Consider the following 53897-nt stretch of genomic DNA (forward strand, 5'->3'; position numbering starts at 1 on the left):
GGAACGAGTGGGAAAAGGTACGCGCATGAACGCAGTGAAAATCGCGCTGGTCGGCGCGGGGGGCCGCATGGGCCGCCTGTTCGCCGACAGGCTCTCCGCCGCGGGATACGCGGTGGGGGGCGTGGACCGTCCGCTGACGCAGGATGCCTTGCGTCATGCCGTGGACGGTGCCGCCGCCGTGCTGTTGTGCGTGCCCGTGGAAGTCATGGACGAGGTGCTGCGCCAGGTGGCCCCGCTGCTGAACGGCATGCAGGTGCTGGCGGACATCACCTCCGTCAAGGTGCGCCCCATGCAGGTCATGGAGCGCCACTACGCGGGCCCCGTGGTGGGCACCCACCCGCTGTTCGGCCCGGTTCCCCCGGCGGGCGACCCCGCCGAGAACCTGCGCGTGGCCGTGACCCCCGGCCAGGGGGCGCACGAGGCGGACGTGGCGCTCATCGAACGCGTGTTCGCCGACATGGGCTGCGTGCCCTTCCGCACCACGGCGGACGAGCATGACGAGGCCGCCGCCTGCATCCAGGGCCTCAACTTCATCACCAGCGTCGCCTACCTTGCCACGCTGGCCCACCGCGACGAGCTGACCCCCTTCATCACCCCCTCGTTCCGCCGCCGCCTCGACGCGGCGCGCAAGATGCTCACCGAGGACGCATCCCTCTTCGAAGGCATGTTCGAAGCCAATCCCCACAGCCAGACCGCTGTCCGCAGCTACCTGTCGTTCCTCAACTTCGCCGCCGCTGGCGATGTGGACGTGCTGGTCGACCGCGCCCAGTGGTGGTGGCGTTCGCACACCGAAAGGGGAGGAGTGCGTCCGTCATAGCTGCACGTAAGTAGTAGAGTAACGGACAAGGCAATCGTAGGCCGCGCTCCCTCCCCGGGAGCGCGGCTTTTTGTTTTCGATGCACCACTCACGGCACACCGCACTTGAAGGAGGACCAGATGGAAATGCCCGAAATGCCCGCACAGGCCGAAGTGTCTGACGGGGCGGAAGCCCTCGAAGCGGCGAAGACCCCCGATGTCACCCAGGCCCCGCAGGCCACCGCGAACGGCAACGGCTGCGCCCCCACCGGTTCCGGTGACGACATCCCCCCGCTGCCCGAAGGCGGCGAGATCGTGTTGCGCCAGACCGGCCGCTGGCTGGAGGCCGACGTGGACACCCCCATCAGCGTGTTCCTGGGCATGGTGGGGTCCGGGCAGGGCATCCTGCTGGAAAGCGCCGAAGTGGACGGCCGCTGGGGCCGGTTCAGCGTCATCGCCTTCAACTTCCTGCTGCGCCTCGGCTGCCGCGACGGCAAGCTGGAAGTGGCCGTGCGCGATCCGCGCCTTGCCCCGCTGCGCAGGTTCGACGGCATGGGCTTCATCGAGGGCACCCGCGCGGTGATGGGCGCCCTGCGCATCGAGCCGGACGGGGCCTTCGCCGACCAGCCCCCCATCACCCGCGCCCTGTACGGCTATTTCGGCTACGGCGTGTCCGGCCTGTTCGAGCCCAAGCTGGCCAAGGTGCTGCCGCCGTCTTCGGCAGAGGCCTGCCTGGCCCTGCCCGGCACCGTGGTGCTGTTCGACCACCTGTACAACCGGCTGTGCCAGCTTTCGCTCACTGACCTGCCGGGGGCCAGGGTGGACCGCAGCCAGGTGGACCGCACGCCCGAGCCGCCGGAAGTTGGCCCCGTCATCAACGTGCCGGAAGAGGCCGTGTACACCCGCGCCGTGGCCCGGGTGAAAGACATGATCCGCCAGGGCGAGGCCATCCAGGTGGTGCTGTCCACCCGTTTCCAGGCCTCGTTCAGCGGCGACCCGTTCACCCTGTACCGCCGCCTGCGCCGCATCAACCCGTCGCCGTACATGTTCTTCATGCGGCTGCCCGGCGTCTCGCTGTTGGGGTCGTCGCCGGAGGTCATGGTGCGCTGCCGGGCGGACAAGCTGCAGGTCAGCCCCATCGCGGGCACCCGCCCGCGCGGCACGGACGACGCCCACGACGCCGCCCTGGCCCAGGAACTGCTGGAAGACCCCAAGGAACGCGCCGAGCACGTCATGCTGGTGGACCTTGGCCGCAACGACCTGGGCCGCATCGCCGCGCCGGGCACCGTGCAGGTGGAACGGTTCATGGACGTGGAAAAGTTCTCGCACGTCATGCACCTGACCTCGCGCGTTACCGCCCAGATCGAGCCGGGCCGCGATGCGCTGGACGTGCTGGCCGCCACCTTCCCGGCGGGCACCGTTAGCGGCGCGCCCAAGGTGCGGGCCATGGAGATCATTTCCGAGGCGGAAGGCCTTGCGCGCGGCCCCTATGCCGGGGCCATCGGCTGGTTGGGGCTGGACCGCGACTCGGTGAACCTGGACACCGGCATCACCATCCGCTCCATGTGGGTGCGCGACGGCCAGGTGCACTGGCAGGCGGGCGCGGGCATCGTGTTCGATTCCGTGCCCGAGATGGAATGGAAGGAGTGCAACAACAAGGCCGCCGTCATCCGCGCCGCCGTCACCGGAGGGGAATATGTTCCTGTTAATCGATAACTACGACTCGTTCACCTTCAATCTGGTGCAGGCGTTCTACGGCCTTGGGCTCACGCCGGTGGTGGTCCGCAACGACGACCCCGCCGTGCCCGCCATGGCCGAAGACCCCGCGCTGGAAATGGTGTGCATCTCGCCCGGCCCCAGCCACCCGCGCAACGCGGGGTTCTGCCTCGATTTCCTGTCGCGCCTGCCGCACACCGTACCCGTGCTGGGCGTATGCCTGGGCCACCAGGTGCTGGGGGTGTTCGCCGGGGCCACCGTGGATGTGGGCCCGCGCATCATGCACGGCAAGACCTCGGACATCACCCACGACGGGCAGGGCCTGTTCCACGGCGTGCCCAGCCCCATGCAGGTGGGCCGCTACCATTCGCTCATCGTGCACGCCGAGGAACGCCCCGACCTGCTGGCCGTCACCGCCCGCGCCCCCGAAGGCGAGGTGATGGCCCTGCGCTACACCGACCGGCCCTGGGTGGGCGTGCAGTTCCACCCCGAATCCGTGCTGACCCCCGACGGCGTGCGCCTGCTCGCCAACTTTCCCGCCCAGGTGGCGGGGAAGGCCAAGGGTGTTGCGTGAAAGATGAATCGGGGGCGGGGAAGGGGACCTTTTGAAAAAGGTCTCCCTTCCCCGCCCCCGGACCCCCACCCCATCCCCCCAAAACTTTTCATGGGGGCAGGGCCTGAACAGAAACGATGCATCAGGGCTCGAAGCCCGATGGGAAGTTTTTGGGGGGAGGGGTTCGGGGAGGGAGACCCTTTTCCAAAAGGGTCCCCTCCTGAAGCGCGCCGCGAAAAGCGCGCCGCCTCCTGCGATATAACGTAGTGGCCTTGGTCGTTTCATAATACGGAATGAAATTCAAGAGCGCCCGGTTTCGGCCGGGCGCTCTTCGTTGGTTTGAGGGTTAGCTCGCCGCCTCGGCGTGGGCGGCCCGCATCCGGTCGGTAGCGATGCGGTGGTACTCGGGGGACAGTTCAATGCCGAGGAAGCGGCGGCCGGTGGCCATGCAGGCCACGCCGGTGGTGCCGCCCCCGGTGAACGGGTCGAGCACGAGTCCGCCGGGCTGCGTCACGGCCAGCAGGTCGTGCAGCAGGGCCACGGGCTTGCCGGTCAGGTGGACCTTTTCGGCAGGGTTCACGCTATGCCGCAGCACGCCAGGCAGGCAGTTCCGCGTGGCCGGGTTGGCCTTGCGCTTCACGGCGTACACCATGAACTCGGCATCGCGCCGGAACTCACCGAGCATCGGGCGGGCGGACGGCTTGTGCCAGACCACCAGCCCTCGCCACAGCCATCCTGCGGCCTGTACCGCGTCGGTGGTGGACGGCAGTTGCCGCCAGTCGGTGAAGACCAACAGCGGCGCGCCGTCGCGCGCCATGCGCCAGCACTCGGTCAACCACAGAGTGGCCCACGTGGTGAAGCTGCGCTGGTCCTTGTTGTCACCCAGCATGGCCGGGTAGCTGCGCTTTGTGCCGCTGGTCTGGTACTTGACCGCCGGGTCGGCCTGCCTGGCCGTCAGGGTCATCCCCCCGCTGGAGTACGGCGGGTCGGTGATCACAGCGTCCACGGATTCTCCGGGCAGTTCCCGGAGCACGGTCAGGGCGTCGCCCTGGATGATGGTGGCCACATCGCCAATGCGTTCAATCGGTCGGTCCATGCGAGGTCTCTCTTGAGGCTCGCTGGCCTTCCGTGCCGGGGGTCGTGCCCCTCACATGGTTTAGCGTCCCGCAGCGCGGGCATTTGATGGTGAGGTCGATGGCCTCTCCCTTGGCCAGCAGGCGGCGGCAGTTGCCGCAGCGCACTTCCCGTTGCGTGTGTCCCGTCATGTCGTGCTTGGTGGTGGCGGCCACTGGCGTCTGCTACAACCTCGGCACCCCTGATCAGGGCCAAGGAGCAGCGGAGCGAACCGGCGGGTGGCAACCCGTCGGGGGCCGTGTTCCGGCGTGGTAGCGCCGGGGCAGTGGGGGCGCTCAACGCCCCCGCCTGTTCCTCTCGGCTTCGTGCCCGGTCGCGTCGTCATGCTTGGCGGATGCGACCGGGCATTTCCTTTCTCGCCCTATTTGATTGTCGGAGAGCAGGCCCGGCGCGCCGGGCAGTTGCGGGACTAGCCCGTGGTGCCCCAATGGGAGCCGCCGAACAGCCGGACGGCGGCCCAATACGCCCAGGCACGGACGGGGTAGCCCATGGCCAGCATGCAGTCGCGCAGCAGGGCGTCTGCCCAGGCGCGCCATTCGGCGGGGCCGCCCTGCTCATAGGCCAGATCATGTTCCGTGCAGCACCGTTCCCAGGGCGGCAGTTTGCCGGTCACCCGCCGCCAGACCCTGCTGATCGTTCCCGCGCCGCCGCATCCGTTAGGCATTGGCGGCCTCCGGCAGCGTGTAGACCGGGACAATGGCCGCGATGGCCGCGCGGGCCTCGCCCTCGTCAGACAGGGCTGCGGCCGCGTCCAGCGCATCCTGGTAAGCCAGACGCTGGCCGACGACGTGGCCGGAGATGGACACCCACGCGGCGCGGTTGGCCCGGATGCGCGCGGCCAGCGCGGCGGCGTCCATGCCCCGCGCGGCCGCGATGGCACGCACAAGCGGCGCGGGGGCGTCGGGGTTGCCCTCCAGGGCGTTGGCTTCCTCGTACTGCTGGTCCCAGGATGCGATTTCCGTCGGCCCGTACTCCGCCTTCATGGGCGCGAGCACGGCCTCTGCCCCGTCGCGGATCTGCCCCTGCTTGGCGGCAACGACACTGGCCAGCGGCTGGGGGGGCTCTACCTCGCTCCAGCCTTCAGGCAGCGGCCCCAGGTCAACCACGACATGCGGCGCGCCACCTGGCAGCCACCCCTCCTTGCCCCTGTGGTCTTCGACGTACTCCCAGCCATCCCCCGTGGCATTCAGCACGCGGGCGTAGCCATCACGGGTAGGCGGCAAGGGCGCGTCCGCAGCGGCAACGGCGTGCGCCGGAATCAGCCAAGCTCCATCGGTCAGCGGGTCGGGGTCGGCGACGCCCTGCCCCAGAAGTTCGCGCGTCACGCGGTCATAGTGCAAGATTTCCACGGGTAGGCCTCCTAGTACTTGATGCACGCCAGGAGCGCACGGTTGCGGGGACGGGTTTCAGAGCCGCCGCGACGGATGTCGTAAGGGGTGACCGGGTTGTCCACCATAATGGAGTACGTGCTCCCCGCAAGGTCTGCGGTTTTGACCCCCATGGTGTTGTCGGCATTGAACCCGTCGTTGTGGTTGTGCTGCTTGAACTCGTCAGCCTGCCACGTTCCCGCGCCTCGCCCGGCGTCAACCCCCCGGCCGTCGTCCCAGCCGCGCCGAAACTCGCCGCGCAGGTCCGGCACGTTGAAGGTGGTCGCGCCGTCCCCCAATCCGTACAGCGATTGGGTATAGCTGTGCGTTCCGGACTGGGTTCCGCTGGTGTTCACCCTGCTGCCGCCCTCGGCCGACAGCAGGTAGAAGGTGTTCGCGTTGATCACCTCGACGAAGTAGTCGGCGCTGGTGGACAAGCCCGTCGGCAGCGCCCCGGTAGTGGACAGGCGCAGCCGCTCCCCCCCCGTGAACCCGTGGGATGCCTTGGTGCAGACCGCAGGGCTGGCAAGGGTCACGGTAAAGGTCTGCGCGCTGAACCCCAGGTCGGTAACCAGCTTGGCATACAGGCTCGCATAGGTGGTGCGGCTGACGGCCGCGCCGTTGCATTTCAGGAAGCCCGTGGGGGCCACCTTCCCGGCCACGTCAATGATGGTGCCCACGGGCATCAGGGCATTGGCAAGGGCAGCAACGAGGCCGGGAGGGGTGACGGCCATGTCGCCGACGCCTGCAATGGCCTCGGCCGTCGTGGCCAAGCGCACGAGGCCAGCTTCCACGGTGGTGGCCATGTCCGGAGCCGCGCCCGCAATCAGCACGCCAATGGCCGCCAGCAGCTGCTCCAGGTTCTCCTCGTCCGGCGTTAGCCCTGCCCCGGCGATGACGGCCAGAATCTCACGCATGGGGTGTTCGATGGCCTCGGCGGCCACCGGACTGCCCTCAATCCCGGCCGCCAGGTTCTCGGTGATGTAGGGGGCGTTCGGGTCTGTCGCCCCGATGGGGGGAACGTATTTCATATGGATGCCTCCTCGTAGGCGATGACAAGTTCCAGGTGAGCAGGGTTCAGGCGGCGCAGCAGGCATTCCAGGTCGGTGGCGCGCACGATGCGCGTCAGCCTGTCACCGGCGCTGGATGAGCCGCACCGGAAGCGTTGGACGCGGGGGCCGTGGATGGTCACATGCCAGACAAGCCGCTCCTCGTGTCCGCCGCCCACCTGGTGGCCGCAGCGGGAACGCCCGCAGATGAAAGGACGGCCCCGCCCCACGATGGTCACGGTGTAGCCAAGCCGCGTCGCCAGCCGTTCAAAGAACAACAGCGTCAGGCCGGACTTCTGCACCAGGGCGGACCACAGGGCGCGCCGCCGTTCCCCCAGGGAGATGGCCGTGTCCTGGGTGCAGACGTCGGGCAGGCCCGCGAAGGTCTCCCACTCGCCCAGCAGTTCCAGCGCGGTGCGGGGGTCGGTTTCCTCGAACAGGTCGGCACTCCGCCGGTCCGCGCGGGCCATGTCCTCGGCCAGGCCGCGCAGGGTTCGCGTCACCAGGGCGTCGGGTTCGCGCGGCCATGCGTCGCCGACAGGCAGCAGGGCCTGCAACTGGATCAGGTATTCGGCGGCGCTGGCCATCAGCTTTCACTCCAGGTCGTGCCGCCGTAGGTGGCGATGACCCCTGCCGCGTGCGCCACGTTGGCCGTGGGGTACAGCAGCACGTGGTCATACTCCCCGGCCGCCGTGGAAATGACCTCGCGCACGTGGCTGATGAGCAGGGTTCCGCCCGGCTCGGCCTCGCGCAGGACCAGTTCCTTCAGTGCCGCCTCAATGGCCAGCCGCACGCTGGCCTGTGCGGGCGCGAGGTCCGCGAGCTGGAAGACCAGCGGCGCGGGCGTGGGGGCGAACACCAGCGGTTCGCAGCCGGGCGGGCAGCGGTCGGGATGCTCCAGGTACGCCTGCACGGTGGCCACCATGGCCACGTCGGGAATGATGGAGTCAGACGCGTTGTCGCACACGAACGCCAGCCCCACCGTGCCGCGCCCCACGTAGCGGGGATAGGCCCAGGCGCGGGTAACGCCGGAAACCTGCAACGCCCAGGTCACCCAATCGTTGGTGGCACCACCCTGCGGCGGCTCCTGCACGTAGGCACGCAAACGGGTGCGCAGCGCCTCCACCGTTTCCTCTTCCGTGCCGCCAGCCAGCCCGGCAGCCCCGATGGTTGCGGCGGACTGCACCCCGGACATGGTGGTGGTCAGCCGCAGCGCAAGGCCAGCCGCAGTATTGCCCGCCGTCCCCGCCACCACGGCCTCGACCGGGGCTACGGCGCTGCCGCTGGCAATGGCCACGTCGGCCATGGTCTGGAACTCCGTGCCGTCGGTTCGCTGCAACAGGGTTCCGGCGGGGATCGGCGTGCCGGAGATGCCGGTGAAGGTCACGGTGCCGCTGGCTGCCTCGGCCGCCTTGCGCGCCACGCCCCACCAGTTGGCCCAGCGCAGCAGGTGTTCCTCGTCGGCGGTGTCGGGCACCACCTGCGCGGCCAGATAGTCGAGATAGCCGTAAAGTCCGTGCTGGGTTCCGGCCACGGCCCGCGCCAGCACGGCCACGTCGGCGGCGGGCAGGCGGGCGTCCGCCCCTTCCATGCGGGTGTCGATGTCGCTTTCGATGCGCGCGACCAGCGCGGCAAGCGTCGGCCTGTTGAAGCTCACAGGGGCCTCCTGAAGATTTCGGTAACGCTGGTGCCGTCAGCCAGGGTGATGGAGATGGTCAGCACCAGCACCCCGGTGGCGTCCGCAGCCCAACTGGCGTCAACGCTGACGGTGGCCGCCCACCCGCCAGCGATCAGCCATTGCAGGGCCTCTTCCGCGTACCCGCGTGCGCGGCGCGCCGTTTCCGCCGTCTGCTTCTCGCGCGAGAGCAGCCACAACCGGCTGCCGGTGATCCACGATGCGCCGGTCGGGGCCTGCGCCGGGGATACGATGTCACCCCACCATCCCCGCCTGGCGTTCAGCCCTGCCGAACCGGCGGGCAATTCGTCATCGGCCCCGGCCCGCGCGTCGGTGAACAGGCTGATCACGATGGCCCGGCGCAGGCCGCCGTCGGCAGCCAGCAGGCCACGCTCCAGCGGCGCTTCCAGGGTGTAGTCTTCGGCCATCTAGCCTCCCACGGGCGACCCGGTCGGGCCGCCGCCGTCGTTCTCGGGGTGTACGTGTTCACGCAGCGAAACACTGCCCGCCTGCACGTCCGCATCGCTGGTCACGTCGCCCGTGACGTGCATGGACCCCTCGAAGGTGGCGGCAGACACGCCGCCCCCTGCGGCCCGCGCGGTGAAGCTGGGCGTCACGTATTCCACGCTTTCTGACGCCTCGACGGTGTACCGCTTGGTGACCACGGCCACGTCCTCGTCGGCGGTGATCTGCGCGTGCAGGGTGGTCAGCTCGACGTTGCGCCCCCGCTTGAACACCAGCGAATCCCCCTCGTCGGTGTACAGGGCAACCTCGCCGGGTTGCAGGCCCTGCAAGCGGAACATGCGGTCGCCCACGGCCACGATGACGCCGGAAGACCGGTCGCCGCCCACGAACATCACGGCGGCCTCCATGCCCGGCAGCGGGCACGAGGTGAACCCGTAGTGCTCGAACATCTCCACCGAGTCGCGCGCCTCGCCCTTCAGCAGGCCCACCTGGGCCGCCTGCACACGACGCGAGGAGTCCACCAGGCGGACCACGGCGCGGGCCACCATCAGGCGCACCCGCTGGATCAGGGGGGCCGACATCCGATTGAAGTCGTCGCGGTTCATCAGTCGTCGTCTCCCGCGTCCCAGCCGCGTTTTTTCTTGGGCTTTTCCGGCTCTGCCAGCACGGCGAAGGCCGCCGCGCGCATCACCGTCAGCTCCGTCACCGTGCCCTCGCGCGAGGACTGCCGGAACTGCGCCTGGGTAATCACCCACAGGCCGGACAGTTCCACCAGATCGTCCCGAAGCTCCACCGTCTGCCCCGGTCGCCACAACGCGCCCTGCGCGTTGCGCCACCCCGGCAGGGTGTAAACGGCCTGCCTGCCCCGCGCGGCGCGCGTCTTCGCCTCGTGCGCGGCGCGGCTGGCCAGCGAAGGCCCGCCGCCCTGCGTTTCCGCCACCAGCACCAGGGGGCGGTGCCGGGTGACGCCGGGGTCCGTAGCGCTGCCGCTGGGGCTGGTGATGGTTTCCGCGTCGTCGCCGTCGTCAGGGTCGGCCCCGCCATCGGCATGGGCCACGGCGGTGTAGTCCGAAAATCGTTCCGCCATGCTCCGCACGCCACGGCCGGACAGCACCGTGTCACCCGGCATGATGGTGGCCACCGGGCTGCCCTCGCTCACCGTGCCGATGACCAGCCCGCCAAGCCCGTCGGACCATGCCATCAGGCCGCGCTGGCGCAGCAGCCGCTCCAGGGTTGCCGCCACGGTGTCGCCGGGGTTGGTGGAAAAGCGGGGGAACGCGGCAGAGGCCGCAGTCGCGCGCGCCTGCACAGAAATGCCGAAGGGCGCGCACAGGTCCGCCGCGATGGCGGACAGGCTGCGCCCCTGCCAGTCCTTCACCGGTGCCGAGCAGTCCACAAGGTCGCCCGCCTTGTCCCGCCCCGTGATGCTCGTCTCGCGGCGGCTGGCGTCATAGTCGGTGGAGACATCATCCACGTAGCCGGTGACCACGGTTTCGCCGTCGATGCGCACCACGCACGGCGTCCCCTCGGCCACGCCCAGGCGCACCCGGCTGCCCCCGCTCACCCATTCATCGGTCAGGCGCACGTCGTACTCGCCGGACAGCCTGTCCAGGGCCAGGGTGATGGAAACATCCGTCCACCCTTCGTGAATCTGTCCGCCCACGTGCAGGCTCACCACGTTGCTACTCATCGCGGACCACCTTCAGGGTGTTGCCGCCGGGCACGAAGCCGGGGTGCCGGATGACGGGGTTGCGGGACAGCACGTCCGTTTCGCGCGCGGCGTTGCCGTAATAGGCATAGGCCACCACCAGGGCGGGCAGCGTCGCGCCGGGCGTAAGATCGTCCAGCCTGGCCAGGTCCGCGCCGCGCACGGTGATGTCGCGCACCACGGCGGTGCGCAGGGCGTGCAACGCCTCGTACAGGGGGTCCGCCGCCGTGGCCATGGCCTCGTCCAGGTCGGCGGCCACCTGCTGGCGCACGGCAACGGCGTCCTCGTACACCTCGAACTCCATGTCGGTGGTGGCGCGTGCGGCCTGCACCACGGACAGCCCGGACGTCAGGTCGGACAAGGCCGCCTGGTTGACGGTTGCCTGCGAGGAAGAGGAGGTGACCAGCGGGCGTTCAGGGGCCATGGCTGCCAGCTCGCGCGCCGCCGTGTAGCGGCTGTTGCCGCCGCTGCCGCCGGTGGAGACGCCCCCCACCAGGCTGCTGATGGTCGAGCGGATGGAGTCGGCCAGCGAGGAGGGCTTGTCCATCAGTGCGGTGGATTGGCGGCGCAGGTTCAGCAGCGACCGGGCGGCCGCAGGCGTGCCCCACGAAACGGAACCGGCGCGGTCCATCCAGCCTTCCGCCTGTTCCAGCGCCTCGGACCGCACAAGGTCCGGCCCGATGACGCCGAACCGGTCGGCAAAGTCCGCCACGTAGGCGTCCTCGGCATCATCGGCCGCGTTCGATGTCAGCGCGGCCGTGTCGGTGCGGCTGGTGTGCCCGCCGCCCTCGGTGTCTTCCACGAAGTCCAGCCGCCACGCGACATAGCCACCCATGTCCAGCCGCTCGGATGCGGTGAACTGGCGCACCCGCACGGTGTGCGAGAGGCCCCACGGGTCCACGTACTCGCCGGGGCCGTCCTTCTCCAGCGCCTCCAGCAGGCGGTTGCGCGGCCCCAGGTACTCCCGGCCGAACTGGAACGCCTCCACCGACAGCTGCCGAGCCTTGCGGCCCATGTCCTCGTTGGTGGGTTCGTCGCGCTTGGGGTACTCGTGCGTGGCCAGCCGGCGGCCGCCCGCGTAGTCGCGTGTGGCCACCTCGAACTTCACGCCCCGGAACGATGCCGGGCGCATGTCCTTGCGCCAGGTGCTTTCCGTCGCCATGGCCGAACCCCGCTAGTTCGCCCCGGCCATCATCGGGCCGGTGCGGGCGTTGATGGTGACGCCGGGGCTGTCGGATCGGGCGGCCACGCTGGACCCGGCAGGCAGCCCGCGCACGGTCAGCTCGATGACATGGCGCAGCACGCCCTTGCCCTGGGCGTCGGTCTGCTGGGTGGCCCGCGCCCCGGCGGCCGCGCCGCGTTCCTCTGCCGCAGCGGCCCCCGCGCCCATGCGCGGCAGGGGCGCGCCGGGCTTTCCCGCACCGGCGGCGGAACCGGGGGCGGCAACCTTGCCCCCGGCTGCACCGGGAGCCTCCGCGCCCTGGGTGCCGGGTCCAGCCTTCGGAGTGGCGGGCGTGCCTGTGGTGGCGGATGCGCCGATGCCCATCCACTTGCCCACCGTCTCGAACATGGGCCGCAGCTTCTCCCACACGCCGCCGACCCAGCCGACAAAGGCGTCCCAGTAGGGCTTCACGGGTTCCCATATGCCCTTGAAGAACTCCTGCACCGGGGTCCAGTGATCAATGAGGTAGGCCGCACCCAGCCCGATCAGGGCAATGGCAGCTCCTATCGGCGTGGCCACCATGGACGCGGACATGACCCGCCAGGCCATGCCGAGCAGGGCAATGGCGGGCGGCAGCACGGTCAGCGCCGCGCCCATGGCCAGCAGGGTGAAGGTGAACGTGGGCGAGGTGTCCGCAGCATCGGAAAGCAGGTTCACCAACGGGGTCAGCATGGACACAACAGCACCCAGCGGTGCCAGGAACGAACGGCCCACGGAATCGCCCAGCTTCTCGACCGAGGCGCGGAAGGCCGTGGTCTTCTCGTTGTACGTCGCCATCATGGTGGCGAACTGGCTATCCACGGTTCCGCCGCTTTTCGTCATGATGTCGTTCTTCAGGGCCTTCATTTCCTCAAGATCAGCCAACACCGGCTTGAGGAAATTCTGAACCTGCGCGTCGCCAAAGATACGTGCAATCTTGAACGGGTTGGTCCCTAGCTTCTTATGCAGAGCGTCAAGCACATCCTCCAGCGGGTTGCCCCCCTGCTGCATGGACTTCTTGATGATGCGCTCAATGTTGATTCCGGCCTTTTTGGCTTTGGCCAAGACGTCCGGGGCGTTCAGCGCTTTGAGGAAGTTGCTCATGTTGTTGGCAGCTTCTCCAGGTGTTGCGGCCCCCTTCTTGGCAATCTGAAGAGCTGCGGCAAGAGTCCCGACGGCCTCACTCCCCTGTAGGCCAAGCATCTTCGCGCTTGCCCCAAGCTGGGGGAAGTACTGTGCCATGTCCTTCAGCTCGAATGCACCCTTGTTGCCCGCGTAAGCCAAACGATCCATTTCGGCAGAGAGGGAGCCCGGCGCAACCTTCAAGGTGTCGACAAGGACAAAAGCCGTGGCAGACAGGTCGTCGATGGCAGCGCCGGTGGCGGTGGCAGTGCGCCCGATGGAATACAGCGCCGTCTGCGCCTTGCCCGACTCCATGCCCGCGCTGACCAGCTTGTTGAACCCGCCTTCCAGCTGGTCCACCGACTGATTGGTGGATTCCGGCACGGCCAGTTCGCGCAGCCGGTTGCGCAGTTCGCGCACCTCGGCTGCGGTCAGGTCTGCCGTAATGCCGGTTGCGGCCAGCCGGTGTTCCAGGTCACCCGCCATGTTCACCGCGCTGCGGATCATCACCAGCGAGGCCACCGCCTGACCCACCTGGGCAAGGTTGCCCTGAAGGTCGTTGGCGCTGCCGCTCATGCCGTGCATCTTGCGGTCGGTGGCATCCAGCGCAGCGCCCAGGCGTGTCGAACCGTCGGCAAGGCGGGTCATTTCCGACCGCGCCCCGCTGAAGGAAGACCGGAAGCCGCCCGAAAGAGCGGCCCCGATCATTATGTTGAGCGCCATCTGGCCGGAACCCAGCACGTCAGCCTCCTATCCTTCTCCAGAGATGTCCCGCGCCAGGCGCAGCGCCTCGGCGTGGTATGCGATGAACTCGGATACCCGCATGTCCTCTATTTCGTGCCTGCCCCATCCGGCGACGTGTCCGAGTTCGAGCGCGGCGCGGCGGATGCGGCCGCCTGGGGCGAGATGAAACCCATCAGCGCCCGCTGCAACTGCACGTAGTCGCACACGGGCAGTTCGCGCAGGGCTTCCGTGTCCAGGCCGCACAGCCGCCCGATGAGGCGCACTTCCATTTCCGCCTGGGTCTGGCCGGGCTCGTCCACGGCCAGTTGGTCCTTCACGAAGGGCTCGCGCATGGACAGCTGTTCGTACTTCGCCTCGCCCACGAAGAGCGGGCGGGACAGCCTGATCACCTTGGGTTCGCGGGGCTGGGTGGTCGTGGTCATGGTGCCTTCCTATGCTTCGTCGGCGGGGTTGCCGGTGAGTTTGACCTTCATCTTGCCGCCTTCGCCCTCGGACAGCTCCAGCACGTCCTCCACGAACGCCTCGCGGATCACCCAGGTGCGGCCGATGTCGCCCCTGAAGGTGACCGTGGCGTTGGTGATGTTGCGGATTTCTTCCACCGGGGTGTCCTTGGTCACGTTCACCTCGCATTCGAGGGTGGCGGGCACCAGTTCTTCGGCAAAGCCCACACTGTTGGTGCCGATGACCGGCTTGCGCGACTGCCCGCCCAGGTTGAGTTTTGCCGAGCGCTGGGTGTCCAGCGTCTTGCCGTCGTAGGCGATGACCGCCCTTCCGAGATATTGAGACATGTCGTTCTCCTGCGTGTTGCGGGCGTGGGGTTAGACGCGGAACTGCACCAGCGCGGCGAACACGCGCAACTGGTTGACCAGGTCGGGCGGCAGCACGACGTCCACGCGGGTGGGATCGTCGGCGTTGCGTTCCACCACCAGCTGATCCTTGAACGCCGTCAGGTTTTCCACCCAGCCGCGCTCTTCCCAGGCGCGGGCCAGGGCGATGAGTTCGGCCCGGATGATGCTGGGCGTGACGATGGCCTGCCCGGCACCGAACCGGGTGCCGTCGTCGGCCAGCTTGTGCCGGGGAAACTTCTGGCTGATGCGGGCGCGCAGCGTGCTGCGCAGCACCGAAAGGGTGGCCAGCGTTTCCACGTCCAGGTAGCTGGGGTCCGGCAGGTTGTAGGCGTTCACCTGGTAGGTGGTGATGGCCCGTTCGATGGACACGGTGCCGTCCACGGCCACCATGAAGGTGCTGACGCCGTCGTACAGCAGCAGGTTGCGCTCTGCGCGGGTGAACCGATCCGGCTCGGCCGGGGCGAGGATGCCGGGCAGCTCCAGGGTTTGCAGCGGCCGGGCGGGGTCGATGCCCAGCTGGTAAGCCGCCACCGCGCCGTAAACGGCCGCCCACAGCCACGGCGGCGTGGGGCTGCGCTGCGCGCCCATGATGGAGATGACTTCGGAATTGCGGGCGCTGCCGATGGTGGCCAGCGCCGCGTGCGTGCCCGAAACGGACGCCCACGCCTGCCCCTCTATCTGGCGGGTGGCGGACCAGCGGTCCTCCAGTTCCTCTTCCAGAGCGGCAAGGTTGGCGGTGTCCGTCCACGGGGTGATCACGTGGTGGTACTGCACGTCGCCCAGGGCGGCGAGGGCGGTGGTCACGTCGGGGTTGCCGGTGCCGCCCGACATTCCGGAAGGGGCGGCGATGGTCACGGTCAGCCCGGCGGGCACGGCATCGCCCTGCCAGTAGGTGGTGCGCAGGTCCAGCGCGTTCATGGTCTCACCCTTGTGGCGGGCGGTCAGCGTGACCACGGCCCCGGTGGCCGACGCCGTCACCGGCAGGTCGGGCATCTCGCCCACCGCGTCGGCAAGGTCGGCGGCCACGGCGGAGGCCAGAGCGCCCACGGCCACGGCGGCCTGCACCTTCACCCCGCCCACGTAGAGCAGCAGCGTACCAGCTGCCGTGGCGGTACCGGCAATGGTCACGGTGCCGGTGGCGGCCTGACCGGCGGCGTTGTCGGCCACGGGCACGGCCCACAGGTCGGAATCCTCGTTGGCTTCCTTGAAGGCGTAGGCCATGGCCGCCAGCATGCTGCCGCGACCGAACAGCGCCACGGCATGGTCGCCGGACAGCACCCGCACGGGCACGAGGGGTTCGGCCGAACCGGTGGACAGGCGCTGCCCCAGCAGCAGCACGCGGGTGATGTCCCGCACCAGGCCCTTGTTGGCCAGCGAGTTGTCGAACTCCGCGTATTGGCCCGGCGTGCGGATGGTCACCGGGATCTGCGAGAAGCTGATGGTCATGGGCTACTCCTTCTTGCCCGGCTTGGCCGGTGCTGTGTCGCTTTCGGTCACCTCCACGACATCCCCGGCAGCCAGGCGGCGCAGCCAATGGCTGTTGCGGGGCTTGGATTCGCCACCCTGCGCCAGGGGCTTGCGAGTCTCGGGGTCGCGCACCATGTCGTCGGGCCGCGCGGGCCGGATGACGAACGTGGGGACGGGGACTTTGGAAGCGCGGTTCTTGGCGGTCTGTGCGGATTGTGTGGTCATGGGGGGGTTACTCCTGGTGGAACTCCACGACATCGCGGAGCGGTTGGCCGTCGAAGAGGGGCACGGGCGCGCCCCAATCCCCGGCATAGAGCGTGAAGTCGGTAATGCCTGCGGCCTTGGCCACCGCCTCGGCGGGGGTCGTTGCCCCTTGCGTGTTTTCGGGCAGCGCCGCCTGGGGTGCGTCCGCCGGGACCGGGTGGTTCCAGTTGGTGGCAAACTCCACGGACACGACGGAAATGGCCTGCGTGCGCAGCTTGCCGTTGAACAGGATGCGGGTGCCGTGCGGCACCAACGGGGAAATGTGTTCGCCAAGGCCCAGCGTCTGGCCGCACAGCAGGGCCAGCACGTCATCGCGCATCTGGTGGGTGCCGACCTCGCCGGGCTTGCCGCCGTGGCGGGTGGCCTGCTCGTTGCGCAGCGACCGGGCAACGCACAGCACGGCAAAGGTGCCCCGCTCGGTGTAGTGGCTGCCGTTGTCGTCGGCGCGGCCCACCCCCGTACAGGTAACCAGGGCGCAGGGCAGCACGTTGGCGATCTTGGCCAGTTCGTCTTCGGCCTCCAGTTGGCCGCCATAGCTGTCCACGCGCCGCAGCCCGTAGCCCAGCACATCGCGGGGGGCAGAGGAGAGGCGGGCGATGATGGCGTTTTCGATGGCGGAGATCATGGCTAGGCCCCTTCCAGGTAGTGTTGGATGATGTCGAGCACGTCGGCGCCGTCGTCGTCGGAGATGCCCAGGAACGGCCGGGGCGGAATGGTGCCCCACGGAATGGGGCCGCCGCGCCGGGTGCGGCCCGATGCGCCGCGCAATATCCCCAGCTGCAAGGCGCGCGCGTAGGGCCAGTTGGTGCCCAACTCCACATGATCGCGGCCGGGCCGGTAGGAGACGCTGCGGTACAGGTCGCCCGAGATGCGCAGGATGGGTCCGGCGTCGCCGCGCCGCTTGACCGTCACCGGCGACAGCGCGGGCCAGTCGGAGCCGTCCGGCCCTTGCTGTTCTTCAAACCGGCGCTGCGTGCGCTGCAACATCTGCGAACCTATCTCGTCCATGGCGGGCAGCAGGTTGTCCGCACGGGCGGCCAGCCTTGTCAGGGCGCTTTCGATGGCGTCCAGCCCGCCGGGCCGGACGGTGAAGGTCATGCCGCCAGCCATCAGAACCCCCGCATGCTGCCGTCGGTGAACACGCGCCCACCAACGGTCAGCACCGTTTCGCCGGATGCGCCGGGGGTTTCCACGCCGGTGGCCTGCAACTGCACAACGCCACGCGCCACATCGCGCAGGCCCTGCAAGGCAGACTCGTGCCCGGCCTTGACCACATCAGGCACGCCCGCCTTGTGCAGGTAGAAGCGGGCGATGTCGCAGCACCAGCGGCGGACCATGTCGGGCACGGGAGACAGCGGCACCCGGTAGCGCGCCGCCACATAGCCGTTGATCAGCTCCGTGGCGTCGCCCAGGGCGGTTTCCACCACGGCCTCGACAACGGCCCCGGTCAGGTCTGTGTCGGTCAGTTCCACCAGCTCCTGCTGGCCGAACCGCGTTTCCATGTCGCCGATGGTCGCGTACATCGCCCGCTCTCCTTACTGGCCGCCGCTGGCGGGGGCGTCGCCGGTGTTCTGGGGGGCGGCGTCGCCCGAGCCGGTGGCGGCGTCGGCCTTGTCGTTCTCGCTCTTGCCGCCCTTGCCTCCCCTGGCGGCCTTGGCCGGGCTGGCGGGCTTGGCGTCGGCGTCGGTGGCTTCGGCATCGGACAGGTCGGGAACGTCCACCTCGTCAACAACCAGCATGGGGTCGCCGGTCAGGGCTTCCAGCTGCTCGTCGGTAAACGTCCCGGCGGGGTAGTCGCGGGTGCCGCTGTGGGCCATGCCCGCCCGGCGGAACCCGTCACGCTTCGAGGTGATGCGGATCATGGTCGGCATGCGGCACCCCCTACAGCCACGGCGAAACGAGGATGTCCGCCGAGTTCTGGTAGACGTTGGTGGCCCCGCTGGCCTCGCGTTCGCGCTTGACCACTTCCAGCGCCTGCTGTTCCAGCGTGGTGGGCACCACAAGCAGCGACGCCTTCACGCCCAGCGGGCTGCCCTTGTCGCCCTTCATGCCCTGCATGGCTTCGCGCGCCGCCGCGTAGTTGGCGGTGGTCAGGTCCTGCTTGCTGGCATAGGCCAGCTGCCACAGGCCGAAACCGGCGTTCACCCGGCAATCGACGCCGTAGCGGTATTCCTTGCGGGTGAACACGGCCTCGTCGGTGGGCTGGTCCATGCGCACGAAGGTGTAGTCGCGCCGCTTCTGGAAGATCAGCGGCTTGATGGCACGGGTAACGTCCAGCAGGTACCACGCGGTCCCGGTGCCGCCGCCGAAGTTGCTGACGCTGGTCTCGTTGCCGTTTTCGTCCAGCACCGGGTGGTCGGTGTCGAAGAAGTACTGGCCGTCGTAGCAGCGGCCGGTGAACCCGGACGCCAGCAGGCCGAACACCAACCGCGAGGGATGTTCAGCGGCGTCCTGGCCGAGCTGGGCGAAGAAGGGCGTGTAGATGCCCAGGGTGTCGTCTTCGAAGTCGTCGCGGTCCACGCCCACCGTGTTCTCGAACGACTTGTTCTTGATGGTGAAGTCGTGGGTCTTCAGGTTCTGGATCACGCGGTCGCCGATCCACTCGCGGAAGCCGGTGGACTTGCCCAGGAAGGGATAGGTCTCCTGCTTCGTCGAGCTGTTCACGACCATGGCGATGCGTTCGTGCTCGGACTTCACGCCCGCGAAGGCGTTCTGGTAGACGACCTTGAAGCCGGTAAAGGCCGCCTGAAGGCTCTGTGCGTTGATGTTCATGGTGTCTCCTAGAACCCGACCCACACGCCCGAGGCGTCCAGGTCCTTGATGATCCCGGCGGCGGGGCGCGCCCCGCTGCCGTCGGTGGCCGCCACGGTCTGGTCATCCACGGCGTAGGCCTTCTTGCCCACGTGGGCGCGGGTGATGCTGCCGTCGTTGGCCAGCTTGATCGCGCCGCGCGTCTCGGTAAGCACATTGATGTCGCCATCCGCGCCGGTGCTGTTGTCTGCCGGGGAGACGGACCAGCCCATGACGGTCAGCGTGGGCACGGCGGACGCGGGCACCGCAAAGCCGCTGGCGTTCAGGGCCACCAGGCCACCCGCGTGCAGCCTGGTGGTCGCGGCCACGGGATACTCGTAGCGCGCGTCATCGCGGCGCAGGGTGTCTCTGTCCTTGGTCAGGGCTGCCATTTACGCACCCTCCTTGCCGATGTTCTTCACGTAGTCCTCTTCCGAGAGGCCCAGCTGCGCGCAGATCGCGCGGTCCGTGTCGGTCAGCTTGCCGCCGCCCTGGGGCGGACCACCGGCGGTCGCGTCGGGTCCGGGCGTCACCACGGCGACGGATGCGGACATCCACGCCTTGAACCCCTCGGGGTCCTTGGTGGCGTAGTCGGACGCCCATCCTTCCATGGCCGGGGTGACCTTGTGGGCCGCCTTGGCCTGGTCCACCAGGTCCTTGGCCTTGGTGGCGGCCACCTCGTTGCGCAGGCTCGACAGGTTGTTGGCCGTCTCCTGGTACATGGCGATGGGCACGAACTTGGCCGGGTCGGGGGTGGCCGCCCGGCTGGCCACGGCGCGCACCTGGTCGGCGATGACGCCGGGTGCGGCATCGTCCGGCACCTCGACGGCCTTGGCGATGGCAACCAGCCCCGCGTTGGCGCTGTGCGCTGCGGTGACGAGGCCCTGTACCTTGGCCGCCACGGCATCGTCGGCGCTGTCCGGGGACAGGCCGAGAATGCTGGCAAGCGTTTTCTTGAGGTCCATGTCTTCTCCTCTGGTGGGGGGTTGAGCCTCTTCGCCAATGCGGCAGTCGTCAGGCGAGTCTGCGAACCCTGCGGATGGCGACCGCAGCGCGCGGCGGGAGGCTATGGCGGTAATCAGCAAGTTGGGCTGGTTGGTCAGCGCGACCGATTCGATGCGGCTGATGCGCCCGTCCTTCCGGCCATGCTCGAACACCGGGGACAGGTAGCGGTACTCGCGGCTGGCCACGTGGGCAGCGGCCTTGTCGGTCCACGTCACGCGGCCCCACACCTCGCCGTTGCGCGCTTCCAACTGGCTGATCCAGGCGGCGGCAATGGCGGGCTGGCCGTTCACTTCGGAAAAGACCAACTGGTGGTCGTAGTCGATGGGGATGTCGGCACCGGCCTGATAGGCCATGGTGGCCCGGACGATGCCTTCGGGGTCGTCGTTGCGGTACGGGCCACGGCCGTCACGGCCACGGAAAACACCAGCCGGGAGCAGTTGCACCCACTCCGGGGGAGTGACCGTGCCGCCGTCCGACGGCTGGCCCATGGCCACGGCGTGGCATGCCAGCATCTGGGGGGTATCGTGTGTGGTGTCCATGCGCCCCTTCTAGGGCGCATGGCGTAGCGGCGTCTTTTAAAGCCCTTTACAACATGAGGCGGAGGGGAAGCTGCGGGGGGCGGGGCCGCGCATGCTGCCCGAGCACGCGCGGGATGCGTTCATGAACGTTCATGAACGCTATTTGCGGCGCGATGCCCTGTCAGGCCGGACAAGCGGCCACATCGAAAAAATCAGGGGCGCAGGGGCCGTTTTCGCGCGATGCGCTCTTGCGCAGGGTTTCGAGCCGCCGTATGTAGTTCATACAGGTACCGCGCCCGGCGCTGGCCGCGAAATCGCTTCGGCCCGCCATACTCCGCCCAGGCAGCGGAGACGCGAAAGGGGGGTGGCGTTCCCCCGTCGGCGCGGCCTGCATCATCACACATCCCCCTCCACCAGGTCATAACGGCCCCTGTTGCGCAGCTCGGCGGCGCTCGTCGTGCGCCCGCTGCGCACGCTGTTGGTCGTCACCTTCTGCCGGGCTACCCGCGTGGCGTAGTTCACCTTCACGATGACCTTCTCTGCGGCATCGCCCGCGCTCCACACGTAGACCAGTCCGGGGTCCTGCCTGTCCCACAGCACGGCCTGCGGCCTGGCAAGCATGCCGGGCAGGCTGGCCAGCGTGGCGGCAGGCAGCTTGCTGCCCTTGGCGCTGCGCTGCATGTGCAGCACGTCGCCGTCTGCGATGGTGATGGCCCCCGACGCGGGCGTGATCTCGCGCTCCTGAAGGAACGACAGGACACCTGGCGAGAGCGCCCCGACCACCCGGCGCTCGCCCGTGGCCCTGAACGCGCCGCTACCCGCCCGCTTGCCCACCTCGCCAATCCATGCCGCATAGTCCTTTTCCAACGCGGGCAGCACGAACCCTGCGGATTCTGCCATGGCCCACGCCGCGACGGTCGGCGGCAGCGGCGCCAGCTTGTCCATCAGGGTTCGCGCCGCATGATGTTCCAGGGCGGCCTTGCCGGGGTTGTAGGCCCAGCCGGGGTCGATGCCCTTGGGCACCATCACCCGCTCACCCGTGCGCGGGTTCTCCCAGGGCAGCATGGGGCGGGGCGGTGCTTCGCTTACCGTGTAGCCGTAGCGGTCCATGTCCCGCTGCCCCAGTTGCTGGACGGTGCACCGGCAACGCCAGCCGTTGGGCGGGTAGTGCGTATCCCACCACGGATCATCAGCCGGAAGCACCACGCCGTGCCACCCCCGATGGTCCGGCCTGGTGCGTCGGTCCAGGATGGCCACGTACCGCAGGAAGGGGCGGCGGTCCTTGGTGCGCTGCACGCGCGCCCACGCTCCGGACGCATGGGCCGTGCGCAGGTTCACGTCGTAGATGGTGCGCAGGCGGCGCGGGCTGCCCAGCTGCACCTCGCGCACCTCGCCGGTTGCCGGGTCCGGCAGTTCCTTGCGGCCCCACCAGCCCTTGGCCTGCAAAAGGGGCGTCAGTTCGCGCTGGAAGTCGCGAAAGGTCTGGCCCTGCTCCAGCGACTTCAGCACCTGCCCATGCACATCACCCAGAATGTCGAACCCTGCGGACTTGGCCACGGTAAAGGCCGTGGCGTGCGCCTCTTGCCACATGTCCTGCCAGGCCCATGTTGCAGGCAGTTGGTAGCCCTTGGCCTTGAAGTAGGCCACGGCCTCCTCGGGCGGCAGCGGGCGCATCTCAAGCATTACCGCCACCCGCATCCCCGTCACCGCCGATGGCCTGGACAGGCGCGCCGGTAAGCCCTGCCAGCTTGGCAACAAACAGCGCCCGCGCCAGCGCTTCTGTCAGGGCTGCGGTGTCCTGTGCGGTGACGACTTCGGGCAGGCGGCGCAGGAACTCATCGTGCGTGGCGCACTCGTCCAGCAGTTTCCGGATCGGGTCCACCATGCCCTGCACCAGCGGCTGCCAGTCCGCCAGGGCCTCGTCAGCCAGCATGTCCAGCGCGTCCGTATCTTCGTTGCCCCCGCCCGGCCGAGCCGCGTGCGCTGCCCGCTGCGGGGCCGCTTCCTGTTCCGGTGCGGGCTGGGCGATGGCCTGGGGCATCAGCACCTCGGCACCTTCGGCGGGTTCAGGCAGGCCGAACTTGTCGCGGACCACGCTGGCCTCAACGCGCAGGCCAAGGGGCACCAGTTCTTTCAGCGCCACCACCAGCGCGGCCATGTCCTCGGCATCCTGCCGTGCAATGCGCAGACGCGGATACCGCAGGCGCGGCCCCAGGTTCAGGTCCACCAGCGGGCGCACCAGGTCGCGGTTGAGCGTGGCGGCCAGCTGGGCCGCGTCGCTCTGTTCGATGTCCTCGCGCACCTGTTCGTGGGCATTGGCCGTGCCCACGTGCTGGCCGGTGTCCGTGGTGCCTGTCTGGCCCAGCACCGCCTTGGAAACCTGCCGGTCAAGGAACGCGGCCAGTTTCTCGAACAGGTCGATGTTGCCGGACATCTTGGCTTCGATGAAGTCTATCTGCATCGAGGCCGGAATGATGGCCGCCGCGTCGCGCGCGATGTTGCGCACTGCACGCAGCAGAGCCGCCTTGTCCGATTCGCTTGCGGACCCGTCGTACTTGCCCACCCGCAGCGGATGCCCGAACACCTCGGCGAACTGCACCCACGACTTGATGTCGAAGTTCTTGAACAGCCACCCCCACGAGATGGCGTAGGCCAGCCCGCCCCGGATGGGCAGGCCGCTTTTGGTCTTGTGTATGTGGGTGATGTACTTGAAGGGCGTCAGGGGCAGCAGTTGCCCCCCCGCGTCCAGCAGGCGCAGCGTGTGGCCGTCGGCGGGGTCGAACCGGAACCAGCGCGGGTCGCGCCATATCAGCGCCTTGGGCATCCAGTGCCTGCCGCTGGTTTCCCACACGATCTCGGTGCAGCTGAAGCCCTTGCCGATGCCGTCCAGCACGTCGAACAGGGCGAACTGCGCCTCGTCCCATTCCAGCCATTCGCGCACCAGGTCTGCGGCGGCCACGTCGGCCTTGTCGTCGCTGGCGGCCACCACGGTGATGGGCAGCCCGGAAACCTGCAACCGGCGGGTGCCCAGCACCGACCGGTAGTGCATGTCCTTCTCTTCCATCTCCTCGGCCAGCTCCAGGTATTGCAGCGGGTCGCCGTTTTCCGCGTCGCGCAGGATGGCGGCCAGCCGTTCCGGGGTCATCCCCTGAGCGGGGTGGCCGGATATGATTTGCCGCACGCCGGTAAGCGTCGGCCCTGCTTCCTCGTCGCGCAGCCTGCCCGTGTCCACGGCCCTGCCCAGGTGATCGTACAGCATCAGTATGCCCCCTTGCCGAAGCGCGCGCGGGGTGCATCCCGCGCATCGTCCGGGTCGTCGTCGTATCGGGGGCCAGCCCCCGTGGGTTGTGCGGGTTCGTAGGCGTATTCCATGACTTCGGCGCAGGTGGCGGCATAGGCCAGCACCCCAGCTATGCCGCTGTCGCCGTGGCGCTTGGCTTTCTTGCCCTTTGTCTTGTCGTTCGATGTGTCCGCGTCGGGCAGCCTGCCCACGCCACGCACCAGCTTGAAGGCCCGGTGGTCGGCAATCACGTTGGCATCGCGAGGGATGACTATCGTGCCATCCTCGAACGCTGCCTTGTAGCGGGGCATGTTCTCGCGGTACCAGTTCTCCGTCATCTTCACCTGGGCGATGCGGCCAAGCCCGTACTCCTGCGCGGTCAGTTCCGCCACATGCGCCCCGTTGCCCGAGGCGTCCATGGCCCCGGCGGTAAACAGGGGCAGGCGGTCTATCAGGTACCACAGCGCCTGGCGCTGCTGGTCGAACGGGACGTTACGCACCTCAAGCACGAACGGAGCGCGGCGCACCAGCTTCTGGTCCACGGCCAGCGGAAAGACCACGGTCAGGTCACCCGAGCGGGCGAAATCCTGCCCGAAGTAATGCCGCAGGTTGGGGTCGCACCGGGCCAGCAGCGGGGCCAGCACGCCGCTACACCAGTCCCGGCACTCCGCCACGCGCAGATGCTCCGGCCATGCGACGTAGCTGTCGGGCATTTCCCAGCACACCACGGGTATGTCCGGGTCGGACCGCAGCTCGAGCAGGGCCAGCGGCAGGTATGCGCCTTTGCCCCGGCTGGGGATGCACATCAGTTCTTCGTCCGCGCCGTCTCCGTATTGGGCAAAGATGCCTTTGCGCCATTCGGCCTCGGCCTCCGGCGACCACTCCTTGCCGCGCATCAGGCAGATGCGCTTGTACAACCCCTCGGACAGGGCACGGTCGAAGTCGATGCGCACCAGCTTGTACGGCTTTCGCCCGGCGCGGATATCGTTGCACAGCGTGTTGAACGGGTTTTCGTCGCCGTCGTGGGTGCTGATGATGCACACCTTGCCGCCCCAGATCAGCAGGGCCAGGGCGGACTTCAGCACCTCGTCCAACTCGTCGTGGAAGGCCGCCTCGTCGCCGATGACGAAGCCCTGATAGCCGCGCAACGAGCGCGGGCGGGATGTCAGGGCCAGTATCTGGAAGCCGCTGGCAAAGGTGATGCGGAACGCCTTGATGTCTTCCGTCTCGCCGTTGGGCTTCATGGACCGGAACAGGCACTCGTCCACATCGGACGCGGCGGGCATGAATGCCTTGGCCCACATGGCGCAGGTGTCGATGAACTCCCTTGCCATCTCGTGCGAATAGCCAATGTACAGGGTATCCATGCCCCCGGCTGACCGGGCCGCACCGGAGATGAGCACCGCAGCAGCCCCGACGGCCCAGGTGATGCCGGTACGCCGCCCCTTTTCAACGACGGTGACGTCGTTTTCGTAGATCGCCGCCACCGTCTCCTGCTGGTACAGCAACAGCACGTCGGGCAATTCCTGTCCGGCCAGCACGTCGGGCATGGCCTGCCGGGACTGCTCGCGGTGCTTGCGCCACTCCTCGGCCGTGACCGGACCGGCGGGCGGCCCCGCGATGGCCGCAACCGTGGCGGTGTGCTGCGCGCTGGCCGCCATCATGCCGGTGCCCCCTGCGGGCGCACCCCAAGGATGCGCGCTTTGATGGCCTCTACCGTTTCAAGGGAGAGGCCCTTTTCACGCCCGGCGACTTCGGCTGCCTTTGCGGCATTTGCCGTGGCCACCTTGGTGGCTTCCTCACGGATGCGAGCGATAAGGTCCGCATCGGTGCGGGACGCCTTGGTCAGGTGGTCCAGCGCTTTGGCCAGCAGCATGGCCCCCATGGGATTCAGGGGGGAGTTGTCATCGCTGCCGCCCTCCGCGTCGCCTTCCGTGCCGCCTGCCTCCGCATTGGACACGATGTCCAGGATCACCGAGTGCATCAGCTCCACGTTCATGCGGGCCGTCTTGCTTTCGGGGGCGTCGCCCAGCCGCTGCACCAACGCCTCGGCCACGGCGCGACTGCGGTCGATGCGCTCACGCACCTTGTCGATGCTCTGCTTGTAGCGGTGCAGGGCGCTGCGGCTGACGTCCACGTCCAGGGCGGCCAGCGCCTTCAGTATTTCGTCCAGGGTGCGGCCCTGTCCCAACAGCACGCCGATGCGCTCGCGGACCTCGGGCGGCAGGCGTTTGATGGTGGACTTGCGCGGCATGGTGGCCTCCTAGTCGTCGCCCGGCAGCGGGCGCCTCACGCCGGGCACCACGGCCACGCCTTCGGCCACGTCATGGCCGCGCCCGGTCAGGGCGGCCACGGTCAGGTCGCCATCCTTTCCTGCGCCGGTGGTGGACACGAGTCCCTGTTCCTCCAGCCACGCGAGGTCGGACAGCACCACGTCATGGCTGACGGCGTGGCCCAGGTCGCGCAGGGCGGTGCGCAGCACGAAGTGATTGGCCTCTCTGCCGGGCGCGCCGGACAGCAGGCGCAGCACGCACAGGCGGCGGTCTTCGGTAAGCAGTTTCTGAAACGACATGGACACTCCTATCGGTCACGCCCGTTCTTGGTGACGTGGTAATCGTTCAGCATGGACACCTGGCGGGACACGGATTTCAGCAGTTCCGCCTGACCTTCGGCGCGGGCGTTGGCCGCCTTCAGCTCGCCGCTGATCTCGGCTAGCTGAACCATGACGGTCTGCATGTCCTTGGACGTGGGGGCTGCTTCCACTGCCCCCTCCAGCCCTGCGACGCGCGTGTCCACTCCGGCCAATTGCGCATCAACCTTGCCGTGGCAGGCACCGCAGTCCGCCCTGGACACGTATTCCCGCCGCAAGGACCACATCAGCCAGGCCAGCAGCCCCTGCACCAGCAGCACCACCAGCGGCACGATGACGCCCGCCCACTGCACAACCAGATCAGCGTTCATCCGCGCCCCCTTCGTCAGCCTGCCCGGCCTGGGCCTGCTGATCGTAACAGCGCAACGCCGCCTCCAGGAGTTTGACGTGGGTGCGGATCACCTGGTGGCGCGCCGTCAGCGCGTCCACATTGCCCTGCCCGTCGAACGGCGCATTGCCGTCCACGCGCCCGGCCATGGTGGCCAGCTGGTCCGCCGTCATGTCCGGCGGGTGGGGGCACGGGGTCATCACGTGGCGCACCGTCAGCACGGTGGGGGCCTGCGGCGGCGCGGTGGCGCAGCCCGCCGCGCTACCAATCGTTAAGCATATCAGCAGCAGCGCGGCGCGTCGCATTGTCCACCACCTTGGCGGTTTCTTCGGGGGTTCGGGGGCGCGGGGTGGCGCTGGCCAGCATGGCCCGGCGCGCGGTCTCGCGTGTCACGTACTCGCGGTGCAGCGCCTGCGTGGCGTTCACCTGGCCGGACAGGGCGGCAATGGTGGAATTGCTCATGCGCTGGTCGGCCAGCAGCAGGTTGTTTGCGGTGATCTTCGTGGCCAGCTCCGCCCGGGTGGAGTTGTGCGCTGCCTGCTCCACGGTCAGGTCTGTGCGTGCGGCTGCCAGATCGCCGCGCAGCCACAGCGCCCAGCCCAGCAGGGCCAGCACCACAAGCAGCGCGCCCCCCGCGCAGATGGCAACCAGGTGCGCCTTCAGGGTGTCGGGAATGGGGATCATCTAGAAACCTCCGGTGTCCATGTCGCGCGGGGCCGGTACCGGCTCCTGCGCGGGTGCGGTGGCGTCAACACCGGGCGAGGGAAGCGCACCCCAAACCCCTCCGGAACCCAACTCGAAACGGCTTTGCGCGGCCTTGGCCCCGCAGGCCATGCCGATCAGCGAGACTTCCGGCCATCCGATGGGCAGGTAGCGCCCTTCCGCCAGCATGCCGATGATCCACGCGCCCAGCACGATGATGCAGACCAGCACGGACATGATCCGCATGCAGCTGGTGCCGCCCGTGTGGTCGCAGAAGGCATCGCCCACCAGGGCGGCGGCGTGGGCAAGGGGGCGCATCACGCCCACCCCTCGGCGGCCAGTTGGTGGCACCACCCGCGCAGGCTGCCGGTGCGGGACAGCCAGCCCCGCAGAAAGGCGCGGTAGTCCACCACCTGGCCGTCCGCCAATCGCTTGGGCGGTCGGCTGGCCAACTCGCGGTAAAACTGTTCGCGCGCGGTGATGACGATGTCGCAAACCGCAAGCTGCCCACCGCCCATGGCTCCACACAGGGCCTGCACGCGGGCCAGAGTCTTGCCGCCCAGGTCGCCATCCACCATCAGTTGGTCACGGCTCACGGTGTTGCACGCGGCCTGCATCTGGCGCACGGCGCGCGGCGCACCCTGGTTGACGGCGGCGTCGTAGACCGCCACGGCCACCAGCGGTGGCAGCAGATGCACGCCGGGCGCTGCCCAGAAATGTTGGTGGAACAGCTGCGCCGCCACTTCGGGCGTAACAGCGCGGATGTCGTCCTGATCGATGTCGCCGTCGCCGTCGATGTCCGCGCCAATGGAGCGCAGCCAGCGCAGCGATACCCCCCGGTTGGTGATGCCGCCGGGGTCGGACGGGTGGTCCACCAACCCGCCTTCCCAGCGAGCCACAAAGGCTTGCGCCCTGTCGAAAATGTCTTGCATGTCTCCTCCCTTGTCTGCCCTTCGGGCATGACAAGGCCCACCTTAGGTGGGCCTGTGGGAGCGCGTCTTTTAAAGGGTATGAAAACAAGAAGCCCCGCCGGAGCGGGGCTTGAGGGTGGGAATCAGTTCAGCGGTAGGTGTAAAACTGGTCCGGCTTCAGGGGTTACCCTATTCAGGCATAGAGCCTGACATCCACGTTTTGGAATTATCAAGCCTTTCCCATCGTCAGTCACCCCGAAAAAACAGGTGTGCCCGAATACCATGTAGTCTACCGGAACAGAGGACTTCTCCATGGGTACGGAGAACACGAGATTCGCATAAACCCCGTTGAGTTCAGGGAAACCCATCTCTACACCTTTGAACGTCAATGCGTCATAGTATCTATCAAGGCCCGGACACGCCTTAAGCATCTTCGGCCATGCCTGTGCAAGCCGCTCGCGGGCTTCCTGCGGCACGCTATCCGCAAGTTGCGGCAACGTTGGGGGCTTCCTGCTCCGCTCTGCCACCTGCCCTAGCAAGGCGACGATGACAAGAAAAGCGAACGCCCCCCAGACCAGTTTCCGAGCCTTTGGCGACTGCCAGCTATTTTCCATGTCAGCCTCTCCAAAAACAGCCGACCGTCGGCTGTTTTACTTTTTCGCATTTAGCATTTTCAGTGCGTTGCAAGAATAGCCTACCTGTAAAACAGCCGACGCGTCGGCTACTTCGCCTCCCGGCACCACCATATCACTCTGCCGATCAGCATAAGGCAGCATATTAGCGGGTGCGCTTGGCCCTTCGAAATTCCCACGGTGGCATGGGGGCTGGTTCGCTCCACAATCCGGCACGGGCAGATTTGGCGCGCATCTCATCCTGCTTCCACTCAGCACACCACACCGCGCGACAATATCTGTCGTAAACCCACGCCATCCCGTTGATCACCAGCGCGCGGTTAAGGCTTGTCCCGTCTACGGTTTCGACAACACCAACCACGCGCCCGTAACGGTCGATGTCCATGTCCTCAACCGTGACCATTTTCCCATAAACGACCGAACTTGTGTATTGCTTTGCTCTCGTTCCAAAGGGCTGCGACGATTCCGGGCAATCCACACCGTACAACCGCACCTTCACGGTCGCCATGTCCGCATCCAGAACGGTAACGGTGTCGCCATCGCTAATGCCGATCACCTTACCCGTCCATGCACTGGCATCACCAGCACCAAGGATAAAGAGCAGTAAGACCACAAGTAGATTGGGCATGCCGTCACAACCCTTCGCATTCAAAAACAGCCGACCGTCGGCTGTTTTGTTTTTTCGCGCCCAGTATTTTCAGCGTGTTGCAAAAACAGACCGCCTAAAAACAGCCGACGCGTCGGCTGTTTTGCGTCGGCTACTTCGCTTCCCTACACCACCAGATCACCCTGCCGATGACGCGCACCGTGTCGGCCAGATCGCCGCGTAACGGTACTTCAATGGGGCTATAGGTCGGGTTGATGCTGGACAACACCAGCGTGCCGGGAACCAGGTCCAGCCGTTTGACCAGGACGCCGTCCTCAATGCCGACAGCGTAAATGGCTCCTGGGACAATCCGTTGTTGCGACTGGTCAATCAACACCATGTCACCGTTGCGGATCTCCGGCTCCATGCTGTCGCCGACCACATCCATAAGGACCATGCTGGAGACTTGCCCCTTGTGCGTCAGCCAATCCGACCGAAAGGCGTAGGCCCCGACGCGATCTCCGTTAGTCTCCAGGCTTCCTCCGCCTGCGCTGAGGGTCGCCCGGACCTTGGGGATCATGACCACATCGCAGTCGGTGCAGACAACGGAAACAGGTGCCGGGCGCTGCACCTCTCGCGCTTCTGTCGGGCGCAGTCCCTTTTCATCCCCAAGCAACAGCCATGCGGGGGATGCACCCGTCTTGGAACAAACGAGCGCCGCAAAGTCAACATCAGGGGTACGTTCGTTCCTTTCGTAGTTTCCCAAAGCCCGCTGGCTCACGCCAATGCGTGCCGCGAACTCCGCCTGCGTCTCGTTGCCCCGAAGCTGCTTGAGCCGGTCACCAAAAGTCATAACGCCCCACAGGCACGAACGAGAAAAATACTCGAACGTGCTTGACTGATTTTCTCGTTTGTGCCAATTCTGGAGGCACGGACGGGGTAACAAGTTCACCTGACATGAGCACTGTACCCCGCCCCACCAAGACGGGTCAACGTCGCTAGCCGGAACTGTTCGGACAGAACTCCGGGCAGGACGGCACCACTTCGGACGGTGTGACCAAGGGGAATGGGACGGTGAAAACGCCTCTGCAACTCTCCCTCTTCGAGGAAGCCAACAGCCGCACCATGCAGGTGGCTGGGTTTGTTTCCGCCATCAAGGCCGCCATGTTCCGCGCGGCCCGCGATAGCGCCATGTCGAGAGAGCAGATCACGGACCGCATGAACGACGTCGCGCTTGCCGCTGGCGTGCGCATGACGCAGGGCCGTGCCCGCACCATCTCCCAAGACACCTTGGACAAGTGGCTGTCCGCAGACGACCGCGAGCATGTGCCCTCCATGCTCGCGGTGCATGTGTTCTGCGCGGCCCTTGGCAGCATCGCACCCTTGCGGGTGTGGCTGTCCTCATTCGGGTGCGACGTGATGACCCCGGCAGATCGGAAGCTGCGCGACTACGGGCAGGCCTGCATCGAGGGCAAGGTGCGGGCCAAGTCCAAACGGCGGCTGGAAGATGAACTGTTGGACCAGGAGGCTTTACGATGATCACCCAATCCGGCCTGGGCAAAGACCGCGATCCGTGGGCGCTGCGCAAGTTCCTTGCGGAGACGGGGCGCAGCATGGCCGACGTGGCGCGGGCCGTGAACACGCCGCGTCACAAGGTGACCGGCACGGTGCGCGGGGTGGAAAACCACCGGCGCACGCTGGCCCACCTGCTGGCGCTGGGGTGCCCGCCCGAGGCGCTGTTTCCCCTGCTGTACCGCGACCCGGAGACACACCGGGCCACGGCCGAACGCCTGTTCGATGAACTGCGCGAGGCGGGCGCTCCGGAATCCGCGCTGCGCATACCCGTGCGCTCCGCGCACCGGAGGGCCGCCTGATGGAAACCCGCACTGACCACACCACCCCGTGTGCGCCCGGTCATGCCGTCCACGGCATGGAGCCGATGCGCCTGTACACCTGCCCCTCGTTCACCCCCGGCCACGTGATGATCCGCGTGCGCGGTGTGGCGGGTGAGGTGACCGTGTTCGCCCCGCGCGACAGCAGGGGCAACGCCCTGCGCGCCGCCCTGCAACTGGCCGGGGGTGCGGCATGAGCACCTTCTGCGTCATCGACGCCAGCCGCACCCGCCAGACCGGCTTGGCCGTGATGGTGTCGCGGCGGTCGCACTGGACCATGGACGTGGACGATGCCGCCCGCATGGGCCTGTCCGAGGCCAACACGCTGTGCGCCCGGCTGCACACCGACACCCGTGTGGTGGGGGCCGACGCCCTGCATGCCGCCGCCGTGCGCATGGTGCCCGTGGGCACGCACGCCGTGGCCGACCTGGGCCACCTGCTGGCCGACGCCGAGGCCGTCATCATCGACGTGGATGCGAGGGTAGCAGCATGACAAGCATCGTCCTGATCGGCGGCCTCGACCGCCTGCACGGCAAGTACCGCGATGTCGCCGCCGAACGCGGCGTGGACCTGCGCTGCTACACCGGCCGCGAGGCCGACCTTGCCTCCCGCGTGGGATCGGCCACCGCCGTACTGGTGGTCACCAGCGTCATCAGCCATCGCGCCGTCAACATCGCCAAGGCGCGGGTGGATACCCCCATCATCCGCCTTCGCGGCGCGGGCGTGGGGCACGTGCGCCGGGGCATCGGCACGGCCTTGCAGCAGTTGTCCGCGCTTGTCTGCCTGCTGCTGGTGCTTACCGGCTGCGCGCCGGACGCCCCCAACCAGCCCGACACCCCCGCCACCGTCACCCGCCTGTGCGAGGGCGGAATCCAGCACGTGGCCGTGCGGATAGGCTCCGCCTCGGCCCTGGTCCCCGTCCGTCTGGCGGACGGCACCCCGCAACCCTGTCCGGCCCTGTGCGCCGCGCGCTAGGAGCGCCCCATGGAAATGAGCCTCTGTGATGAACTGACGGAGATCATGTACGACGCCGACCTTGAACTGCGGGAGGCGTTGCCCTTGGGGCTGTTCCAGAACGCCCCGGAAGCGCTGGTGGACCTCTGCCATGAGCAGGAGCCGGAAGAGCTTTGCAGCCTGTTCGCCCTGCCGGAACTGGCCGAGGGGGTGTCCACCAGTCTTCTGCCCGACATCATCATCGGCAGCCGTTCCGGCCTGCTGCTGACCTTCCACCTTGGCATCCCCGAGGACATCGCGTTCGACGCGGATGGCGAGGTCGAATCCTATGGGACAGGCTGCTGCTCTTGGGTCATTCGCGTCTACGCGGACACCATGACCGACGGCGTGGCCCTTGCGCTGCGCGAGGCGGGCAAGCTGCTGGACGGGGCCTTTGATCGCGCCCGCAAGGAACAGGGGGCCTAGCCATGGCCGCCGACATCAAGACCTTCATCGCCGACGTGGACCGCATGCGCCAGTTGCAGCGCACCTACTTCCGCACCCGCGACCTTTCCGACCTGGACGCAGCACGCACGGCGGAGCGGCTTGTGGACGCCCAACTCGAACAGCTGACCGGGCGTCGCCAGCCGACCCTGCCGGGCATGGGAGGCCGCCATGGAAACGCCTAGCCCCTACGGCCACGACGAGCACATGGAAAAATACAGGGCCGACCGCGAAGCCCGCGAACAGGCCGAGCGCGACAGGCTGGCCGCTGCCCTTGGCAAGGATTGGAACCCCGTCCGCCCTGCGGATGTCCGCGCGTGGGAGGTGGTCGAGCCGCCCCGCTTCAAAAAGGACTACGTAGGTTCGTTCGTCCGCGTTCTGGACGTGCCCCGCCACCAGTACGGCGGCAACGCGCACGACGCGGTACCGGACAACGCCGTCATGCAGATTCGCACGCGCGTCACGGGGTACAGCAGCAGTGGCAAGGTGGTCCTAAACTGCGACTGGCACTGCCCCTGCTGTGGGCGGTCCCACGAAAAGATCATCGACGAATCCGCCATCGCCGAGGGCAAGGTGCACTTCCTCTCCCCCGGCGTGGAATCCAGCGGCCTGCGCGTGGCCTTCTATCTCGCGGCACCCTACACGCACGACGATCCGGCCATCCGCCAGCAGCGCTGGCTGGACGCCACCCGCGCCGCCGTGTGGTTGCGCCAGCAGGGGCACATGGTGCTCTCGCCCATTTCCATGGGCCATCCCATGGCCGTCATGGGCGTGGATGGTGATTGGCAGGCGTGGCAGGACACGTGCCTTGCCATGCTGGAAGCCTGCGCCTCCATGGCCATCCTGCAAACGCCCGGATGGGAACAGTCTGTCGGCATCGCGAAAGAAGCCGACCACGCCCACAAGATCGGCATGCCGTTGTGGCGGCTGGCACCCACGGATGATGGCCAGTACCGGCTTGAAGCCGCTGGCAAGGCGCGGTGGTGGTAGCCATGAGCGAACCTCTCCACCTCGCCCCCATTCCTGGGTTTGACGGCTACCAGGTGACGCAGGACGGCACGGTCACCGGCCCACGCGGGCGGGCGCTCAAGCCCAACCGCAGCGGATACGTGGGCATCTACCGCGACGGCAAGCAGATATGGACGCCCGCCTCCGAGTTGGTGGCCCTGGCATGGGGTACGCCCGCGAAAAGCGCCGCGCCGCAACCGGAAGCCGACGCGGCCCTGCTGGCGGAACTGGACCTGCTGCGCGAGGCCGTCGCCACCCTGGAAGCCGACCTGTCCACGGTCACCCGGCAGCGGGACAAGGCCCTGCGCCAGCGAGACGCGCTGGCCGCCACCCGCCTGATCGAGGTGGCGCAGCCCACGTCAAGGACGCGGAGGGTGCGCCAATGACCACGCAAACCACCGCCAACGCCGCCACCCGGCGCTGCCTGCGCATCGTGGAAATCCTTGCCGGGCGCGTGCTGGACGGCTTGTCCAACAAGGAACTGGCCGACGCCCTGGGCGCGCCGCCCCCCACCATTTCGCGCGACCTCGCCGTGCTGGCCGACATCGGCTGGGTGCAGCGTCTGGAAAGCGGCCGGTGGTCCCTGTCGGCCAAGCCGTTGCAGATCGCCCAAGCCTACTCGAACCACGTGGAGCGCACCACGCTCCGCATTTCCGAACTGAATCAGCGCATCGTGGCCGGTGCGCTCGCCCTCGGCGGCAACCAATAAGGAGCACGACATGATGACGCCCGAATCCATGACCGACGCCCTCAACGACGCAGCAGCCCCCAGCGCCCGGCGCGGCCGCCCGTCCACGGCAACCACCCCGGTGGAGCCGCTGCCCGACCTTCCCGGCGCGGTCACCGCATCCATCGAAGCCACCCGCACGGTGGCCACCACGCTGGCCGAGGCTGTCACCGCGCAGCAGGTGGAGGTGTCCGACATCATGGGCCGACTGCGTGCGTTCGACTACATGCACCAGTTTACCGGCCTCGCCCGCCTGAAGTTCCTCGCCGAGCTTAAAGAATCCAAGGCATACCGGGGACAGAAGGCCGTGACGCCTAAGGGCGAACTGGTGGAAATGACCAGTTTCGAGGACGTGTGCGCCGTTTTGGGAATCAGCGTGTCCAAGGCGAAGGAAGACCTTCAGAACCTTGCCATATTCGGCGAGGAGTTTCTGGAAGCCTCCCAGCGCCTGGGCCTCGGCTATCGCCAACTGCGCCAACTGCGGGCGCTGCCCGAAGACACGCGCCAACTGGTCATCGAGGGCGAAGAGGTGCGGTCAAACGATCCCGAAGCGCTGAAAGACCTTCTGGAAGACCTCGCCGCCCGCAACGCCACCGTCCGCAAGGAAAAGGAAGACCTGGCCGCAGACCTTGCCGCCCGCGACAAGGTGTTGGCCACCAAGAACAAGGCGTTGGACGAGGCGCAGACGGAGCTTGCCAAGCTCACCAGCCTGCCCCCGGACCAACGGGTGGTGCTGGAAATGGAGCGCGAAGCGAGCGCCCGCAAGGAACTGGACGCGGCGCTGCACGGTTTCATGGGCGCGGCGGTGCAGGGCTTCGCCGTCGCAAGGGCGGTGCTGGAAAACCGCGAAGCCAACGCGGCCACGTGCGCCTACATGCACGAGGCATGGAGCAACGTGTGCCTCCGGCTGGCCGATCTGCTGCACGAAAACAGCATCGACGTGGATTTCCGGCAGGTCGTGTACCCCAAGTGGCAGGGCGACGTGGACGGTAAGCGCGGTGACGCGACGGGCGACGACAGCGCCGAATAGGGGGGATGGACATGGACGCGCCGCGCCTCGAATACCTCATGCGCCTGAAGGCCAAGCTGCACGCAACCCCCGCCGAGAGCGGTGCGCTGGTGGACGCCGCCAGCAAGGCGCTGCGGTGCAGCGTGCAGACGGTCTATCGCCAGCTGCGCGCGGTGGGCTGGGAAAGCGGGCGCAAGACCCGCGCCGACCGGGGGCGCATCAGCGTGCCAGAGGAACTGGCCCGCGATGTCGCGGGTCTGGTCAAGGTGGCTACCCGCGCGCACGGCAAGCGGACCATGACCATCACCGGGGCCTGCGACATCCTTGGCGGCAACGGCTACGGGGTGGTCAACCCGAAAACAGGAGAGATCGCCATGCCCAACCCCACCACGGTGGCCCGCGCCATGCGCCTGCATGGGTGCCATCCGGATCAACTGGAACGCGGCAACCCCGCGCAAGAGTTGCGTAGCCTGCACCCCAACCACGTGTGGGCCATAGACGCATCGCTGTGCGTGGTTTTCTACCTGCCGCGCGGCAAGGTCCGCGTGGTGGATGACAAGGCGCTTTACAAGAACAAGCCTGCCAACCTGGAGAAAGCCGAGCGCGACAGGGTGTGGCGCATCGTGATCGCCGACCATAACAGCGGAGCGCTGTTCTTCCGGTACGTGCTGGGCAGCGAAGACGCCATGTCCGTGTTGGATACCCTGATACGGGCCATGGTGTACCGAGGGCCGCACGACCCCATGCACGGCGTGCCCTTGGTTCTGCTGTCCGACAAAGGTGCGGGCAACTGCTCCGGCCTGGTTACGCGCTGGCTGCGTTCGCTGGGCATCCAACACCTAACGCACATGGCGGGCAACCCGCGCGCCAAGGGACAGGTGGAGCAGGCGCAGAACCTCATTGAAACGCAGTTCGAGGGGCGGCTGTCGTGCATGCAGATCGCCGACCTCGACGCCCTCAACGCCGCCGCCGAACGGTGGCGCATCCACTACAACGCCAACGCCATTCACGGGCGGCACGGACGCACCCGCAACGAAGCGTGGCTGGCAATCCGCCAGGAACAACTGCGGGTTGCCCCGTCAGAGGAAATGCTGCGCGACCTCGTGGCCACCGAGCCGCGCGAGGTGAAGGTGACGCCAAAGATGACCGTAAGCCACGCCATCAAGGGCCAGAAGTCGCGCGACTACGACGTGCGCTACGTGGATGGCATCGTGGTGGGGCAGACGGTCAAGGTGGCGGTCAACCCGTACCGCGCCCCGGCGGTGGACGTGATCGTCACCAAGGCGGACGGCTCGGAAATCGTCACCACGGTGGAACCCATCCAGCGCGACGCGGCGGGCTTCAGGGTGGACGCACAGGTGATTGGCGAAGGGTACGCGGCTCTGCCGGATACCCGCACCGACACGTTGCTCAAGGACATCAAGCGCGAGGCCTACGCGGCCGACACGCTGGCCGATGCCGACAAGGCCGCCAAGTCCCGCACCCCTGCCTATGCGCACCTCGACATGCTGGCCGACACGCAGGACGCGCCCACCTACATCCCGCGCCGGGGCACGGCGCTGGACGTGGACGCTGCCCGCCGCGAGGTCGCGCCCCTGTCCCACGTCGAAGCTGCCAAGCAGCTGCGCGCCATGGTGGGCGAAAAGTGGGGGCCGGATGCCATGGCCTGGTTGCGCCAGCGTTACCCCGACGGGGTACCGCAGGACGCGCTGGAAGACATCGCGGCCCGTTTCGCAACCCCGGCCCCGGCGGCAGCCCCCGCGCCGCTGCGCCTGGTTGCCGCAGGAGGGATGTAGATGCGGCTGAAGCAACTGCTGGAAGGATTGGGACAGCCCCAGCGCGCAGTGGCCGACGCGGTGGGCATCAGCCCTGCCGCGCTCTCGGCCATCGTCACGCGGGGCGTGTGGCCCCGCCGCGACACCGAAGGCGTGAAGGCCCGGCTGCTGGACTGCCTGACGGATAACGGCGCGAGCAAGGCGGCGGCCCTTGCGGCCCTGAACGAAACCAAGCCGGGCAAGCCCGGCACCGAATCAATGGAGGATGACACCATGCTGATGCGCAAGCAGACCTTGACCCCCCAGGCAAAGCGGCAGTTCTCGCTGGTTAGCAATCCGTTTTCAGATGACCTGAATGGCCCCGAAGACGTGTGGCTGTCCGGCGACTTGCGCTACGTGCGCGAAACCATGCTCAGTACCGCGCGCCATGGTGGCCTGCTGGCCGTCATCGGCGAATCCGGCAGCGGCAAGAGTACGCTCCGGAAAGACCTCGAAAACCGGGTCCAGGCGGACGGCCTGCCCATCGTGCTGATCCAGCCCTACGTGCTGGCCAGCGAGGACAACGACAAGCAGGGCAAGGCGCTGAAGTCCATCCACCTTGCGGAATCCATCCTGTACAGCGTGGCCCCGCACGCCAAGTGCATGAGCAGCCCGGAGGCCCGGTTCCGGCAGGTCCATCAGGTGCTCCGCGACAGCGCCCGTGCTGGCCAGCGCCACTGCATGATCATTGAGGAGGCTCACTCGCTGTCGCACGCAACGCTGAAGCACCTGAAGCGGTTTCTGGAACTGGAAGACGGGTTCACCAAGCTGCTGTCCGTGATCCTCATCGGCCAGACGGAACTGCGCACCAAGCTCGGCGAGGCGGACAGCACCGTGCGCGAGGTGGTGCAGCGCTGCGAGGTGGTGGACATCAACCCGCTGGGCAACGACTTGCCCGCCTATGTGGCCCATAAGTTCCAGCGCGCAGGCGTGGATATGTCGAAGGTCATCGCTGACGACGCCCTGAAGGCGCTGGCCGACAAGCTGTCCGGCCCGCGCAGCAAGGGCGGGCGCGCCGTGTCGCTGGTTTACCCGCTGGCCGTCAACAACGCGCTGGTCGCATCCATCAATATGGCCGCGCACATCGGCGAGGCCCGCGTGACCGCCGACGTCATCAACAGCATATAAGGAGAGGGACGATGAACGCGATGGACGGGTTCATGGAGAACGCCCAGGGCCACATGGTGCCCAGGGAACAGGTGAAGGAAATCGATTTCGAGCGCCACAGGCTGGTCATGGAAAAGGTCGCCAAGGTGCAGGCCATGCGCGCGGACTTGGCGAAGCTCAAGGCCGAGATCATGGATGATGTCGGCGCGTTCGTGGAAATGTCCTGCGAGCAGTACGGGGCCAAGCTGGGCGGCAACAAGGGCAACGTCACGCTGACCTCGTTCGACGGCAGGTTCAAAATCCTGCGGTCCGTTGCCGAGCACATCACCTTTGACGAGCGCCTTCAGGCGGCAAAAGCCCTGATCGATGACTGCCTGCGCGAATGGACCTCCGACAGCCGTACCGAACTTCGGGCCATCATCAATCAGGCATTCCGAATGGACAAGACGGGCAGGCTCAACACGGGTGCCATCCTGGCCTTGCGCCGTCTCGACATCACCGACGAGCGCTGGGCGCAGGCCATGCAGGCCATCGGCGATTCCATCCAGATCACCGGCACCAAGGCATACGTGCGGGTCTACCAGCGCAACGACGCGGGCGGATACGACAACATCCCGCTGGATATCGCGGCGGTCTAGGGAGGAGCGCAGCATGGCCAGACAAACCAAGAGCACCGACGCCAACGCCGGACTGATCAAGGTGATCCACGTCGGCAAGCGCCAGCTCGGGCTGGACGATGACACATACCGGGCCATGCTGCGCGCCGCCACGGGCAAGGAATCCACCAAGGGCATGCGGCGCGGCGAACTGCTGGCGGTCATGTACGCAATGAAGCGGTCCGGGTTCAGCGTGTCCAAGCCCGACGTGACCGACTACTCGCCGCAGGCCAGCAAGATTCGCGCGCTGTGGCTGGAACTCCACGCAGCAGGCGTGGTCCGCAACAAGAGCGAACGGGCGCTACTGACCTACGTGAAGCGGATCACCGGTGCGGAGAAGATGGAGTGGTGCACGCCCAAGCAGCTTCAGGCGGTCATTGAAACCCTCAAGGCATGGGGCGACCGCGTGGAAGACGAGGCCGCCAGGGCGAAGATCGCGGCCATCGCCGAGGAGGCAGCATGAGCAGGTTCACCCAACGCGGTTGCGAACTCCTGAAGGACGTAGAGGATACCGTGGAGGCCACTACCCAGCGGGAATTGCGCATCCGTGGCCTGCTGGAACGCAAAGACTTGGCCGGTCTTCCCAAGGACCTTGGGCGCGTCATCGCTGACCGCCTGGCCGAAGAGTGGGGCGGCCAGAACGTCTACATCCCGATGGACTCCGCGCGCCGCAACGCCCGCCTGTACAACGAGTTCACCGGCGACAACGTCCACGACCTGGCCAAGAAGTACCGACTGTCTGTCGCCCGCGTGTACTCCATCGTGGCTGACGAACGCACCAAGCGCCGCATGCCGCAACTCCGCCTGCCGATGTCGAGTTGACAGGACCACGCCAGACCGTGCAGGAATGGGCCTCATCGGCCCAAAACGATAGGGGGCTTTCGGCCCCCTTCGTTATTCCGCGATGCGGAAGCATATTCCATGCGTCTCGTCCCGATATGTCCCGGATGGTCCCGACTCATCCCGGTTATATCACACCCACTGCCCTAGTTATCTCACACGTCGTCAACAGGGCGCAACTCCTCTTTCTCCCCCTCCCCCTCTTCTTCCCCCTCCCCCGGCCCCTCTCCCTTCCTCCCCCCAACAAAAAAACGGGGGAAGGAACCTGCGTCCCTCCCCCCGCGCCTCGCAAGGAATGAATCAACTTCCGGCGTTAGCCGAAATTCTTCGCCTTGTAAGTGCGCACGTAGTCCACGGCCTCGGGCACGCTGGTCACTTCGCCCGCCACCTGCGCCTTCAGCAGCGCATCGCGCAGCATGCCCACCTGGGGGCCGGGATGCAGGCAGGTGAACTCCATGATCTCGTTGCCGTTCAGCAGCGGCTCCAGCATCTGTTCCGGCGTTTCGGCGCGCTCCAGGTACTTCATGTTGTGATTGAAGTAGGTGTAGCTGCCGCCGCGCGCTTCCAGGTCGGCGCGGGCCATCTCGATGAGCCGGGGGTATTCGTCCAGCGACTTGAAGCGGCGGATGCCCCGGTCGGTGAGCATGAAGTGGAAGCGCATGTGGTGGCGCACCAGATGGCACACCTGCTCCACGTCTTCCGGCGAGAAGTGCAGGCGGCGCAGCAGCTTGCGCGTCACCTTCGCGCCCACGCGGTGGTGCTGGTAGAAGTTCCACTTACCGTCGAAGTATTCCGCCGTGTACAGCTTGCCCACGTCGTGGAACAGCATGGCGAAGGTGCCCAGCCAGTCGTAGTTGTATTCGCCCTCGGGGTAGTGGCGCACGCACTCGATGGTGTGGTCGAGCACGGTTTCTTCCGCGCCCTCGTCGTTGCGTTGCTGGCGCACGCGGGACAGGGCCGCCACTTCGGGCAGCAGGCCGTGCAGCACCTGCGAATCGAATAGCAGCCGCACGAACTTCCACATGCACTCGGCTTCCACCTTGCGCCACTCGTCCATGATGTCCGAGATGCGCACGTAGTCCAGCACGCGGCTGGCGGCGCGGATGATGGCCATCCACGAGTTGGGCTCTATGGGCAGGTCGAAGTTGGCCGCGAAGCGCATGGCCCGGATGACCAGCAGGTAGTTGCGGCGCAGGGTTTCGTCCGGAATGCCCCGCAGTTCCACCTTGCCCTTGGAGAAGTCCTCGAAGCCTTCGTACACGTCGCCGGTGTGGGCGATGTACGGGCAGGCCAGGGCGGGCGGCATCTTGCCCTGCTCTTCCAGCACGCGCAGCATGCGCGGGGTGATGCGGGCCAGGGTGTGTTCCGGGTGCGAGGATTCCTCGGTATCGGTGTGGTAGAAGCGGATCAGCGCGCCGCCTTCGCGCAGCGTGGCGACCACGCCTTCTTCGTTGGAGCGCTCAAGGCTGGGGAAGAGCTTGCCGAGCTCCTCGTAGTCGGGCTCGCAGGCGATGTCGATTTCGGTTTCGCGGCCGTCCAGCAGTTCCTTCTGCAACTGCGCGTTGACCACGTAGGCGTCGTAGCCGTTGCGAAGGATGGCCTTGCAGATGGCTATGGCGTCCTTGAAAGGTTGGCTCATCCCTGTCCTCCTGAAAGTGATGGAAAGCGCGCCCTCCGGCGCGGTGCCATCCGTGCATCACAGGCGCGGCCCGAAAAGTCAAGGCGGCTAGGTGTGGAACGGCGAGGCCGCCGGTTATGGCTGGTGGCATCGGGTGGGGCGCACTGGGCGCGTGCGCACGGGAAGTGTGTCCGCCTGATTGTGCCAAAATGCACAAAAGTGGCGGAGGAAGCAAGGGGGAGTGGGGTGGGGGCTATCGCCCTGATAGGTGAGGCCTCTATGAACACACGCCAGCCCGGTTGTGCGCGCTCGGTTTCGTTATGCCTCCGGGGGGGAAGGGATGTGCCGCGCGTTGTTGTATGCGGTCTCTACGGAGACAGTTGTGCCCTGTTGTACCCGCTCGATCTCGCTATGCCTCCGGCGGGCAGGGGGTGTTGTAACGAACACCCCCTGCACCCCCTCGTTCCAAGGGGCTGCGCCCCCTGGACCCCCTTGTCATCCTGCACCGCATTCCTTTCGTCGCCAGCTTCCCTCCGGCGCAGGGCGCCTTCGGGCGATCTGCCGACGGGAACGCGATGTGCGCTAATCTCTCGCCGCCTCCATCCCACTTGGGAGCCCTTCCCCGTGCCCTCGTCGCGACGCATGTGCCGCCGTCAAAGCCCGGCGTCACACGCTTCTACGCGCGTCACGTTTTTTTTGAATCGACTAAAAGCACGTGCGTGGCCCGAGCCATAGCCGAGGCAACGGGAGCTTCGGGCGCATTGGCGGCACCGGCGGCAGATCGCCCGGAGGCGCTTAGCGCCGCAGGGAAGCTGCCGCCGTAGAGACGCCGCGCAAGAGAAGTATGGAGAGGGTGCCAGAGCTTCGCCAAAGCAACGGGAGCTTGCCGCACATACGCATTCCGCCGGGCAGATCGCCCGAAGGCGTCTTTCGCCGGAGGGAAGCTGCCCGGTGAGAATGCGGTGCAGGAAACGCTGGGGGGACCAGGGGGGCAGCGCCCCCCGGAGCGCGGGGGTACAGGGGGCCGCCGCTCAGCGGCCCCCTGTACGTCGGAGACATAACGAAATCGGGCGTGATCAACAGGGCAGAAGTGTGTTCGTAGAGGCCGCGTCCAATAGTGCGCTACCTCATTAATCTTCTTGCCGAAGGCCCATTCCCCAGCCCCTACACCACCTTCACCCCACCCAGCCACAACGCCTTGACCTTCCCCACCAACTCCCGTCCCAAAAACGGCGTGTTCAAACTCTTCGAGTGCATGGTCTCGCGAGAGACCACCCACGTCTCTTCCGGGTCCATCAGAAAGAAATCCGCCGGGTCGCCCACGTTGAATCCGTTCACGGGCAGTCCGAATATCTTCGCCGGTTCCGCCGCCCACAGGCGCATCAGGTCGGCCTCCGTCAGCACGCCTTCGCGCACCAGCCCCCAGGTCAGGGCCACAGCGGTGTCCAGGCCGGTGATGCCGTTGGGCGCTTCATCCAGCGGGGTTTCCTTCTCATGCGCCGCGTGCGGGGCATGGTCGGTGGCCAGAATGTCGATGACGCCGGACTTAACCGCCGCGCGCAGGGCGGCCACGTCGTCGTCGGTGCGCAGGGGCGGGTTGACCTTGGCCTTGGTGTCGTACCCCAGCAGTTCCTTGTCGGTCAGCAGCAGGTAGTGGGGGCAGGTTTCCGCCGTTACCGGCACGCCGCGCTGCTTGGCCCAGGCGATCAGCTCCACGGAGCGGCGGCACGAGATGTGTGCGAGATGGATGGGCAGCTTCAGGTAGTCGGCCAGCAGGATGTCGCGCGCCACGTGCAGCGCCTCGCCGATGTCCGGCTGGCCCTTCACGCCGATGCGCCCGCTGGTTTCGCCCTCGTTCATGTGCGCACCCTTGGCCAGGTACGGGTCCTCGCAATGGTCGATGACCACCTTGCCCTGGTCGGCGGCGTATTCCACGCAGCGGCGGAACATTTCGGTGTCCGGCACGGGCGCGCCGTCGTTGGAAAAGGCCACGCAGCCCGCCTCGGCCAGTTCGGCCAGCGGGGCAAGCTCGGCACCCTTCAGCCCCACCGTGGCCGCGCCGATGGGGTGCAGACGCGGGCCGTGCGGCCAGTGGCGGCGGGCGGTGTCGATCATGTCGCGGGTGATGGAGGCGTCGTCGTTGACCGGCCTGGTGTTGGCCATGCACAGCACGGCCCCGAAACCGCCGTGGGCGGCTGCCGCAAGCCCGCTGGCGATGTCTTCCTTGTACTCAAAGCCCGGCTCGCGCATGTGGGTGTGCGCGTCGATGAAGGCCGGAAACAGCACCATGCCCTTGGCGTCGATGGTTTCGGCCCCGGCGGGTGCCGAGCCGGATCCGGCGTCCGACACGGACGCAATGCGCCCGTCGGCCACGGCAACATCCACCATGCGCCCCAGCAGGCGGGCATTGCGAAGGAACAGGGAAGGGGAAGTGGTGGCGGTCATGCGCGGCCTCCGTTGTCGGCGGTCTGCTCTATGCCGGAGCGGGTGGCGAGCAGGAAAAGGATTGCCATGCGCGTGGCCACGCCCGCGGCCACCTGGTCCAGGATCAGGCTTTCGGGCGCGTCGGCCAGCACGGACGAGATTTCCAGGCCCCGGTTCATGGGGCCGGGGTGCAGCACCCGCGCTCCCGGCGCGGCCATGGCCAGATGCCGGGGCGACAGGCAGTAGCGCTGCGCGTATTCCCGCAGGTCGGGCAGCAGGCCCGCCTGCTGGCGTTCCAGTTGCAGGCGCAGGCACATTGCCGCGTCCACGCCTTGCACGGCGTCGTCCAGCCGGTTGAAGATGGCCACCGGCCAGTTGTGCACCCCGGCGGGCAGCAGGGTGCGCGGCGCGCACAGCCGCACCTTTACCCCCAGCGACGCAAGCAGGTGCACGTTGGAGCGGGCCACCCGGCTGTGGGCGATGTCGCCCAGGATGAGCAGGGTGCGCCCTTCAAAGGTGTCGCCCCAGACCTGGCGCAGCGAATAGCAGTCCAGCAGGGCCTGTGTGGGGTGGGCGTGCCAGCCGTCGCCCGCGTTGACCACCGAGCAGTCCAGCCGCTCGGCCAGAAACTGCGCCGCGCCGCTGGAAGAATGGCGGATGACGATGATGTCCGGCGTCATGGCCTGCAATGTGAGCGCGGTGTCCTTCAGGCTTTCGCCCTTGGACAGGCTGGACCCGCTCTTGGCCAGCGAGAAGGTGTCGGCGGAAAGCCGCTTGCCCGCCACGTCGAACGAGGTCTTGGTGCGGGTGCTCGGCTCGGCGAAGAACAGCACCACGCTCTTGCCCTTCAGGGTGGGCACCTTCTTCACGGGGCGGCGGTTGATGTCGTGGAACTGGGCCGCCGTGTCCAGCAGGTGGAACAGCTCTGCCCGCGTCAGCTGGGTGACGTCCAGCAGGTCCTTGTGGGGCCACGTGGGGCGTTGTGCGTGCTGCATGTGGGTGTGGGGGGTTACGGGGTTGTCCCCAGTGCTTGGGAAAAATCTTCGGGCAGCAGGGCCAGCCGCGCGCGGCGGCCGGGGGCCATGGAGCCGATGTCGCCCCGGCCAAGGGCGGCTGCGCCGCCCACGGTCAGCAGGCGCAGCAGCGCGGCGGGCGGCAGGTCGCGCCCGGCGGGCAGGTCGCGCAGGGCGCGGGCCTCGTTCCACAGGTCAAGGTCGTGGTTCGAGGCCAGGCTGTCGGTGCCCAGGCACAGCGGCGCGCCCGCGTCGGCCAGGGCGCGTGCCGGGGCCGTGCCCACGTTGATGGCCGCGTTGGAGCGGGGGCACAGGCAGACGTGCGCGCCCGATTCGGCCAGCAGGCGGATGTCCGCTGCGTCCAGCTGCACGCAGTGCACGGCCAGGGTGCCCTCGTCCAGCAGGCCGAGTTCGGCGGCGTAGAGCACGGGACGCATGCCCGGCGCGGAAAAACCCGGCGGCAGTACGCGCACGGCCAGCAGGTCGGCCAGCGCGCCGCGCCCGGTGGTCAAAAATTCCACCTCGTCCGGGTGTTCGGCCAGATGCAGGGAAAAGACCCGGTGGTTGCGTTCGCACCAGCGGCGGGCGGCGGCCAGGGCCACCGGGTGGGTGGAATACAGGGCGTGCCCGGCCAGGGCTGCGTCCGGGTGGACGGGGAAGGGCGCGCCGTGGGCGGGGGACGGGGCGGAGGCGGGCGCGTCCGCGAGATTGTCCGCCGCCAGTTCCGCCATGGCCCTGGGCCACAGGGCGGCGGTGTCCGCCGGGGCGGCAGGCTCGCCGCCCGGCGTGATGAACCGGTAGCCGAACACCTCGGCGAAATGCGAACAACCGATGGACGCGCCCTGCATGGCCCGGCGCACGGCGGCGGGGGCCACGGCGGTGATGTCGCCCACGTGGGCGGTGTGGCAGGCCGCAAGCTGGCGCGCGGCATTGGCCAGTGCGGCGGCGCGGACTTCCGGAGGCGTGTCTGCCCCCGCGAGCGGCAACAGGCTTTTCACCCACGGGACAAAGCCGCCGCCCAGCACGGTGCGCCCGGCCAGATGCGAAAGTTCGAGATGCGCGTGGCAGTTGACCACGCCGGGCAGCAGGGTGACCTCGCCAAGGTCTGTCAGGGGCACGCCCGCGCGGCGGCGGAAGGCGTCCACGGGCTCCACGGCTTCGATGAACCCGCCGCGCAGCCCGGAAAGCACGCGGGCCGCGCTGGCCGCATCATGCGGAGGCGTGCAGGGGCCGTCCGCCAGTGCCGCCTGCCCCGCGTCGCCCGAAAAAACGCCCCGGATCACAACGACGTGGTCGTCGAGAACGCGGGGCGGCGAAAACAGGTCGCGCGGGTCTCGTGACGGACCCTCACCTGCGAGGGGTATGACGCGTCGCGCGCGGACGGCGATGAGCATTGTCTGTACGGGGGGTTGGGTGTACAAGCCGGGCACGGGGCCTCCGGCACGTGGTGCATGGCGTTGGACGCATGCCCACAAGATAGTGTTCCACAATCGGGTGGGGATGTAAAGAAACGGGCGCGTCCGCCGAAAAAGAAGGCGAAAGGCACGCGCGCGGCGGGCTCGGCCCGTCGGCCATCAGCCGTCCGCCCGGCCTTCCGCCCGGCCTTCCGCTTGGTCTTTCGCCGGACATCTCGCCCGGCATTGTTCGTGACGCGTTTTCTCCGCAACCGCAGCCGCACCCTTCCTGCCATACTCCCATGACCACAGCACGCCGCAGCCTCTGCCTCATCCACGCCAACTGCCAGGGCGATCCGCTGGCGGCCCTGCTGGCCGCCGCGCCGCAGTTCGCCGAGCGCCATGAAATCCGCCGGTACACCAACTACCTGCGCGAGCGCATCGCCCCGGCCGAGCTTTCCGGCTGCGGCCTGTTCCTGTACCAGCACCTGGGCGAAAAGTGGGACGACCACGCCTCGGACAAGCTGCTGGCCATGGTCAACCCGGCCGCGCGGGTGCTGCGCCTGCCCAACATGCTGTTCACGGGGTACTGGCCGTTCTGGACCAACAAGAGCCCCATGGATTTCGGCGATGCGTTCCTGGACCGGCTGGTGTCCATGGGGCTGAGCATGGCGGAAATCCTGCACGTGTACCTGCACGGCGACATCGCGGCCAAGTACGACCTGGACGCCATGTTGCGCGCATCGCTGGACGTGGAGCGGGACAAGGAGCGCGGGGCGGGAGGGGGCATGGAAGCGGGCGGGGTCGCACTGCCCGGCGCCATCCCCGCCGTGGTGGCCCCCACGGTGGATCTGGTGGAAGCGCTGTGGAAGGAAGAGCGGCTGTTCGCCACCATCAACCACCCCCACCGGCGGCTGGTGCTGCACGTGGCGGAAGGCGTGCTGGCGGCGCTGGGCATGGACCCGCTGCCCCCGGCGGTGCGTGACGGCTTCGCCGATCCGTACCCGGAATTCGAGCTGCCCATCCACCCGCAGGTGGCCGCCCATCACGGGCTGGCGTTCGGCGGGCCGGACGCCGCCTACAACATCTACGGGCGGCGCATGACCTTCGAGGACTACGCGCGCCGCTACGTGGACTGCCGCATGCGCGGCATCGACAACTTCATCGGGTACTTGCAGTTGGTGTGAGCGACGGGGCAAGCCCCAGCGCGCCGCATGGAGCGTCGAGCGCCGAACGTTGCGCCGCCGTGTCCCGCAGCTATGCGGCGGGCTTGGCGGCCTTCTGTTGTCCGTTCAGGCCCAGCAGGGTGGCCGCGCTGGACAGCAGCACCTCCACCTCGCCGTCGGAAAGGTCCATCCGCCGTTGCAGGCGGTGGCATTCGTCGGCGGGGTCGAACAGCGGGTAGTCGCTGCCGAACAGGATGTGCTCGCGGTCGTGCCCGTTGAAGATGGCGCGCAGGGTGGCGTCGTCGATGAACGAGAGGCTGCTGGAGGTGTCCATCCACACATCGCGGCCCACCAGCACCTCCAGCGCGTACTGCCAGTGCAGGTAGCCGCCAAGGTGCGCGGCGATGAACCGGGCGCGCGGAAAGGCGTCCAGCAGGGCGGCCAGCTTGTACGGGCACGAGGCGTTTTCCGCCGGGGGCAGCTTGTCGCCGATGTGGCACATGAACACGAAGTCGTCCTGCGCCGCCTCGATGATGGGCAAAAGGCGCGGGTCGTCCAGCCGGAAGCCCTGGAATTCCGGGTGCAGCTTCAGCCCCCGGATGCCCGCCGCGCGCAGCCGGTCGAGCTGATGTTCCCAGTCCGCGTATTCGGGGTGCACGGTGCCGAAGGCCACCACCTCGGGGTGATGGCGTTGCAATTCCACGGCAAAGGCGTTGGCGGGCACCACCTGGGCGGCGGCGGTGGCGGCGCAGTGCACCACCACGCCGTCCAGCCCGGCGCGTTTGGCGCGGGGCAGCAGGTCTTCCACCACGCCCTCGCCCACGGGCGAGATGCCGTAGTGTGCTTCCAGCTGTTGCAGAACCTTGGACGCGATCTTGGGATGGAAGGCGTGGGTGTGGACGTCGAGGAACATGGGCCTTGCCCTACCCCCGGTCCACTGGGCAGTCAAGCGAGCAAACACATCCGCTTCGTGAAGTGGGCCCGAATAGTCGCGAACGCCTTCGCCCAATGCGGGGCGGGCCGCCCGCAAAAGGCGGTACGGCTGCTATTGCAGCAGGTCGCGCAGCCAGTCCGGCACCGGTACCGGCTTGCCGTCGCGGTTGATGCAGGCGTGCTGGGTCATGCCGTCGGCCAGCAACCTGTTGCGTCCCTCGTCCCGAATCTCGTACACGAAGGTCAGCGAGGCGCGGCCCCATTCGCTGATGCCCGCGCGTATCTGCAGCAGGTCATCGAACTTCGCCGGGCTGCGGTAGCGGCAGCGCGCCTCGCGCACCGGCAGGATGATGCCGCGTTCCTCCACCGTGGCGTAACCCATGCCCCGCGAGCGGATGAATTCGCTGCGGGCCCGCTCGAAGAAGTGCAGGTATTCGGCATAGTACACAACACTCATCATGTCCGTTTCGCCGTAGGACACGCGGTGGGCCAACCAGATTTCCGGCACGGGAAAGCCGTCCATATGTTTCGCAACCTCCTGCCGCCGAGCGCGGCGTGTCGATTCGTACGCCATTTCGCCCCGAAAGCCAAAGCCGCCCGCGCTGGCGGTGCCGCCCCGGCGTTTCGCCGTCCCTTGTCCCTGCGCGCCCCCGGTGCGCTGGTGCTGGCGCTGATCTTGTCCGGGTGCGCGTCGCGCGCGCCGGAGATGCCCGCCCCCGCGCCGGAAGCCCCCCCCGCCGTCCAGGCTCCGGCCCCGGCGCGCCCGGCCCTGTCGTTGCCGCCCCTGCCCGCGTACACCGAGGTTTCGCCCGACGAGATCCGCGCCGCCATCGCGGCCATGGACCCGCGCAGCCAGGGGCTGTCCTCGTGGAACGACCTGGCTCCCGCGCTGGCCCAGAGCCTGTCGTACATGGCCACCCGCCCGGCCGACGGCGTGGCGCTGGACCGTCCTGGAGCGCGCGTGACCAATGCCGAATTCACGGCCGCCCTGCGGCAGCTGTCGGACCTGCTGCCCGCGCTGGACGCCAACCCCGGCCTGCTGGCCGAGCGGTTTCGCTGGCTGCGCGTGGACACCGCCTGGACCGGCTACTACGAGCCGGTGCTGCGCGCCAGCCGCCGCCCAGCGCCCGGCTACAACCACCCCATCTACCGCACGCCCGTGGACATGCACGTCACGGAACTTGCGGCTTCCGGGTCGGGCAAGCAGCGCATGACCTACCGGGTGGTCAACGGCCCCAAGGGGCGCGTGCTGCGGCCCTACTACGACCGCGCGGAGATCGACACCGGCGGCGCGCTGCGCGGCAAGGGGCTGGAACTGGCCTGGGCGGCCGACCCGGTGGACGTGTACATCCTGCAGGTGCAGGGTTCCGGCAGGCTCAGCTTCACCGACGGCGGCGAGGCCCGCGTGCTGTACGCCGCGCAGAACGGGCGGCCCTACGTGTCCATCGGCCGCATCCTGAAGGAACGCGGGGAGTTGCCGCCCGACGGGGTGAACATGCCCGCCATCCGGCAATGGCTGGAAAGCCACCCCGGCCAGGCGCAGGCCCTCATGAACACCAACCCCAGCTACGTCTTCTTCCGGCTGGCGGAAGGCGGCATGGGGCCGCTGGGCTGCATGGGCAGGCCGCTGACCCCGTGGGTGAGCCTGGCCACCGACCGTTCCGTGCTGCCCTCCGGCGCGCTGGTGGCCTTTTCCGCCCCGGTGCCGCAGACGGCGGGCGGCGGCGCGGTGATCGGCCTGGGTCTTGCGCAGGACACCGGCGGGGCCATCAAGGGCTACCGCATCGACCTGTTCTGCGGCGCTGGCGAGCGCGCGGCCGCCGTGGCGGGGCATCTGGACGCCCCCGGCCCGGCGTGGCTGCTGTTGCCGCGCAATCGGTAGGAGAACGTCATGAACGACCGCCAGCCCGCGGAGCGCATTTCCACCATCCTCGTGGTGGACGACGACCCGGTGGCCCGCGCCGCCGTTTCCGGCTACCTGCGCGATGCGGGCTACGCCGTGCGCGAGGCGGTCGGCGGGGCCGACGCGCTGGCCCTGTTCGACGAGCGGGGCGCCGACGCGGTGCTGCTGGACTGGCGCATGCCCGACACGGGCGGGGCCGAGGTGCTGCCCCGCATCGCCGCGCAGAACCCCACGGTGCCGGTCATCGTGGTGTCGGGCACCACGGAGGTGCGCGAACTGGCGCGCGCCCTGCGTCTGGGAGCGTGGGATTTCGTCATCAAGCCCATCGAGGACATGGCCGTGCTCGAACGGGGGCTGGTGCGCTGTCTGCTGCGGGCGGAACTGCTGCGCGAGCAGGGCCGCCGCCGCGAAACCCTGGAGGAACTGGTGCGCCGCCGCACCGAGGACCTGGAAGAGGCCAACCGGCGGCTGCGCCGCGAGATCGCCGAGCGGGGAGAATTCGAGCGGGCCCTGGCCGAAAGCGAGGAGCGCTTTCGCCAGTTGATGGAGAACACCAGCGAGGTGTTCTGGGTGCGCGATCTGGCCACCGACAGGCTGCTCTACCTTTCTCCGGCCTACGAAACGGTGTGGGGTCGGCCCGTGGCTGCCGCCATGCAGTCCGGGTCCACGCGTCTGCACACCGTGCACCCCGACGACAGGGAAAACGTGGCCGCCGCCATGGCGGGCATCGCCACGTCGGCCACGCCCGTGGATGCGGAGTTCCGCATCCTGCGCCCGGATGGCGGGGTGCGCTGGGTGCACGTCCGCGCCTTTCCCGTGCGCGACGGTGGCGGGAACGTGTACCGCGTGGCCGGGGTGGCGGAAGACGTCACCGCGCGCCGCCAGGCAGAGGAGAACATCCGCGCATCGCTGCGCGAGAAGGAAATCCTGCTGCGCGAGGTGCACCACCGGGTCAAGAACAACCTGCAACTCATCGTCAGCCTGCTGAACCTGCAGGCGGCCTACGCGGGCGGCGCGGCCGACCGCGAGCGGTTCATCGAAAGCCGCAACCGCGTGGCCTCCATGGCGCTGGTGCATGAGGAACTCTACCGCGCAAACGATTTGGCCCGGGTGGACTTTACCGATTACGTGGAACGGCTGGCGCGCAAGCTGGTGCTGTCCTCGGTGGATGTGGAGGTGGACCTGTCGCTGGATCTGTCGCCGCTCTTCCTGCCGGTGTCGGCGGCCATCCCCTGCGGGCTCATCCTCAACGAACTGGTCACCAACGCCATCAAGCACGCCTTTCACGGCCGCGACGCGGGGCGCGTATCGGTCAGCGCCCGGCGCGACGGGCGGCAGGTGGAACTGCGCGTGGCAGACGACGGCGCGGGGTTGCCGCAAGGGTTCGAGCCCACGGGGGGCGGCACGCTGGGCATGCAACTGGTGGGCAGCCTGGTGGCGCAACTGGGCGGTCGGCTGGACGTCGCATCCGGCATGGGTGGCACGGGCGGAGCCTGCTTCACCGTGCTGTTCGAGGCGAGCGAGGCCGAGCACGACGGCGGAGACGCCGTGCCCGAGTTGTCAGGCGGTTTCGTCGTGACGGACGGGTAAGGGCAGGCGGGCAGGTTTCTCCGGCGTCCTGCCTGGTTGGCGTAATCGGCGCGTCTGGCGCGACGGTGTGTGCGCTCGCAGGCGTGTGCTGCCGCATGCGCGGTGAGATATGGTTGCGCTGCGACGTTTTTGCGTCAGTCCATGTTCTTTTTTTCCCATTATGCCGGTTTCGCCTTGACTTTACGAAGCCACGGGCGGAGCATGACCTTGCACCGACCGGACGCTCAATGAGCGCCAGACGGCCGATGCCTGCCGAAATCTCCGTTCTGCGCCGTGTCCGGCGCGGGAGGCCAGGCGATGCGTCCAAGCCGTGCCCTGCTTCAGGTTTTCTTTCCGCCCCCTGCGCCACCCCTTGTGCATGCATGGCGCGGCCGTCTTGTCCGGTGCGTTCGCGCCAGCCTCGACGGTGCTCCTGTTTCGGCAGCAGAAAGATCACCGCACCCGTTCAGTCCCTTCCCCCACTCAGTCCCTTCCGGCCAACTCCGCGCCCGCCCTTCGTGCCGCGTGGAGATCCGGGCCGTTTTCGCTCTGTCTCGCGCCCGTGTGCGTGGCGGGGCCTTTTTGCGTCATGTCCAATCCCCTTCCATGGGCGCGCCGCACCGGCGTTGTCCAGCAACGCCCGTCCCGGTGACGGGCAAAACCCGGTGGACGACGGAAGCCGCCTGCCGATCCTGACGGGCAAGGCCCGAGGAGGCACCATGAGTTTCGCGGATATCGGTTCCATTGTCGTTGGCGTCATCGTGCTGGGCCTGATCGGGTATTTCATGTACTCCAAGGTCGTGAAGCACTAGGGAGTCTCCAAGGCATCCAGCTTTGGCGGCACCCCCTGACCGACAACCGTCCGCATCGACCCGGCCCACCGGCCAGCCCGCATGACCGACCGGCGCGATTCGCCCCGCCGATGCCACTTGCCCACGCCCTCCGGCTCCGCCGGGGGGCGTGTGTTTTTTGTGCAAAGGAACCGGCGGGTAGAGGGTGAACGTGATAATCATGCCCGAAAATCGAAAGAGATTGGCACGGTCCGGTTACAGGTGGTAACTTTGACGGACATCCCTTGCCCTCCATTCCATGCCGCAGGCCATACCGGGGCTGGTTCGGAGAAGGGGTGTTGACAGTGAATTTCGATATCATTTAGGGTGGCCCCTCCGCACGGCACAGGGCTGGCGGGTGTGGCTGCCAGACATGGCCAGGGACGGCCGGATACGAGCGGACGCGCCACGGCGCACTCATCACAAGGAGTCGGGAATGAACGAGAATTACAAGTACGGGCTGTATTTCGTGGGCGGCGTGGCGCTGGGCGCGCTGGGCGCGGTGATGCTGGGGCGTGGCAAGTTCGACATCCGACCGGCCATGGCCGACCTGTTGAGCCACGGCTTCGACCTGAAGGACAAGGCGTCCGCCTACGCGGAAACCGTGCGCGAGCACATGGAAGACATCGTGGCCGAGGCGGAACACGTGCACAAGCAGCGCAAGGACGCCGCCGAAGCCCCCGCCGCCGAAGCCGCTGACGCGGCCAAGGCCTAACCGGACCAACTTCGCAACGGACGAGGCGCATGGACTATCGCATAGCTCACGAACTGCCGGGGCGCCTGCGCTTGCGCTGCGCCCCCGGTTCGCTTTCCCAGGACCGGGCGCACGACCTCGTGGCCCGTATCGTGGCCTTGGCCGGCGTGGCCGAGGCGCACGCCACCGTCAGCACCGGCAGCGTGCTGGTGCGCTACGCCAGCCCCGCGGCGCGGGGCGAGGTGCTGGCCGTGGTGGACGGCTTCGTGGCTGGTGGCGGCCGGGCGCGGCGCGCGCGCGCCAAGGCGGACCAGCCGACCCAATCCGGCAGGGGGGCCAGCGCGCAGGAAGGC

General features: G+C 67.8%; 67 protein-coding genes (2 of these 67 running past the window's edge). 25 read left to right on the forward strand and 42 right to left on the reverse strand.

Going from position 1 to position 53897, the window contains the following annotated elements:
* The 4 genes from RVX_RS03250 to RVX_RS03265 all read left to right on the forward strand — a co-directional run.
* Positions 1-29: the end of a 3-phosphoshikimate 1-carboxyvinyltransferase gene (locus RVX_RS03250; RefSeq protein WP_116308058.1), read on the forward strand. The gene continues 1324 nt to the left of window position 1, outside the view; 29 of the gene's 1353 nt are visible here — the last part of the coding sequence; the start codon falls outside the window, past its left edge; it ends in the stop codon at positions 27-29.
* Positions 26-817: a prephenate dehydrogenase gene (locus RVX_RS03255; RefSeq protein ID WP_116308057.1), complete on the forward strand. Its 792-nt coding sequence runs from the start codon at positions 26-28 to the stop codon at positions 815-817. The genes RVX_RS03250 and RVX_RS03255 overlap by 4 nt, the downstream gene beginning before the upstream one ends.
* A gap of 119 nt (positions 818-936) precedes the next feature.
* On the forward strand, positions 937-2511 hold the full coding sequence (locus tag RVX_RS03260) for an anthranilate synthase component I family protein (protein WP_116308056.1): 1575 nt from the start codon (positions 937-939) through the stop codon (positions 2509-2511).
* The gene (locus RVX_RS03265; protein WP_116308055.1) at positions 2492-3085 is read left to right on the forward strand and encodes an anthranilate synthase component II; all 594 of its coding nucleotides are present in this window, start codon (positions 2492-2494) and stop codon (positions 3083-3085) included. Before RVX_RS03260 ends, RVX_RS03265 begins: the two co-directional genes overlap by 20 nt.
* Before the next feature lie 325 nt (positions 3086-3410).
* Here the strand turns inward: RVX_RS03265 and RVX_RS03270 are convergent, their stop codons facing one another.
* The 36 genes from RVX_RS03270 to RVX_RS03445 all read right to left on the reverse strand — a co-directional run bounded on the left by RVX_RS03270 (position 3411) and on the right by RVX_RS03445 (position 30363).
* Positions 3411-4160 carry a DNA-methyltransferase gene (locus RVX_RS03270; RefSeq protein ID WP_420192355.1) on the reverse strand — a complete coding sequence of 250 codons (750 nt, stop codon included), beginning with the start codon at positions 4158-4160 and terminating at the stop codon, positions 3411-3413.
* Positions 4144-4329: a Com family DNA-binding transcriptional regulator gene (locus RVX_RS03275; RefSeq protein ID WP_420192428.1), complete on the reverse strand. Its 186-nt coding sequence runs from the start codon at positions 4327-4329 to the stop codon at positions 4144-4146. Before RVX_RS03275 ends, RVX_RS03270 begins: the two co-directional genes overlap by 17 nt.
* A gap of 278 nt (positions 4330-4607) precedes the next feature.
* A complete protein-coding gene (locus RVX_RS03280) occupies positions 4608-4862 on the reverse strand; it encodes a hypothetical protein (protein ID WP_420192354.1) in 255 nt (84 codons plus the stop codon).
* Positions 4855-5547, reverse strand: coding sequence for a hypothetical protein (locus RVX_RS03285; protein WP_420192353.1), 693 nt, complete (start codon positions 5545-5547; stop codon positions 4855-4857). Before RVX_RS03285 ends, RVX_RS03280 begins: the two co-directional genes overlap by 8 nt.
* Before the next feature lie 11 nt (positions 5548-5558).
* Positions 5559-6596 carry a tail fiber protein gene (locus tag RVX_RS03290; protein WP_420192352.1) on the reverse strand — a complete coding sequence of 346 codons (1038 nt, stop codon included), beginning with the start codon at positions 6594-6596 and terminating at the stop codon, positions 5559-5561.
* Positions 6593-7201 carry a YmfQ family protein gene (locus tag RVX_RS03295; protein WP_420192351.1) on the reverse strand — a complete coding sequence of 203 codons (609 nt, stop codon included), beginning with the start codon at positions 7199-7201 and terminating at the stop codon, positions 6593-6595. Before RVX_RS03295 ends, RVX_RS03290 begins: the two co-directional genes overlap by 4 nt.
* Positions 7201-8271 carry a baseplate J/gp47 family protein gene (locus tag RVX_RS03300; protein ID WP_420192350.1) on the reverse strand — a complete coding sequence of 357 codons (1071 nt, stop codon included), beginning with the start codon at positions 8269-8271 and terminating at the stop codon, positions 7201-7203. The genes RVX_RS03295 and RVX_RS03300 overlap by 1 nt, the downstream gene beginning before the upstream one ends.
* Entirely contained in the window at positions 8268-8717 is a 450-nt protein-coding gene (locus RVX_RS03305; RefSeq protein ID WP_420192349.1) for a phage GP46 family protein, read from the reverse strand. The genes RVX_RS03300 and RVX_RS03305 overlap by 4 nt, the downstream gene beginning before the upstream one ends.
* Positions 8718-9359: a phage baseplate assembly protein V gene (locus tag RVX_RS03310; protein WP_420192348.1), complete on the reverse strand. Its 642-nt coding sequence runs from the start codon at positions 9357-9359 to the stop codon at positions 8718-8720.
* Positions 9359-10444 carry a phage baseplate assembly protein gene (locus RVX_RS03315; RefSeq protein WP_420192347.1) on the reverse strand — a complete coding sequence of 362 codons (1086 nt, stop codon included), beginning with the start codon at positions 10442-10444 and terminating at the stop codon, positions 9359-9361. Before RVX_RS03315 ends, RVX_RS03310 begins: the two co-directional genes overlap by 1 nt.
* Positions 10437-11624: a DNA circularization protein gene (locus RVX_RS03320; RefSeq protein WP_420192346.1), complete on the reverse strand. Its 1188-nt coding sequence runs from the start codon at positions 11622-11624 to the stop codon at positions 10437-10439. The genes RVX_RS03315 and RVX_RS03320 overlap by 8 nt, the downstream gene beginning before the upstream one ends.
* 12 nt (positions 11625-11636) lie before the next feature.
* Positions 11637-13526 (reverse strand): phage tail tape measure protein, encoded by a 1890-nt coding sequence (locus tag RVX_RS03325; protein WP_420192345.1) that lies wholly within the window; start codon positions 13524-13526, stop codon positions 11637-11639.
* 89 nt (positions 13527-13615) lie between these two features.
* Positions 13616-13951 carry a phage tail assembly protein gene (locus RVX_RS03330; protein WP_420192344.1) on the reverse strand — a complete coding sequence of 112 codons (336 nt, stop codon included), beginning with the start codon at positions 13949-13951 and terminating at the stop codon, positions 13616-13618.
* Between the two features lie 9 nt (positions 13952-13960).
* On the reverse strand, positions 13961-14317 hold the full coding sequence (locus tag RVX_RS03335) for a phage tail tube protein (protein ID WP_420192343.1): 357 nt from the start codon (positions 14315-14317) through the stop codon (positions 13961-13963).
* Between the two features lie 30 nt (positions 14318-14347).
* Positions 14348-15823, reverse strand: coding sequence for a phage tail sheath subtilisin-like domain-containing protein (locus RVX_RS03340; protein ID WP_420192342.1), 1476 nt, complete (start codon positions 15821-15823; stop codon positions 14348-14350).
* Positions 15824-15826: 3 nt separating this feature from the next.
* Positions 15827-16069, reverse strand: a complete 243-nt coding sequence (locus tag RVX_RS03345; protein ID WP_420192341.1) for a DUF2635 domain-containing protein — start codon at positions 16067-16069, stop codon at positions 15827-15829.
* A 7-nt stretch (positions 16070-16076) separates the two neighbouring features.
* Entirely contained in the window at positions 16077-16733 is a 657-nt protein-coding gene (locus RVX_RS03350; protein ID WP_420192340.1) for a phage protein Gp37, read from the reverse strand.
* Between the two features lie 2 nt (positions 16734-16735).
* The gene (locus tag RVX_RS03355; protein WP_420192339.1) at positions 16736-17206 is read right to left on the reverse strand and encodes a phage virion morphogenesis protein; all 471 of its coding nucleotides are present in this window, start codon (positions 17204-17206) and stop codon (positions 16736-16738) included.
* Between the two features lie 11 nt (positions 17207-17217).
* On the reverse strand, positions 17218-17631 hold the full coding sequence (locus RVX_RS03360) for a gp436 family protein (protein WP_420192338.1): 414 nt from the start codon (positions 17629-17631) through the stop codon (positions 17218-17220).
* 12 nt (positions 17632-17643) lie between these two features.
* Positions 17644-17979 carry an HI1506-related protein gene (locus tag RVX_RS03365; RefSeq protein WP_420192337.1) on the reverse strand — a complete coding sequence of 112 codons (336 nt, stop codon included), beginning with the start codon at positions 17977-17979 and terminating at the stop codon, positions 17644-17646.
* Between the two features lie 10 nt (positions 17980-17989).
* A complete protein-coding gene (locus RVX_RS03370; RefSeq protein WP_420192336.1) occupies positions 17990-18880 on the reverse strand; it encodes a Mu-like prophage major head subunit gpT family protein in 891 nt (296 codons plus the stop codon).
* Positions 18881-18888: 8 nt separating this feature from the next.
* The gene (locus tag RVX_RS03375; protein WP_420192335.1) at positions 18889-19290 is read right to left on the reverse strand and encodes a hypothetical protein; all 402 of its coding nucleotides are present in this window, start codon (positions 19288-19290) and stop codon (positions 18889-18891) included.
* A complete protein-coding gene (locus RVX_RS03380; RefSeq protein ID WP_420192334.1) occupies positions 19291-20442 on the reverse strand; it encodes a phage protease in 1152 nt (383 codons plus the stop codon).
* A 375-nt stretch (positions 20443-20817) separates the two neighbouring features.
* The gene (locus RVX_RS03385; protein WP_172596684.1) at positions 20818-22104 is read right to left on the reverse strand and encodes a phage minor head protein; all 1287 of its coding nucleotides are present in this window, start codon (positions 22102-22104) and stop codon (positions 20818-20820) included.
* A complete protein-coding gene (locus RVX_RS03390; RefSeq protein ID WP_116308278.1) occupies positions 22097-23680 on the reverse strand; it encodes a DUF935 domain-containing protein in 1584 nt (527 codons plus the stop codon). Before RVX_RS03390 ends, RVX_RS03385 begins: the two co-directional genes overlap by 8 nt.
* Positions 23680-25365, reverse strand: coding sequence for a hypothetical protein (locus RVX_RS03395; RefSeq protein ID WP_216362363.1), 1686 nt, complete (start codon positions 25363-25365; stop codon positions 23680-23682). Before RVX_RS03395 ends, RVX_RS03390 begins: the two co-directional genes overlap by 1 nt.
* The gene (locus RVX_RS03400) at positions 25362-25955 is read right to left on the reverse strand and encodes a DUF3486 family protein (RefSeq protein ID WP_116308277.1); all 594 of its coding nucleotides are present in this window, start codon (positions 25953-25955) and stop codon (positions 25362-25364) included. The genes RVX_RS03395 and RVX_RS03400 overlap by 4 nt, the downstream gene beginning before the upstream one ends.
* 9 nt (positions 25956-25964) lie before the next feature.
* Positions 25965-26273 (reverse strand): ArsR family transcriptional regulator, encoded by a 309-nt coding sequence (locus RVX_RS03405; RefSeq protein WP_116308276.1) that lies wholly within the window; start codon positions 26271-26273, stop codon positions 25965-25967.
* An 8-nt stretch (positions 26274-26281) separates the two neighbouring features.
* Complete coding sequence (locus RVX_RS03410) at positions 26282-26662, reverse strand: DUF2730 family protein (protein WP_116308275.1); 381 nt, start codon at positions 26660-26662, stop codon at positions 26282-26284.
* A complete protein-coding gene (locus RVX_RS03415; RefSeq protein ID WP_147307558.1) occupies positions 26652-26984 on the reverse strand; it encodes a hypothetical protein in 333 nt (110 codons plus the stop codon). Before RVX_RS03415 ends, RVX_RS03410 begins: the two co-directional genes overlap by 11 nt.
* Entirely contained in the window at positions 26941-27363 is a 423-nt protein-coding gene (locus RVX_RS03420) for a hypothetical protein (protein WP_116308273.1), read from the reverse strand. The genes RVX_RS03415 and RVX_RS03420 overlap by 44 nt, the downstream gene beginning before the upstream one ends.
* Positions 27364-27702 (reverse strand): hypothetical protein, encoded by a 339-nt coding sequence (locus RVX_RS03425; RefSeq protein WP_147307557.1) that lies wholly within the window; start codon positions 27700-27702, stop codon positions 27364-27366.
* Positions 27699-28313, reverse strand: coding sequence for a glycosyl hydrolase 108 family protein (locus RVX_RS03430; RefSeq protein WP_116308271.1), 615 nt, complete (start codon positions 28311-28313; stop codon positions 27699-27701). Before RVX_RS03430 ends, RVX_RS03425 begins: the two co-directional genes overlap by 4 nt.
* 122 nt (positions 28314-28435) lie before the next feature.
* A complete protein-coding gene (locus tag RVX_RS03435; protein WP_147307556.1) occupies positions 28436-28906 on the reverse strand; it encodes a hypothetical protein in 471 nt (156 codons plus the stop codon).
* Positions 28907-29069: 163 nt separating this feature from the next.
* Complete coding sequence (locus tag RVX_RS03440; RefSeq protein ID WP_116308270.1) at positions 29070-29552, reverse strand: thermonuclease family protein; 483 nt, start codon at positions 29550-29552, stop codon at positions 29070-29072.
* Positions 29553-29682: 130 nt separating this feature from the next.
* Positions 29683-30363: an XRE family transcriptional regulator gene (locus RVX_RS03445; RefSeq protein WP_116308269.1), complete on the reverse strand. Its 681-nt coding sequence runs from the start codon at positions 30361-30363 to the stop codon at positions 29683-29685.
* 221 nt (positions 30364-30584) lie between these two features.
* Here RVX_RS03445 and RVX_RS03450 point away from each other — a divergent pair, with 221 nt between their 5' ends.
* Genes RVX_RS03450 through RVX_RS03525 form a run of 16 tightly spaced genes read left to right on the forward strand, consistent with a single transcriptional unit; the run spans position 30585 to position 39982 of the window.
* A complete protein-coding gene (locus RVX_RS03450; RefSeq protein ID WP_420192333.1) occupies positions 30585-31049 on the forward strand; it encodes a hypothetical protein in 465 nt (154 codons plus the stop codon).
* A complete protein-coding gene (locus tag RVX_RS03455) occupies positions 31046-31384 on the forward strand; it encodes a hypothetical protein (protein ID WP_420192332.1) in 339 nt (112 codons plus the stop codon). The genes RVX_RS03450 and RVX_RS03455 overlap by 4 nt, the downstream gene beginning before the upstream one ends.
* Positions 31384-31599: a hypothetical protein gene (locus RVX_RS03460; RefSeq protein ID WP_420192331.1), complete on the forward strand. Its 216-nt coding sequence runs from the start codon at positions 31384-31386 to the stop codon at positions 31597-31599. Before RVX_RS03455 ends, RVX_RS03460 begins: the two co-directional genes overlap by 1 nt.
* Entirely contained in the window at positions 31596-31895 is a 300-nt protein-coding gene (locus RVX_RS03465; protein WP_420192330.1) for a hypothetical protein, read from the forward strand. Before RVX_RS03460 ends, RVX_RS03465 begins: the two co-directional genes overlap by 4 nt.
* Positions 31892-32377: a DUF2325 domain-containing protein gene (locus tag RVX_RS03470; protein WP_420192329.1), complete on the forward strand. Its 486-nt coding sequence runs from the start codon at positions 31892-31894 to the stop codon at positions 32375-32377. The genes RVX_RS03465 and RVX_RS03470 overlap by 4 nt, the downstream gene beginning before the upstream one ends.
* Positions 32378-32386: 9 nt before the next feature.
* Complete coding sequence (locus tag RVX_RS03475; protein ID WP_420192328.1) at positions 32387-32821, forward strand: hypothetical protein; 435 nt, start codon at positions 32387-32389, stop codon at positions 32819-32821.
* A gap of 2 nt (positions 32822-32823) precedes the next feature.
* Positions 32824-33024, forward strand: coding sequence for a hypothetical protein (locus tag RVX_RS03480; protein WP_420192327.1), 201 nt, complete (start codon positions 32824-32826; stop codon positions 33022-33024).
* Complete coding sequence (locus RVX_RS03485; RefSeq protein ID WP_420192326.1) at positions 33011-33829, forward strand: DUF1937 family protein; 819 nt, start codon at positions 33011-33013, stop codon at positions 33827-33829. Before RVX_RS03480 ends, RVX_RS03485 begins: the two co-directional genes overlap by 14 nt.
* A 2-nt stretch (positions 33830-33831) precedes the next feature.
* Positions 33832-34233 (forward strand): hypothetical protein, encoded by a 402-nt coding sequence (locus tag RVX_RS03490; RefSeq protein WP_420192325.1) that lies wholly within the window; start codon positions 33832-33834, stop codon positions 34231-34233.
* On the forward strand, positions 34230-34556 hold the full coding sequence (locus RVX_RS03495; RefSeq protein ID WP_420192324.1) for a helix-turn-helix domain-containing protein: 327 nt from the start codon (positions 34230-34232) through the stop codon (positions 34554-34556). Before RVX_RS03490 ends, RVX_RS03495 begins: the two co-directional genes overlap by 4 nt.
* Positions 34557-34566: 10 nt before the next feature.
* Positions 34567-35604, forward strand: a complete 1038-nt coding sequence (locus RVX_RS03500; RefSeq protein ID WP_420192323.1) for a hypothetical protein — start codon at positions 34567-34569, stop codon at positions 35602-35604.
* Positions 35605-35615: 11 nt separating this feature from the next.
* The gene (locus RVX_RS03505; RefSeq protein ID WP_420192322.1) at positions 35616-37379 is read left to right on the forward strand and encodes a hypothetical protein; all 1764 of its coding nucleotides are present in this window, start codon (positions 35616-35618) and stop codon (positions 37377-37379) included.
* Complete coding sequence (locus RVX_RS03510; protein ID WP_420192321.1) at positions 37380-38525, forward strand: AAA family ATPase; 1146 nt, start codon at positions 37380-37382, stop codon at positions 38523-38525.
* Positions 38526-38536: 11 nt separating this feature from the next.
* Positions 38537-39142, forward strand: a complete 606-nt coding sequence (locus RVX_RS03515; protein ID WP_420192320.1) for a DUF3164 family protein — start codon at positions 38537-38539, stop codon at positions 39140-39142.
* Positions 39143-39155: 13 nt separating this feature from the next.
* Positions 39156-39623 carry a gp16 family protein gene (locus RVX_RS03520; protein ID WP_420192319.1) on the forward strand — a complete coding sequence of 156 codons (468 nt, stop codon included), beginning with the start codon at positions 39156-39158 and terminating at the stop codon, positions 39621-39623.
* Positions 39620-39982, forward strand: a complete 363-nt coding sequence (locus RVX_RS03525) for a Mor transcription activator family protein (RefSeq protein WP_420192318.1) — start codon at positions 39620-39622, stop codon at positions 39980-39982. Before RVX_RS03520 ends, RVX_RS03525 begins: the two co-directional genes overlap by 4 nt.
* Positions 39983-40313: 331 nt before the next feature.
* Here RVX_RS03525 and RVX_RS03530 read toward each other — a convergent pair whose 3' ends face one another.
* From RVX_RS03530 to RVX_RS03545, 4 genes are all read right to left on the reverse strand, one after another.
* On the reverse strand, positions 40314-41639 hold the full coding sequence (locus RVX_RS03530) for an HD domain-containing protein (RefSeq protein WP_007523939.1): 1326 nt from the start codon (positions 41637-41639) through the stop codon (positions 40314-40316).
* A 1143-nt stretch (positions 41640-42782) separates the two neighbouring features.
* The gene (locus RVX_RS03535; protein WP_420192409.1) at positions 42783-44063 is read right to left on the reverse strand and encodes a dihydroorotase; all 1281 of its coding nucleotides are present in this window, start codon (positions 44061-44063) and stop codon (positions 42783-42785) included.
* A complete protein-coding gene (locus tag RVX_RS03540; RefSeq protein ID WP_116304753.1) occupies positions 44060-45037 on the reverse strand; it encodes an aspartate carbamoyltransferase catalytic subunit in 978 nt (325 codons plus the stop codon). The genes RVX_RS03535 and RVX_RS03540 overlap by 4 nt, the downstream gene beginning before the upstream one ends.
* Positions 45038-45051: 14 nt before the next feature.
* Positions 45052-46338 carry an amidohydrolase family protein gene (locus tag RVX_RS03545; protein ID WP_420192410.1) on the reverse strand — a complete coding sequence of 429 codons (1287 nt, stop codon included), beginning with the start codon at positions 46336-46338 and terminating at the stop codon, positions 45052-45054.
* 413 nt (positions 46339-46751) lie between these two features.
* Here RVX_RS03545 and RVX_RS03550 point away from each other — a divergent pair, with 413 nt between their 5' ends.
* Complete coding sequence (locus RVX_RS03550) at positions 46752-47636, forward strand: WcbI family polysaccharide biosynthesis putative acetyltransferase (RefSeq protein ID WP_116304754.1); 885 nt, start codon at positions 46752-46754, stop codon at positions 47634-47636.
* Between the two features lie 70 nt (positions 47637-47706).
* Here RVX_RS03550 and RVX_RS03555 read toward each other — a convergent pair whose 3' ends face one another.
* Positions 47707-48528 carry an amidohydrolase family protein gene (locus tag RVX_RS03555; RefSeq protein ID WP_116304755.1) on the reverse strand — a complete coding sequence of 274 codons (822 nt, stop codon included), beginning with the start codon at positions 48526-48528 and terminating at the stop codon, positions 47707-47709.
* 132 nt (positions 48529-48660) lie between these two features.
* A complete protein-coding gene (locus tag RVX_RS03560; RefSeq protein ID WP_116304756.1) occupies positions 48661-49071 on the reverse strand; it encodes an acyl-CoA thioesterase in 411 nt (136 codons plus the stop codon).
* A 111-nt stretch (positions 49072-49182) separates the two neighbouring features.
* Between RVX_RS03560 and RVX_RS03565 the strand changes: the two genes are divergently transcribed.
* The 4 genes from RVX_RS03565 to RVX_RS03580 all read left to right on the forward strand — a co-directional run.
* Positions 49183-50430 (forward strand): murein transglycosylase A, encoded by a 1248-nt coding sequence (locus RVX_RS03565; protein WP_230404346.1) that lies wholly within the window; start codon positions 49183-49185, stop codon positions 50428-50430.
* A gap of 9 nt (positions 50431-50439) precedes the next feature.
* On the forward strand, positions 50440-52041 hold the full coding sequence (locus RVX_RS03570) for a sensor histidine kinase (protein ID WP_116304758.1): 1602 nt from the start codon (positions 50440-50442) through the stop codon (positions 52039-52041).
* Positions 52042-53286: 1245 nt separating this feature from the next.
* Complete coding sequence (locus RVX_RS03575) at positions 53287-53565, forward strand: hypothetical protein (RefSeq protein WP_116304759.1); 279 nt, start codon at positions 53287-53289, stop codon at positions 53563-53565.
* A gap of 29 nt (positions 53566-53594) precedes the next feature.
* Positions 53595-53897: the start of a heavy metal translocating P-type ATPase gene (locus tag RVX_RS03580; RefSeq protein WP_116304760.1), read on the forward strand. 2610 nt of this gene lie beyond the right edge of the window; the window shows 303 of its 2913 coding nt (coding positions 1-303); its start codon is at positions 53595-53597; the stop codon falls past the right edge of the window.

It is taken from the genome of Nitratidesulfovibrio sp. HK-II (assembly GCF_003402415.2).
Taxonomy (GTDB): Bacteria; Desulfobacterota; Desulfovibrionia; order Desulfovibrionales; family Desulfovibrionaceae; genus Cupidesulfovibrio.

Coding starts and splice junctions, on each gene's coding strand:
- RVX_RS03255 (WP_116308057.1), top strand. CDS start 26: ATGAACGCAGTGAAAATCGCGCTGGTCGGCGCGGGGGGCCGCATGGGC.
- RVX_RS03260 (WP_116308056.1), top strand. CDS start 937: ATGGAAATGCCCGAAATGCCCGCACAGGCCGAAGTGTCTGACGGGGCG.
- RVX_RS03265 (WP_116308055.1), top strand. CDS start 2,492: ATGTTCCTGTTAATCGATAACTACGACTCGTTCACCTTCAATCTGGTG.
- RVX_RS03270 (WP_420192355.1), bottom strand. CDS start 4,160: ATGGACCGACCGATTGAACGCATTGGCGATGTGGCCACCATCATCCAG.
- RVX_RS03275 (WP_420192428.1), bottom strand. CDS start 4,329: ATGACGGGACACACGCAACGGGAAGTGCGCTGCGGCAACTGCCGCCGC.
- RVX_RS03280 (WP_420192354.1), bottom strand. CDS start 4,862: ATGCCTAACGGATGCGGCGGCGCGGGAACGATCAGCAGGGTCTGGCGG.
- RVX_RS03290 (WP_420192352.1), bottom strand. CDS start 6,596: ATGAAATACGTTCCCCCCATCGGGGCGACAGACCCGAACGCCCCCTAC.
- RVX_RS03295 (WP_420192351.1), bottom strand. CDS start 7,201: ATGGCCAGCGCCGCCGAATACCTGATCCAGTTGCAGGCCCTGCTGCCT.
- RVX_RS03305 (WP_420192349.1), bottom strand. CDS start 8,717: ATGGCCGAAGACTACACCCTGGAAGCGCCGCTGGAGCGTGGCCTGCTG.
- RVX_RS03310 (WP_420192348.1), bottom strand. CDS start 9,359: ATGAACCGCGACGACTTCAATCGGATGTCGGCCCCCCTGATCCAGCGG.
- RVX_RS03315 (WP_420192347.1), bottom strand. CDS start 10,444: ATGAGTAGCAACGTGGTGAGCCTGCACGTGGGCGGACAGATTCACGAA.
- RVX_RS03320 (WP_420192346.1), bottom strand. CDS start 11,624: ATGGCGACGGAAAGCACCTGGCGCAAGGACATGCGCCCGGCATCGTTC.
- RVX_RS03330 (WP_420192344.1), bottom strand. CDS start 13,951: ATGACCACGACCACCCAGCCCCGCGAACCCAAGGTGATCAGGCTGTCC.
- RVX_RS03335 (WP_420192343.1), bottom strand. CDS start 14,317: ATGTCTCAATATCTCGGAAGGGCGGTCATCGCCTACGACGGCAAGACG.
- RVX_RS03340 (WP_420192342.1), bottom strand. CDS start 15,823: ATGACCATCAGCTTCTCGCAGATCCCGGTGACCATCCGCACGCCGGGC.
- RVX_RS03345 (WP_420192341.1), bottom strand. CDS start 16,069: ATGACCACACAATCCGCACAGACCGCCAAGAACCGCGCTTCCAAAGTC.
- RVX_RS03350 (WP_420192340.1), bottom strand. CDS start 16,733: ATGATCTCCGCCATCGAAAACGCCATCATCGCCCGCCTCTCCTCTGCC.
- RVX_RS03355 (WP_420192339.1), bottom strand. CDS start 17,206: ATGACCTTCACCGTCCGGCCCGGCGGGCTGGACGCCATCGAAAGCGCC.
- RVX_RS03360 (WP_420192338.1), bottom strand. CDS start 17,631: ATGTACGCGACCATCGGCGACATGGAAACGCGGTTCGGCCAGCAGGAG.
- RVX_RS03365 (WP_420192337.1), bottom strand. CDS start 17,979: ATGCCGACCATGATCCGCATCACCTCGAAGCGTGACGGGTTCCGCCGG.
- RVX_RS03370 (WP_420192336.1), bottom strand. CDS start 18,880: ATGAACATCAACGCACAGAGCCTTCAGGCGGCCTTTACCGGCTTCAAG.
- RVX_RS03375 (WP_420192335.1), bottom strand. CDS start 19,290: ATGGCAGCCCTGACCAAGGACAGAGACACCCTGCGCCGCGATGACGCG.
- RVX_RS03380 (WP_420192334.1), bottom strand. CDS start 20,442: ATGGACACCACACACGATACCCCCCAGATGCTGGCATGCCACGCCGTG.
- RVX_RS03385 (WP_172596684.1), bottom strand. CDS start 22,104: ATGCTTGAGATGCGCCCGCTGCCGCCCGAGGAGGCCGTGGCCTACTTC.
- RVX_RS03390 (WP_116308278.1), bottom strand. CDS start 23,680: ATGCTGTACGATCACCTGGGCAGGGCCGTGGACACGGGCAGGCTGCGC.
- RVX_RS03395 (WP_216362363.1), bottom strand. CDS start 25,365: ATGATGGCGGCCAGCGCGCAGCACACCGCCACGGTTGCGGCCATCGCG.
- RVX_RS03400 (WP_116308277.1), bottom strand. CDS start 25,955: ATGCCGCGCAAGTCCACCATCAAACGCCTGCCGCCCGAGGTCCGCGAG.
- RVX_RS03405 (WP_116308276.1), bottom strand. CDS start 26,273: ATGTCGTTTCAGAAACTGCTTACCGAAGACCGCCGCCTGTGCGTGCTG.
- RVX_RS03410 (WP_116308275.1), bottom strand. CDS start 26,662: ATGAACGCTGATCTGGTTGTGCAGTGGGCGGGCGTCATCGTGCCGCTG.
- RVX_RS03415 (WP_147307558.1), bottom strand. CDS start 26,984: ATGCGACGCGCCGCGCTGCTGCTGATATGCTTAACGATTGGTAGCGCG.
- RVX_RS03420 (WP_116308273.1), bottom strand. CDS start 27,363: ATGATCCCCATTCCCGACACCCTGAAGGCGCACCTGGTTGCCATCTGC.
- RVX_RS03430 (WP_116308271.1), bottom strand. CDS start 28,313: ATGCAAGACATTTTCGACAGGGCGCAAGCCTTTGTGGCTCGCTGGGAA.
- RVX_RS03435 (WP_147307556.1), bottom strand. CDS start 28,906: ATGGAAAATAGCTGGCAGTCGCCAAAGGCTCGGAAACTGGTCTGGGGG.
- RVX_RS03440 (WP_116308270.1), bottom strand. CDS start 29,552: ATGCCCAATCTACTTGTGGTCTTACTGCTCTTTATCCTTGGTGCTGGT.
- RVX_RS03445 (WP_116308269.1), bottom strand. CDS start 30,363: ATGACTTTTGGTGACCGGCTCAAGCAGCTTCGGGGCAACGAGACGCAG.
- RVX_RS03455 (WP_420192332.1), top strand. CDS start 31,046: ATGATCACCCAATCCGGCCTGGGCAAAGACCGCGATCCGTGGGCGCTG.
- RVX_RS03460 (WP_420192331.1), top strand. CDS start 31,384: ATGGAAACCCGCACTGACCACACCACCCCGTGTGCGCCCGGTCATGCC.
- RVX_RS03465 (WP_420192330.1), top strand. CDS start 31,596: ATGAGCACCTTCTGCGTCATCGACGCCAGCCGCACCCGCCAGACCGGC.
- RVX_RS03470 (WP_420192329.1), top strand. CDS start 31,892: ATGACAAGCATCGTCCTGATCGGCGGCCTCGACCGCCTGCACGGCAAG.
- RVX_RS03475 (WP_420192328.1), top strand. CDS start 32,387: ATGGAAATGAGCCTCTGTGATGAACTGACGGAGATCATGTACGACGCC.
- RVX_RS03480 (WP_420192327.1), top strand. CDS start 32,824: ATGGCCGCCGACATCAAGACCTTCATCGCCGACGTGGACCGCATGCGC.
- RVX_RS03485 (WP_420192326.1), top strand. CDS start 33,011: ATGGAAACGCCTAGCCCCTACGGCCACGACGAGCACATGGAAAAATAC.
- RVX_RS03490 (WP_420192325.1), top strand. CDS start 33,832: ATGAGCGAACCTCTCCACCTCGCCCCCATTCCTGGGTTTGACGGCTAC.
- RVX_RS03495 (WP_420192324.1), top strand. CDS start 34,230: ATGACCACGCAAACCACCGCCAACGCCGCCACCCGGCGCTGCCTGCGC.
- RVX_RS03500 (WP_420192323.1), top strand. CDS start 34,567: ATGATGACGCCCGAATCCATGACCGACGCCCTCAACGACGCAGCAGCC.
- RVX_RS03505 (WP_420192322.1), top strand. CDS start 35,616: ATGGACGCGCCGCGCCTCGAATACCTCATGCGCCTGAAGGCCAAGCTG.
- RVX_RS03510 (WP_420192321.1), top strand. CDS start 37,380: ATGCGGCTGAAGCAACTGCTGGAAGGATTGGGACAGCCCCAGCGCGCA.
- RVX_RS03515 (WP_420192320.1), top strand. CDS start 38,537: ATGAACGCGATGGACGGGTTCATGGAGAACGCCCAGGGCCACATGGTG.
- RVX_RS03520 (WP_420192319.1), top strand. CDS start 39,156: ATGGCCAGACAAACCAAGAGCACCGACGCCAACGCCGGACTGATCAAG.
- RVX_RS03525 (WP_420192318.1), top strand. CDS start 39,620: ATGAGCAGGTTCACCCAACGCGGTTGCGAACTCCTGAAGGACGTAGAG.
- RVX_RS03530 (WP_007523939.1), bottom strand. CDS start 41,639: ATGAGCCAACCTTTCAAGGACGCCATAGCCATCTGCAAGGCCATCCTT.
- RVX_RS03535 (WP_420192409.1), bottom strand. CDS start 44,063: ATGACCGCCACCACTTCCCCTTCCCTGTTCCTTCGCAATGCCCGCCTG.
- RVX_RS03540 (WP_116304753.1), bottom strand. CDS start 45,037: ATGCAGCACGCACAACGCCCCACGTGGCCCCACAAGGACCTGCTGGAC.
- RVX_RS03550 (WP_116304754.1), top strand. CDS start 46,752: ATGACCACAGCACGCCGCAGCCTCTGCCTCATCCACGCCAACTGCCAG.
- RVX_RS03555 (WP_116304755.1), bottom strand. CDS start 48,528: ATGTTCCTCGACGTCCACACCCACGCCTTCCATCCCAAGATCGCGTCC.
- RVX_RS03560 (WP_116304756.1), bottom strand. CDS start 49,071: ATGGACGGCTTTCCCGTGCCGGAAATCTGGTTGGCCCACCGCGTGTCC.
- RVX_RS03570 (WP_116304758.1), top strand. CDS start 50,440: ATGAACGACCGCCAGCCCGCGGAGCGCATTTCCACCATCCTCGTGGTG.
- RVX_RS03575 (WP_116304759.1), top strand. CDS start 53,287: ATGAACGAGAATTACAAGTACGGGCTGTATTTCGTGGGCGGCGTGGCG.